Source organism: Streptomyces sp. NPDC006012, assembly GCF_042871185.1.
Taxonomy (GTDB): Bacteria; Actinomycetota; Actinomycetes; order Streptomycetales; family Streptomycetaceae; genus Streptomyces.
In genome coordinates this window covers 1-57,671 of record NZ_JBIAIE010000014.1, presented here as the reverse complement: position 1 = coordinate 57,671, position 57,671 = coordinate 1, and the positions used below count along the sequence as shown (strand labels likewise).

At 69.8% G+C, this 57,671-nt stretch carries 44 protein-coding genes and 1 pseudogene (1 of these 45 running past the window's edge); 28 read left to right on the top strand and 17 right to left on the bottom strand.

Annotation, left to right across the window (positions count from 1 at the left end; all coding sequences use genetic code 11):
* Nucleotides 1-237, top strand: the 3' end of a protein-coding gene (locus tag ACFYPJ_RS23345) for a quinone oxidoreductase family protein (protein ID WP_389020327.1). It extends 735 nt beyond the left edge of the window; the window shows 237 of its 972 coding nt (coding positions 736-972); the start codon falls outside the window, past its left edge; the stop codon is at nucleotides 235-237.
* 255 nt (nucleotides 238-492) lie between these two features.
* Here the strand turns inward: ACFYPJ_RS23345 and ACFYPJ_RS23340 are convergent, their stop codons facing one another.
* On the bottom strand, nucleotides 493-1,365 hold the full coding sequence (locus tag ACFYPJ_RS23340) for an alpha/beta fold hydrolase (RefSeq protein ID WP_389020324.1): 873 nt from the start codon (nucleotides 1,363-1,365) through the stop codon (nucleotides 493-495).
* Between the two features lie 849 nt (nucleotides 1,366-2,214).
* Between ACFYPJ_RS23340 and cseB the strand changes: the two genes are divergently transcribed.
* The 4 genes from cseB (at nucleotide 2,215) to ACFYPJ_RS23320 (ending at nucleotide 7,193) form a co-directional block, all read left to right on the top strand.
* Entirely contained in the window at nucleotides 2,215-2,943 is a 729-nt protein-coding gene (cseB, locus tag ACFYPJ_RS23335; RefSeq protein ID WP_389020321.1) for a two-component system response regulator CseB, read from the top strand.
* Nucleotides 2,944-3,070: 127 nt separating this feature from the next.
* Complete coding sequence (locus ACFYPJ_RS23330) at nucleotides 3,071-4,318, top strand: ATP-binding protein (protein ID WP_389020675.1); 1,248 nt, start codon at nucleotides 3,071-3,073, stop codon at nucleotides 4,316-4,318.
* 283 nt (nucleotides 4,319-4,601) lie between these two features.
* Nucleotides 4,602-5,654, top strand: coding sequence for a D-alanyl-D-alanine carboxypeptidase family protein (locus tag ACFYPJ_RS23325; protein ID WP_389020318.1), 1,053 nt, complete (start codon nucleotides 4,602-4,604; stop codon nucleotides 5,652-5,654).
* Between the two features lie 720 nt (nucleotides 5,655-6,374).
* On the top strand, nucleotides 6,375-7,193 hold the full coding sequence (locus ACFYPJ_RS23320; RefSeq protein ID WP_389020315.1) for a BlaI/MecI/CopY family transcriptional regulator: 819 nt from the start codon (nucleotides 6,375-6,377) through the stop codon (nucleotides 7,191-7,193).
* 497 nt (nucleotides 7,194-7,690) lie between these two features.
* Here ACFYPJ_RS23320 and ACFYPJ_RS23315 read toward each other — a convergent pair whose 3' ends face one another.
* Entirely contained in the window at nucleotides 7,691-8,992 is a 1,302-nt protein-coding gene (locus tag ACFYPJ_RS23315) for an FAD-binding oxidoreductase (protein WP_389020313.1), read from the bottom strand.
* Nucleotides 8,993-9,543: 551 nt separating this feature from the next.
* On the opposite strand from ACFYPJ_RS23315, the gene ACFYPJ_RS23310 reads away from it, so the two are divergent.
* Entirely contained in the window at nucleotides 9,544-10,263 is a 720-nt protein-coding gene (locus ACFYPJ_RS23310) for a hypothetical protein (protein WP_389020310.1), read from the top strand.
* 373 nt (nucleotides 10,264-10,636) lie between these two features.
* Nucleotides 10,637-13,384 (top strand): AAA family ATPase, encoded by a 2,748-nt coding sequence (locus ACFYPJ_RS23305; protein WP_389020672.1) that lies wholly within the window; start codon nucleotides 10,637-10,639, stop codon nucleotides 13,382-13,384.
* 150 nt (nucleotides 13,385-13,534) lie between these two features.
* On the opposite strand, the gene ACFYPJ_RS23300 is transcribed toward ACFYPJ_RS23305, so the two are convergent.
* A complete protein-coding gene (locus ACFYPJ_RS23300; protein ID WP_389020307.1) occupies nucleotides 13,535-14,530 on the bottom strand; it encodes a class I SAM-dependent methyltransferase in 996 nt (331 codons plus the stop codon).
* 458 nt (nucleotides 14,531-14,988) lie between these two features.
* Between ACFYPJ_RS23300 and ACFYPJ_RS23295 the strand changes: the two genes are divergently transcribed.
* Nucleotides 14,989-16,224, top strand: coding sequence for a cytochrome P450 (locus ACFYPJ_RS23295; RefSeq protein WP_389020670.1), 1,236 nt, complete (start codon nucleotides 14,989-14,991; stop codon nucleotides 16,222-16,224).
* Nucleotides 16,225-16,413: 189 nt separating this feature from the next.
* On the opposite strand, the gene ACFYPJ_RS23290 is transcribed toward ACFYPJ_RS23295, so the two are convergent.
* The 6 genes from ACFYPJ_RS23290 to ACFYPJ_RS23265 all read right to left on the bottom strand — a co-directional run bounded on the left by ACFYPJ_RS23290 (nucleotide 16,414) and on the right by ACFYPJ_RS23265 (nucleotide 23,462).
* Nucleotides 16,414-17,004: a DUF308 domain-containing protein gene (locus tag ACFYPJ_RS23290; RefSeq protein ID WP_389020305.1), complete on the bottom strand. Its 591-nt coding sequence runs from the start codon at nucleotides 17,002-17,004 to the stop codon at nucleotides 16,414-16,416.
* A gap of 42 nt (nucleotides 17,005-17,046) precedes the next feature.
* Nucleotides 17,047-18,678 (bottom strand): DUF6351 family protein, encoded by a 1,632-nt coding sequence (locus ACFYPJ_RS23285; protein WP_389020302.1) that lies wholly within the window; start codon nucleotides 18,676-18,678, stop codon nucleotides 17,047-17,049.
* A 559-nt stretch (nucleotides 18,679-19,237) separates the two neighbouring features.
* Nucleotides 19,238-19,501 carry a hypothetical protein gene (locus ACFYPJ_RS23280; RefSeq protein WP_389020299.1) on the bottom strand — a complete coding sequence of 88 codons (264 nt, stop codon included), beginning with the start codon at nucleotides 19,499-19,501 and terminating at the stop codon, nucleotides 19,238-19,240.
* Nucleotides 19,502-19,603: 102 nt separating this feature from the next.
* Nucleotides 19,604-21,889 (bottom strand): SpoIIE family protein phosphatase, encoded by a 2,286-nt coding sequence (locus ACFYPJ_RS23275; RefSeq protein ID WP_389020297.1) that lies wholly within the window; start codon nucleotides 21,887-21,889, stop codon nucleotides 19,604-19,606.
* Nucleotides 21,890-22,099: 210 nt separating this feature from the next.
* Nucleotides 22,100-22,792: a cytochrome b/b6 domain-containing protein gene (locus ACFYPJ_RS23270; RefSeq protein ID WP_389020294.1), complete on the bottom strand. Its 693-nt coding sequence runs from the start codon at nucleotides 22,790-22,792 to the stop codon at nucleotides 22,100-22,102.
* Entirely contained in the window at nucleotides 22,740-23,462 is a 723-nt protein-coding gene (locus ACFYPJ_RS23265) for a molybdopterin-dependent oxidoreductase (RefSeq protein ID WP_389020291.1), read from the bottom strand. The genes ACFYPJ_RS23270 and ACFYPJ_RS23265 overlap by 53 nt, the downstream gene beginning before the upstream one ends.
* Nucleotides 23,463-23,688: 226 nt before the next feature.
* Between ACFYPJ_RS23265 and ACFYPJ_RS23260 the strand changes: the two genes are divergently transcribed.
* Entirely contained in the window at nucleotides 23,689-24,252 is a 564-nt protein-coding gene (locus tag ACFYPJ_RS23260) for a CGNR zinc finger domain-containing protein (RefSeq protein ID WP_389020288.1), read from the top strand.
* An 85-nt stretch (nucleotides 24,253-24,337) separates the two neighbouring features.
* Here ACFYPJ_RS23260 and ACFYPJ_RS23255 read toward each other — a convergent pair whose 3' ends face one another.
* Complete coding sequence (locus ACFYPJ_RS23255) at nucleotides 24,338-24,856, bottom strand: sigma-70 family RNA polymerase sigma factor (RefSeq protein WP_389020285.1); 519 nt, start codon at nucleotides 24,854-24,856, stop codon at nucleotides 24,338-24,340.
* Nucleotides 24,857-25,847: 991 nt separating this feature from the next.
* On the opposite strand from ACFYPJ_RS23255, the gene ACFYPJ_RS23250 reads away from it, so the two are divergent.
* Complete coding sequence (locus ACFYPJ_RS23250; RefSeq protein WP_389020283.1) at nucleotides 25,848-26,465, top strand: hypothetical protein; 618 nt, start codon at nucleotides 25,848-25,850, stop codon at nucleotides 26,463-26,465.
* A 1,130-nt stretch (nucleotides 26,466-27,595) separates the two neighbouring features.
* A complete protein-coding gene (locus tag ACFYPJ_RS23245; RefSeq protein ID WP_389020280.1) occupies nucleotides 27,596-29,650 on the top strand; it encodes a BTAD domain-containing putative transcriptional regulator in 2,055 nt (684 codons plus the stop codon).
* Between the two features lie 9 nt (nucleotides 29,651-29,659).
* Here ACFYPJ_RS23245 and ACFYPJ_RS23240 read toward each other — a convergent pair whose 3' ends face one another.
* Nucleotides 29,660-30,127 (bottom strand): sigma-70 family RNA polymerase sigma factor, encoded by a 468-nt coding sequence (locus ACFYPJ_RS23240; RefSeq protein WP_389020277.1) that lies wholly within the window; start codon nucleotides 30,125-30,127, stop codon nucleotides 29,660-29,662.
* 537 nt (nucleotides 30,128-30,664) lie between these two features.
* Here ACFYPJ_RS23240 and ACFYPJ_RS23235 point away from each other — a divergent pair.
* Entirely contained in the window at nucleotides 30,665-31,678 is a 1,014-nt protein-coding gene (locus ACFYPJ_RS23235) for a ricin-type beta-trefoil lectin domain protein (protein WP_389020274.1), read from the top strand.
* Between the two features lie 40 nt (nucleotides 31,679-31,718).
* Here the strand turns inward: ACFYPJ_RS23235 and ACFYPJ_RS23230 are convergent, their stop codons facing one another.
* Together ACFYPJ_RS23230 and ACFYPJ_RS23225 are read right to left on the bottom strand one after the other, a co-directional pair.
* Nucleotides 31,719-32,144 carry a YbaB/EbfC family nucleoid-associated protein gene (locus tag ACFYPJ_RS23230; protein WP_389020271.1) on the bottom strand — a complete coding sequence of 142 codons (426 nt, stop codon included), beginning with the start codon at nucleotides 32,142-32,144 and terminating at the stop codon, nucleotides 31,719-31,721.
* Nucleotides 32,145-32,993: 849 nt separating this feature from the next.
* The gene (locus tag ACFYPJ_RS23225; protein WP_389020268.1) at nucleotides 32,994-33,326 is read right to left on the bottom strand and encodes an Lsr2 family protein; all 333 of its coding nucleotides are present in this window, start codon (nucleotides 33,324-33,326) and stop codon (nucleotides 32,994-32,996) included.
* A gap of 332 nt (nucleotides 33,327-33,658) precedes the next feature.
* Here ACFYPJ_RS23225 and ACFYPJ_RS23220 point away from each other — a divergent pair, with 332 nt between their 5' ends.
* From ACFYPJ_RS23220 to ACFYPJ_RS23195, 6 genes and pseudogenes are all read left to right on the top strand, one after another.
* Entirely contained in the window at nucleotides 33,659-34,057 is a 399-nt protein-coding gene (locus ACFYPJ_RS23220) for a 6-pyruvoyl tetrahydropterin synthase family protein (protein WP_389020265.1), read from the top strand.
* A 418-nt stretch (nucleotides 34,058-34,475) separates the two neighbouring features.
* Nucleotides 34,476-34,985 (top strand): cupin domain-containing protein, encoded by a 510-nt coding sequence (locus tag ACFYPJ_RS23215; RefSeq protein WP_389020262.1) that lies wholly within the window; start codon nucleotides 34,476-34,478, stop codon nucleotides 34,983-34,985.
* Between the two features lie 151 nt (nucleotides 34,986-35,136).
* Nucleotides 35,137-35,901, top strand: a complete 765-nt coding sequence (locus ACFYPJ_RS23210) for an MBL fold metallo-hydrolase (RefSeq protein ID WP_389020260.1) — start codon at nucleotides 35,137-35,139, stop codon at nucleotides 35,899-35,901.
* 276 nt (nucleotides 35,902-36,177) lie between these two features.
* The gene (locus tag ACFYPJ_RS23205; protein WP_389020257.1) at nucleotides 36,178-37,875 is read left to right on the top strand and encodes an amidohydrolase; all 1,698 of its coding nucleotides are present in this window, start codon (nucleotides 36,178-36,180) and stop codon (nucleotides 37,873-37,875) included.
* Between the two features lie 123 nt (nucleotides 37,876-37,998).
* Complete coding sequence (locus ACFYPJ_RS23200; RefSeq protein ID WP_389020668.1) at nucleotides 37,999-38,940, top strand: alpha/beta fold hydrolase; 942 nt, start codon at nucleotides 37,999-38,001, stop codon at nucleotides 38,938-38,940.
* A gap of 372 nt (nucleotides 38,941-39,312) precedes the next feature.
* Nucleotides 39,313-39,870, top strand: a pseudogene (locus ACFYPJ_RS23195) (transposase); the annotation flags it as partial.
* Between the two features lie 369 nt (nucleotides 39,871-40,239).
* Here ACFYPJ_RS23195 and ACFYPJ_RS23190 read toward each other — a convergent pair.
* From ACFYPJ_RS23190 to ACFYPJ_RS23180, 3 genes are all read right to left on the bottom strand, one after another.
* Nucleotides 40,240-40,623, bottom strand: a complete 384-nt coding sequence (locus ACFYPJ_RS23190) for a DUF6009 family protein (RefSeq protein WP_389020254.1) — start codon at nucleotides 40,621-40,623, stop codon at nucleotides 40,240-40,242.
* A 184-nt stretch (nucleotides 40,624-40,807) separates the two neighbouring features.
* Nucleotides 40,808-42,367: a phage/plasmid primase, P4 family gene (locus ACFYPJ_RS23185; RefSeq protein WP_389020251.1), complete on the bottom strand. Its 1,560-nt coding sequence runs from the start codon at nucleotides 42,365-42,367 to the stop codon at nucleotides 40,808-40,810.
* Nucleotides 42,364-43,398: a bifunctional DNA primase/polymerase gene (locus ACFYPJ_RS23180; RefSeq protein ID WP_389020666.1), complete on the bottom strand. Its 1,035-nt coding sequence runs from the start codon at nucleotides 43,396-43,398 to the stop codon at nucleotides 42,364-42,366. Before ACFYPJ_RS23180 ends, ACFYPJ_RS23185 begins: the two co-directional genes overlap by 4 nt.
* Nucleotides 43,399-44,660: 1,262 nt before the next feature.
* On the opposite strand from ACFYPJ_RS23180, the gene ACFYPJ_RS23175 reads away from it, so the two are divergent.
* The 5 genes from ACFYPJ_RS23175 (at nucleotide 44,661) to ACFYPJ_RS23155 (ending at nucleotide 52,559) form a co-directional block, all read left to right on the top strand.
* Complete coding sequence (locus tag ACFYPJ_RS23175) at nucleotides 44,661-45,503, top strand: MerR family transcriptional regulator (RefSeq protein ID WP_389020248.1); 843 nt, start codon at nucleotides 44,661-44,663, stop codon at nucleotides 45,501-45,503.
* 1,566 nt (nucleotides 45,504-47,069) lie between these two features.
* Entirely contained in the window at nucleotides 47,070-47,924 is an 855-nt protein-coding gene (locus ACFYPJ_RS23170) for a hypothetical protein (protein ID WP_389020245.1), read from the top strand.
* Nucleotides 47,925-48,596: 672 nt separating this feature from the next.
* Nucleotides 48,597-49,862 (top strand): AAA family ATPase, encoded by a 1,266-nt coding sequence (locus ACFYPJ_RS23165; RefSeq protein WP_389020242.1) that lies wholly within the window; start codon nucleotides 48,597-48,599, stop codon nucleotides 49,860-49,862.
* Entirely contained in the window at nucleotides 49,859-51,139 is a 1,281-nt protein-coding gene (locus ACFYPJ_RS23160) for a ParB/RepB/Spo0J family partition protein (RefSeq protein WP_389020240.1), read from the top strand. Before ACFYPJ_RS23165 ends, ACFYPJ_RS23160 begins: the two co-directional genes overlap by 4 nt.
* Nucleotides 51,140-51,926: 787 nt before the next feature.
* The gene (locus ACFYPJ_RS23155) at nucleotides 51,927-52,559 is read left to right on the top strand and encodes a peptide deformylase (RefSeq protein WP_389020237.1); all 633 of its coding nucleotides are present in this window, start codon (nucleotides 51,927-51,929) and stop codon (nucleotides 52,557-52,559) included.
* A gap of 49 nt (nucleotides 52,560-52,608) precedes the next feature.
* Here ACFYPJ_RS23155 and ACFYPJ_RS23150 read toward each other — a convergent pair whose 3' ends face one another.
* Entirely contained in the window at nucleotides 52,609-53,631 is a 1,023-nt protein-coding gene (locus tag ACFYPJ_RS23150) for a helix-turn-helix domain-containing protein (protein ID WP_389020235.1), read from the bottom strand.
* A 305-nt stretch (nucleotides 53,632-53,936) separates the two neighbouring features.
* Between ACFYPJ_RS23150 and ACFYPJ_RS23145 the strand changes: the two genes are divergently transcribed.
* The 5 genes from ACFYPJ_RS23145 to ACFYPJ_RS23125 form a co-directional block, all read left to right on the top strand.
* Nucleotides 53,937-54,203 carry a hypothetical protein gene (locus ACFYPJ_RS23145; protein WP_389020232.1) on the top strand — a complete coding sequence of 89 codons (267 nt, stop codon included), beginning with the start codon at nucleotides 53,937-53,939 and terminating at the stop codon, nucleotides 54,201-54,203.
* A gap of 526 nt (nucleotides 54,204-54,729) precedes the next feature.
* Entirely contained in the window at nucleotides 54,730-55,776 is a 1,047-nt protein-coding gene (locus tag ACFYPJ_RS23140) for a hypothetical protein (RefSeq protein WP_389020229.1), read from the top strand.
* A gap of 158 nt (nucleotides 55,777-55,934) precedes the next feature.
* The gene (locus tag ACFYPJ_RS23135; protein WP_389020226.1) at nucleotides 55,935-56,408 is read left to right on the top strand and encodes an SsgA family sporulation/cell division regulator; all 474 of its coding nucleotides are present in this window, start codon (nucleotides 55,935-55,937) and stop codon (nucleotides 56,406-56,408) included.
* A 123-nt stretch (nucleotides 56,409-56,531) separates the two neighbouring features.
* Nucleotides 56,532-57,089: a hypothetical protein gene (locus tag ACFYPJ_RS23130; protein ID WP_389020223.1), complete on the top strand. Its 558-nt coding sequence runs from the start codon at nucleotides 56,532-56,534 to the stop codon at nucleotides 57,087-57,089.
* A 283-nt stretch (nucleotides 57,090-57,372) separates the two neighbouring features.
* A partial coding sequence (locus ACFYPJ_RS23125; protein ID WP_389020220.1) for an SDR family NAD(P)-dependent oxidoreductase occupies nucleotides 57,373-57,671 on the top strand: 299 nt, incomplete at its 3' end.

The window sequence follows — 57,671 nt, the reverse complement described above, 5'->3', positions numbered from 1 at the left end:
GTGCGGATGTTCGACCTGCCGAGAAGCATCAAGATCACCTATGCGGTGTACGCCGACCACGTTCACAGTCGGGAACTGCTGTTGAAACACACCGGTGACCTGTTCCAGAAGATCCGCGAAGGCGGGCTGCGGATCGACATCACCGGACGCTATGCGCTGGACGCGGCCGAGCAGGCCCACATCGACATCGAATCACGGCGCACGTCCGGCAAGCTGTTGCTCGACCCGGCTCGCTGAGCCGGACCCGTACGGACCGGCCCGGCACCCACTGACCAGCCGCAAACCGGTGTCGTGGTCGGGGCCGGCCACGGCGCCCCCACCCTCACACGACCTGCTGCCGCCCCGCCCGACGCCCAGGGAGAGCTGTTCCCGTCTCCGGCCTGCCGGTTCCGGTCTCCGGCCGACCGTTTCCAGTTCCCGGCCGACCGTTTCCAGTTCCCGGCCGGCCGGGTTCAGCACCGTCCGGCCGGATTCATCGCCACCCGGCCGGGTTCAGCGCCGTCCGGCCAGAAAGCCGGCGCACAGCCGGTTGAACAGCTCGGGGCGTTCGTACTGGGCCCAGTGTCCGGTTCTGGCAAGCAGATACAGGTCGCAGGAGGGCATCCGGTCGGCGAGCATCCGGCCGCCGGCGGGCCGGTTCACCTTGTCCGCCGCGCCCCAGACGACGAGCGTGGGCACGGCCAGGCGGACGAGGCGCTGGTCACGGGTGAGGTCCATTTTCCAGAGGGTGCGCAGGGCGCCCCGGCCGGCGGGACGGCGCAGCGGCGGTGCGGCGACGATCTCGGGGTCGAGGCTGGCCCGATAGCGGTCCTCGATGGCGGAGTCGGGGATGCCGTCGCCGTCGAAGACCAGGTAGTGGCGGATGAACTCCTCCAGCTTGCGTCGCGAGGGACCGTCGCCGGTGTAGTAGTTCAGCAGGCGGTTGACGCCGGGGGTGGGCAGGGCGCGGGTGGTGCCGATGCCGCCGGGGGCCGCCAGGACCATGCGGTCGACCCGGTCGGGGGTGTCCAGGGCCAGGCGCAGGGCGCAGGCTCCGCCGTAGGAATGGCCGACCAGATGTGCTTTGTCCAGGCCCAGTTCGTCCAGCAGGGCGCGGATGCCGTCCGCGAGGTGTCCGAAGGGGTCGGTGCGGTCGACGCCCTTGGTGCTGCGGCCGTAGCCGGGCAGGTCGGGCACGATGACCCGGTGGTCCTTCGCCAACTCCGCGATGTTGCGGACGTAGCTGGAGACACCGTCGGTGCCGGGACCGCCGCCGTGCAGCAACAGCACCGCCGGACCGTCCCCCGCCTCGGTGACGAAGATCTTCTGCCGGCCCGTGTCGTACGTCGCCTCTCGCATGGCCGGCGGGGCGGTGGGTGCGGTCATCGCGGTGTTCCTCACTGGGCGGCGTTCGCGGCGGGCGACGCACATGCCTGTCGAGCACATCGGTCCTGGACCGGGCCAGGCTAGTCGATGCCGATCCGGTGGCACGGCGCCGCCCCGGGCCACGGGTTCGGCAGCGTGACGTATGCCATCCGATGACCTACAACTGCGGCCCGACCAGGCACGACGCAGAAATGACACAGGACCGCCCGACAGGCGAACGACGGACGTCCGGCCCCGGAAGCGACGGCAGGACTGTGGGACGTCCTGCTGATACGTGTGCCGGGCGAGACACTCTCATGCCGGTGTCCGTACTGCCTCACACCCCGCGGCGTACGGCGGGATCAGATACGACGGGATCAGATCTGCGGGCCGCGGGCTGCCGGCCGCCGAGCCTGACCCCGCCCACCGGGTGCCGCCTGCTCCAGCCGGCTGCCGTGCTCCGCCCACCGGGCCGCGTCGCTCAGGGGCGCTGTGCGGCTTGGTGCTGTTGAACGTGGTGGCGGCTGAACAGGCATCGGCGGTGGCGGTGATCGTGACGTCTGGCACGGCGTCGGTCAAGGCTATCGCTCTTGGTCAGCGGCGAGGCGATACGGCAAGCGGAGACTGAGGTCGCGCCGGCGATGCTGCGGCCGTGGGCAGCATGCTCGCGGCCGCAGCGGTCTCCGTCGGGCTTCTTGACTCATTGGTGCGGGATACCTGTCGCCGGACAGCGGGCATGCCGAGGTGAACGTATTTCCTCTGAACTTCTTCCCGATCTTGGTTGAGCTCAGACGCGGTGGGCGCCGCCACCCCGTCGGACCGGAGGCGGCATGATGGTGCCCCCCGCACTCGTTTCCCGGAGGGGAAGACATGTCCGTCGCACCGGCACCGGAAAACCTCCCGGCCTCGGCCGCGATCCTGCTCGTCGAGGACGACGAGGTGATCCGCAGATCCGTCACGCTCGCGCTGGAACGGTACGGCTACCGGGTGGCCTCGGCGGGCGACGGACTGACCGGGCTGGAACGTTTCCGGGAAGGCGGGCACGACGTACTGCTCTTGGACGTGATGCTGCCCGGCCTGGACGGCATCGGGCTGTGCCGGCGGATCCGGGAGACCAGCACGGTCCCCGTCCTCATGATGTCCGCGCGCGGCGACGCGCTGGACGTGGTCTCGGGCCTGGAGGCCGGGGCCGACGACTACGTGGTCAAGCCCGTGGACACCGCCGTGCTGGTGGCCAGGATCCGCTCGCTGCTGCGGCGCGTCACCTTCGGCGGGGCCGGTGCCCCGGCGGACCCGGGCACCCGCGACACCACCAGACTGGTCTTCGGCGATCTGGCCGTCGACACCGCCGGCCTTGAGGTGTTCCGGGGCGGTGAGCCGGTCGCGCTGGCCCCCACCGAACTGCGGCTGCTGCTGGAGTTCGCCGCGAACCCGGGGGTCGTCCTCGACCGGCAGACACTGCTGCGCACCGTGTGGGACTACGGCTGGGACGGCGACACCAGAGTGGTCGATCTGTGTGTGCAGCGGCTGCGGAAGAAGATCGGCGCCGACCGGATCGAGACGGTCCGCGGCTTCGGCTACAAGCTGCGACGGCTCTGACATGCCGACCGCCCCCACGCCGCCCGCCAGACGAGCACGGCACGCCACTCGCGTACTGCACGCCCTCCGCGCACCGCTCGCTCCTCGTGCGCTGCCCGCCGCCCGTACCTTCCTCTCCGCCCGTGCGCTGCCCGCCGCCCGCGCCCTGCTCAACTGGCGTTCACTGCGCTGGAAGATCGCCCTGCTGGTGGCCGCGGCCTCGGGTGCGGTGGCGCTCACCGTCGGTCTGCTGGTCCACCGCAGCACCCTGGACCGCTCCATGAACGACGGCGCGGCGAAGGCGCTGACCGTCCTGTCCCACTCCGTGGAGGCGTACGGGCGGGACGGGACGACGTCCGCCGGCGACGTGCCGGATCCGGGCTCGATGCCGGACGCACTGCGGCACCGGCTTAAGGACCGGCCGAAGTCGACCGGCGGCGCCGCCACCTGGTACGACGGCGATCCGGTGCACCCCAGCATGTGGGCGGCGCAGACCTACCGGGGCAAGCCGTTCGCGGTGAGCGTGGACATGACCTCCGATCTGCTCACCCGGCGCGCGCTCGACCGGCACATGTGGAAGTACTCGCTGGCCGTGCTGGCCGTCGTCGTACCGGTGTCGGCACTCGCCGCCGAGTTGCCCAACCGCAGGCTGCGGCGGGTGGCGCGGACCGCGCGCCGGATCTCGGCCGGGGACCTCGCCGCACGGACCGCGGCCGGCGGCGCGGGAGACGAGATCGGCGCCATCGCGGTCACCGTGGACTCGATGGCGGACAGCCTGCACGAACGGCTGCGGGCCGAGCAGCGGTTCACCGCCGATGTCGCCCACGAGCTGCGCACCCCGCTGATGGGGCTGGTCACCGCGAGCGGGCTGCTGCCCCCGGGCGAGGCGACCGATCTGGTCCAGGACCGGGTGTCGGTACTGCGGAACCTGGTCGAAGAACTGCTGGAGATAGCCCGGCTCGACGCGGGTGCCGAGACCGCCGACGCGCGCCCGGTGCCGCTGGCCGCGGTGGTCCGGGACTCGCTGGCCCGCACCGGCCTTGAGGCACGGTTCACCGCGCACGGGGAGCCGCGGGCCGAGACCGATCCGCGCCGCCTGGACCGGATCGTCGCCAACCTGGTCGCCAACGCCCACCAGCACGGCCGTACGCCCGTCGAGGTCGAGGTGGCGGGCACGACGGTGACCGTACGCGACCACGGTCCCGGTTTCCCCGCACACCTGCTGGCCCACGGCCCGCAGCGCTTTCGCACCGGGACGGCCGAACGCGGCCGGGGACACGGCCTGGGCCTGACCATCGCACTGGGCCAGGCCCAGGTCATCGGTGCCCGGCTGGACTTCGCCAACGCGCCCGACGGAGGGGCCGTGGCCGTACTGCGGCTCCCCGCGGCTTCCTGAGCATTCCCGCCGGCCTCCGGCATCCGCCAACCTCCGGCCGCCCTCCGCCAACCTCCGGCCTCCGTCCGCCACCCCGTCACCCCGCCACCCCGCCACCTGGCCACCTGGCCACCTGGCCACCTGGCCACCTGGCATCCGCGACCCGCCATCCCGCCGTTGATACAGGGCGGATACACAGCCGAGCGATGCGGGAGATCCGGTCACGGCCGTCCCGACATCCCCGCCGCGCAAGGTGGCCGGGGTGCGTGAAGGTCACGCACGTACCCGCAGGAGGTGCGTTCTCATGTGCCCGGTCACCGGTCCCGGCGAGCCCGAACCGCGTCCGGACCAGGCGTCGCCGTCCGGTCCCCCGTTCCGTGAGTCCCGAATGGGGCGGCTGCGCCCGTCGCGCCTGACCACCATGGGGGCCGTCGGCGTCGCGGCGCTGGCCACCCTGGTGGTGCTGGCCACCACGGAGGCGGGCGGCGGCCCTGCCGCCGGTCCGGCCCGGGCCGGGTCGCCTGCCTGGCCGGCGCAGGGGCAGGCCGCCGTCTTCGTCGAGGGCCTGGGGGCCCGCGGCGACCTCGGCTCCCACGGCGCGCAGGAGCCGGTACCCATCGCCAGCGTGACCAAGGTGATGACGGCGTACGTCATCCTGCGCGACCACCCGATACCCGAGGGCGGGCGCGGAGCCGGCATCACCGTCGATGCGCAGGCCGCGCAGGAGTCCAGCCTGGGTGCGGAGTCGACCGTGCAGATCGAGGCTGGACGACGGCTGAGCGAGCGTCAGGTGCTGGAGTTGATGCTGATTCCCTCCGGGGGCAACATCGCCCGGATGCTGGCCCGTTGGGACGCCGGTTCGGAGGATGTGTTCGTACGGAAGATGAACCGCGCCGCCCGCGATCTGGGCATGACGCAGACCACGTACACCGACCCCAGCGGCATCGCCCCCACGACGGTCAGCACCTCGAAGGACCAGTTGAAGCTGGCCCGGCAGGTCATGCGTGACGCGGTGTTCCGGTCCGTCGTCGCCGAGCGGGAGGCCACCGTGCCCGGGGTGCCCGGCACCCTCCGCAACACCAACACCCTGCTCGGCGAGGACGGTGTGATAGGTGTCAAGACCGGGTCCAGCACCCCGGCGGGCGGCAACCTGATGTGGGCGGCCAGCGCGCCGGACCGCACCGGACACGACTGGCTCGTCCTGGGCGTCGTTCTCCATCAGCGGGCCGGGGCCGGCTCCGAGCAGGGACTCGACGCCGCACTCTCGGCCAGCCGTTCGCTGATCGCGAGCGTACGCCAGTGGGTGGCGGCCACCGGACCGGCAGCCTCCCCACACCGGTCTTCGCCCGGTCTCTAGCATGGCCGGGCAGGCAGCCGAACCCTGGCGGGTGATGCCCGGCACCACCGGTTACGCATCACCCGCCGGGCTCGGCTGCCGACACGCAGACACTCGGCACGCGGACGCGTCGGCGCGTCGCACGTCGGCATTCAGTCGCACGTCGCACGTCGCACATCGGCATTCAGTCGCACGTCGGCATTCAATGGGTGCTGAGAATCTGCCGAGGGGCTGTCCGGCCGCGGGCAAGGTGCGGATCCAGGTGGTCCACACCTACAACTGACGTATCCACGTCCGCAGTCGTGGTTCGGCTGGGGCGAACCGGCCCATGGCCACCTCGTGGCACGCCTCCCGCCATCGGCGGGATCGTTGCATGGCCTGCGGCCACCATCTCGTCGCCGGTCCGCAACTCACGTTGGTCAACGGTGGCCGTGCCTGATCCATTTCCACGGCCTTTGGGCCGCCGCGCCGTGACACCATGGCGAAATCGCTCCCACGTTCCCGCTCTTGCGCTGATGTGCGACCTGAGTCATGCTCAAGGGCCCCCGGCATGAAGAATGACATGACTCGGGTGGAACAACGGGTCTGCCTCATCCGTACTATCTCTACGTCGGGCTGTCCGCTTCGAGTACTGCCATGGCCACTCGGATGCCGGCCCGGAGACACATGCGCCTGGCTGTTTTTCATGCCTGCGCCACAAGGGCTGGATGCCCAGTCCTGAAACGGAAGAAAGGTAACCCCATGTCGGAGAGCACGACGGCCGGCACCGGTCTGACGTCGCAGTACGCCGCCCAGGTGACCAGCGACCTCGCACACAACATCAAGGAACAGGACCGCATCAGCGCGGAGATCACCGCGTTGCAGGAGCGGTTGGAAGCCTTGCGGCGCGACCACTCCGTGCTGGTCAACGTGCAGGAGGTGCTGGGCGTTTCACCGGCGCCGGTGCAGCCCGAGTCCAAGCCTGAGACCAAGCCCGAGGCCGTCTCGGAGAGTGCCGCTGTGCCGGCTCCCCGCAAGAAGTCCTCCGGCAGGCCCGCCGCCGCGGGCAAGCCGGCGCGGGGAAAGAAGACCGGCAGCACCGGGGGCGGCAAGAAGACCGCCGAAACCCCTGTGAAGAAGGCCACGGAGACGAAGCCCGCGGAGACTCCGGCGACGAAGGCCGCGGAAACCTCCGCAAAGAAGACCGCGGAAACGCCCGCCAAGAAGACCGCGGAAACCTCCGCAAAGAAGCCCGCGGAAACGCCCGCCAAGAAGGCTGCGGATACCTCCGCCAAGAAGACCGCCGTCAAGGCCGCGGCTGCGAAGGGGGCTCAGCCCACGCTGGTGGAGCTGGTCCGCCGTCACCTCACCGCGCAGAATGAACCGCGTTCCGCGGCCGAGGTCACCTCCGCGCTCGCCACGGCTCACCCGGAGCGTGGCATCAAGCCCACCGTCGTGCGCACCACCCTCGAAGGACTCGTCGCCAAGAACGCGGCTCAGCGCAACAAGCAGGGCAGCTCCGTCTACTACACCGCCGCCGAACCGGTCGAGCGGACGGCCGCACCGGCCTCGGACGCCTAGCCGTCCGACCAGGCCGACCAAGCCGAGCAGGTCAAGTAGGCCGACCAGGACCTTGGTCCCCGTGAGGCGGCAGCGTGAGGTGGCCCGCTCGACGACCGAGCGGGGTCTCCCTCACCGGGCACGGCCGCGCCGAGGTGACGCGGCCGGACATCGTCGGTGGGTGACACCGACAACGGCGGTGAGCGGGCCGGGCACGTATTGATGGCGAGGCCGCGCGGTGGTGTGGTGCTGCTGCCCTCGCGTTCGCCTCTTTCGGGTGCACGGTCCGCAACAGGGCCTCTGCGTCGTGACGGCACCGGGCGAAAGCCCGGTGTCCCCGCCCACGTCACCGGCGTACACGAGTCCCGCGGACCGGACCCGCCGCGCCCCGCAGAGGATCGCGCACAGCCCGCAGAGGATCGCACGCGGCCCGCATCGGACCGCCGCCGGCGGCGGGAACGCCGGCTCCCCCGTGGCGGTCCGCAACCCGGTGTGCGTGCACAGCGCACGCGGACCGGTCAGGCGGGCACGATGTTGTGGTTGTAGCGGAAGAGGTTCGCCGGGTCGTAGTCCTTCTTCACCTGGGCGAGCCTGGCGTACCGCTCCGGTCCGTAGACGGCCCGCACGCCCTCGGCGTCGGTCGCCTCGTCCGGCGACAGGAAGTTCACCATGTTCCGCTCCGCGGCCCAGGGCGCCAGCCCGTCCACCACCTTGGCCAACTCCCCGCGCAGCACCTCCGCCTGATCGAGGCCGCCCGCCCCGAACCCAAACACGACGAACGGCACTCCTCGGGTCGGTACCGAGTTGGCGGCGGCGGGCTCGCGGTCGAACGCGCCGCCCAGCGCGCGGATCTCCACGTTCGCCAGCACGGACCCGGACTCCGCTCCCGTCAGCTCCACCAGCTTCCGCGCGGTCTCCTCGGTGAACTCAGTGAGGCAGACGCTGCGGTCGAAGTACGGCATCGGGTCGACCGGGTCGAGGTGGATCTCGCCGATGGAGGTGTAGGGCTTCTCCGCCACCAGGTCGAGCAGGGCCGGCGCCGCCGCCCGCAGCGGGGCGATCAGCTTCTCGCCCTCGGCGGCCGAGCCCAGGTAGCCGATCCGCAGGTGCACCACGAACGCACCGCGCAGCGGCTCCGGCAGCACGGGCAGGTCGGGCAACCGCTGGATGCCGATGGAGGAGGTCATCTCCTCGCCCACGGTCGGCAGCCAGTCGGACCACGCGCTGAGCACCTCGGCCAGGTGCTCACCCGGGAAGTAGACGGCGCCGCCGTAGAAGCGCGTCACCGGGAACACGTCGAACTCGATCTCGGTGACGACACCGAAGTTGCCCTTGCCTCCCAGCAGCGCCCAGTACAGGTCCGGTTCGCTGTCGGGGGTGACGTGACGCAGTTCACCGTCCGCGGTCACCACGTTCAGGCGGCGCACGTGGTCGGCCGCGTAGCCCAGCGTCCGGCCCAGCAGCGGGCTCTGTCCGCCGCCAAGCGTGTACCCGACGACGCCGACGTTCGGTGCGGACCCGACGATCGCCGCCAGACCGTACTCGGCCGTGCGGGGCAGCACCTCGCTCCAGCGCACTCCGGCCTCCGCCCGGACCGTCCGCGCCTGAGCGTCGACGACGATGCCCTTCATCCGTTCCGTGGTGATCAGCAGCCCGTCGTGGGCCGGAGAGACGACCTGGTGGGCGGCGGCCTTCACGGCGATCGGCAGGCCGTACCGGTCGGCGAACCGGACAGCCGCGCGCACATCGCTGTCGTCGGCCGCGCCGACCACGACCGCCGGCCGGAAGCCGGTGTTCAGGTTGTACGTGGCACATTCCACGTCGTATCCATCGGATTCCGGCGTCAGCACCGGCCCGTTCACGGCTTCACGGAGAGCAGCTATGTCCTCCGGCTGAAGGCTCGTCCCGGCATGACTTGAAAGATGTGCACTCATTTAGATCTCACAACCTGGCTCACGGCGCGCGGAGCACCCCGTACATGAACATTCCGGCGTCGCACAGCACAGAGCAGATAAGCAGACGAGCAGATACGGGCGACGGAATCCGATCGATGGTGAAACGTATGTGACAGGTGCTGAGGTTCACTGTTCCGCGCACCGAACCGCAGCCGTCCTGAGCCGGGGGCCGCGGCCGGGCGTCGGCTCCGTCCCGCGGCCGGGCGTCCATCCGCGGACCGAGCACCGGACACCGGCGGTGTCACGCCCGTACGCGGACGCCGCCGTCCCACCTGGCGGGAGAACCGGAGAATGGTGTGGAGCGGCCGCTGTCCCACAACCAACCGGAGCACGGAGCACGGGAGCACGAAGCACCGGAGAGAACGGGCTCCGGGCCCGTACGGCGGCGTCGAGAAGACCCAGAGAGAGCGGCCCACATGCGTGTGCATTTCATCGTTCACGAGTCCTTCGAGGCACCCGGAGCCATCGAGCAGTGGGCCGTCGACCGGCGCCACACCGTCACCAGCACCCGGCTGTACGCGGGCGAACGGCTCCCTGCGGGGCCCGACGGCATCGACCTCCTCGTCGTGATGGGCGGCCCTCAGTCCCCCGCCACTACCACGGCGGAGTGCCCGTATTTCGACGCGGCGGCGGAGCTGGCGCTGATCGTCTCCTGCGCGGCCGCGGGCAAGGCCGTCCTCGGGGTCTGTCTCGGCGCGCAGTTGCTCGGCGAGGCACTGGGCGCCCCGTGCGAGCGCAGCCCGGAGCCGGAGGTCGGCGCGTTCCCCGTCACGCTCACCGAGGCCGGCCGGAGCCATCCGCTGTTCGACGGTTTCGAGGAGACGTTCGAGGTCGAGCACTGGCACGGTGACATGCCGGGGCTGACCGCCGATGCGACCGTCCTGGCCACGAGCGAGGGCTGCCCCCGGCAGATCGTCGCCTACGGCAGGCTGCTGTACGGGTTCCAGTGCCATCTGGAGTTGGACCGGGGTTTGATCGACGCGCTCATCGAGTCCGCGGGGCCGGAACTCGCCGCCCTCCGGCACCACCCGTTCGTCCAGGAGCCCGAGTCACTGCGGCGCACTGACCATCGTGCGATGAACCAGCGGCTGGCCGTTCTCCTCGACCGGATCGCCGCGGAGTACACGGCAGCGTGATGCCGGCAGGTGTCTCGCGTGCACCAGGTGTCCCAGCCACTCCAGGCGCCCCGGTCACCCCAGGCGCCCCAGGCGTCTTCCGCATATGTGTCCACCGCCGGTCCCGTCGGCCCCGCCGGTCCCGCCTCGTCCCAGCCCTTCCGAGCCCGTCCCAGCCCTGCCGACACATGAAACATGTCACTCCGACACTGTGATATCCGTCCAGTGTGTGATTCCTTCCACTTTCCGGATGACGTGAGCCATGTCGGGCGTCTACTCTGCTTGGCGGTGGTCGGGCGGAGCCGTGAGAAGCGCGCTGAGCAGTGCCGACGTGGTCGGACCGAGCTGGTTCGGCGGTGAAGGGAGCGGGACGGTGGAGTCACTCGGCGGAGCCATGATCGGCCGTGAGAGTGAGCGGGAAACGCTGTCCGCGTTCGTCAACAGCTCCAGCGGACAGGCCCTGACCCTGCGGGGCGAGACGGGTGTGGGCAAGACCGCCCTGCTCGATCACGTCGCCCGGCTCGCGGCGCGGGAGGGCCACCGGGTGATCCGGGCCGCCGGGGTCGAGGCGGAGTCGGATCTGCCGTTCGCCGGTCTGCACCAGTTCCTGTACCCGCTGCTCTCGCACATCGACCGGCTGGACGAGGCGACCCGCGCGACGTTCGACGTCGTCTTCAGAGGCAGTGAGGACAAACCCCCGTCGGTGATGGCCCTCGCCATCGCGGTCCTCGATCTGCTGTCGCTCGCCGCCTCGCAGCAGCCGCTCCTGCTGCTGGTCGACGACGGCCAGTGGCTCGACACCTCCAGCGCCGAGGTGTGCGGATTCGCGGGACGCAGGCTCGCCGGCAGTTCGGTGAAGTTCGTCATCGGACTGCGCTCCGACATCCCGTCCCGGTTCGACACGGCCGCCCTGCCGGAGCTGCAGGTGCCGCCGCTGTCCGAACCCGATGCACAACAGCTGCTGGACACGTATCACCCCGGGCTGGAACCGCAGCTCCGCCGCGTCGTCCTGGACGAGGCCCAGGGCAACCCACTGGCCCTGCTGGAGCTGCCTCCCTTTCTGAGCGGGGGCCGGGCCGGACGCGGTACCGAGGAGTCGTCCGGGTACCGGGGTGTCCCGCTGCCCCGCCGGCTCCAGCACGTCTACGGAACGCGTATCAAGGACCTGAGCGCCACCGTGCGCGCGGAACTGCTGCGCGGCGCCCTGGACGGTGTCGAGGCGGGCAAGGGAAGCGGCCGGATCGGCGGCGGCACCCGGTACCGCATGACCGACGCGGACGAGGCGGCCTTCGTCGGCCTCCTGGACATCGACCCGCTCAGCGGCGACTTCGTCTTCCGCCACCCCCTGGTGCGGTCGACCGTCGTCCAACTGGCGACCCCCAACGAGCGGCGCGCGGCGCACGCGGCCCTCGCGCAGGTGCACCAGGACGACATCGAGCGGCACGCCACCCACCTGGCGGCCTCGACGGTGGACCCCGACGAGCGGGTCGCGGCCACGCTGGAGGCGGCTGCGGACTCCGCGATCCGGCGGGGTGGCGCACTGGCGGCCATGGCCTGGCTGACCCGTGCCGCGGAGCTGAGCGAGCACCGCGAGGACCGGTCGCGGCGCCTGGGTGACGCGGCCTTCATCGCCGGGCACGCGGCTCTCCTGGAGCAGGCTCAGCGCCTGGTCCACTCCGACGTCGCACCCGGCAGAAACGAATCTCCTTCCTCGGTGGTGACCGCCGCCTACCTGGCGCTGTACCAGGACGGCGACGTACGGTCCTCGCGCCGCCAGGTCATGGCGGCGATCGAGACCATGCGGGCGAACGGGGTCGAGGGGCCGGACGAGATCCTGACCCGCCTGGTGAACCTGCTGCTCGCCATCTGCCAGTACGCGAGCGATCAGACGTCCTGGCAGGAGGCCCGCGAACTCCTCCGATCGCTGGGCGACCTGGTTCCGCCGAGATCACTGGTCTACCGCGACGCCTGGAGCGACGTGGTGCGTCACGGCACCGGCGTGCACGAGCAGGTCGAACGCGCCCTGGCGGGCCTCCCGAACCTCGAACCGTGGGACGTCACACGCCTGGGTGTCGCGGCGTACCACGTCGACGTGCTGAACCATTACCGTCCCTATCTCCAGCGCACCGTGGACCGCGAGGTCGAGACCGGGGCGATGTCGAGCGGCATGACCATGCTGCACCTGATCATGCTCGATCAGATGACCGTCGGTGAATGGGACGCGGCCGAACGCACGGGCCGACGCGGGCTGGAACTGGCGACCACACACCAGCACGCGCTGTTCGCCCACCACAGCCGTGCCTATCTGGCCCTGCTCGCCGCCATGCGCGGCGAGACGGACCGCGCGCGCGAACTGCAGGCCGCCGTCGACGCCTGGGCACGCCCCCGCGGCGTCGGCTTCCTCACCCAGATCGCCGACGCGGTCGGTACGACCGCGGCGCTGAGCGAGGGCGACTACGAAACCGCCTACCTGTACGCCATCGGCATCACGCCCCCCGGCTCGTTCGAGCCCTACGCCCACCAGGCCTCACGCACCCTGCTCGACCTGGTGGAGGCGGCGGTGCACACGGGCCGCGCGGAGCACGCCCGCCGGCACGCGCTGGCCGCGCAGGAAGCCGGACTGCCCGGCATCTCGCCCCGGCTGGCCCTGATCACCTACGGGGCGCTGGCGATGACGGCGGCGGAGGACAAGGAGGCCGCCGAGATGTACGAGCGGGTCGAAGCCCTCTCGGCCGAGGCCGGGTTCCCGTTCGAACTGGCGCGGATCCGGCTCGCCCACGGCATCCGGATCCGGCACTCGCAGGGTCCCAAGGCCGCCCGTCAGGTACTGACCCGCGCGGCCGAGTCCTTCGAACGGCTCGGCGCCGCGGCCTGGGGCCGGCGGGCCCGTGCCGAGCTGGGGGCCTCCGGCATGTCCGCCCCCGCCTCCTCCGCCCACCTGGCCTCGCTGACCTGGCAGGAGCACCGGATCGCCGATCTCGCCGCAAGTGGCCTGACCAACAAGGAGATCGGCGAGCGAATGCACCTGTCCCCGCGCACGGTCAGCTCCCATCTGTACCGGGTGTTTCCCAAACTGGGCATCGCCTCGCGCGCGGCGCTGCGCGACGCGTTGGGCACGACGTCCGCAGACCGGGAAGCGTGAAACCCCACGACCGGGAAGCGAGGAAACCGCCACGGCCGGGAGGCCGGAACCCCGGCGACCGGCAAGCGTGAAACCCCCGCGGCCGGGAAGCAAGAAACCTCCGCGACCGCGAGCGCGGCCCAGGGTCGGGCCGGACGTCGTTCGGCGGGTTCAGCTCGTCGGGCGCCGGGCCGCCACGAGGACGGGGCCGCCCGGAACCGTGGGAAAGGTCCGCGCTTCGCGCAGGCCGAGCGATTCGAGGACCTCGGTCATCCGCGCCGTGTCGTAGGAGTTGCCGCCGTTGCGCACCGCGAGCCACTGGCCCACCGACCGGCGCAGCGCGTCACCGGCGGCCGGGTTGGTGCCCACCACGAGCCATCCACCCGGCACCAGGGCCGATGCGAGGCGGGGCAGGGCGGACCGCAACGCCTCCTCGGACAGGAAGGGGGCCGGCAGCCAGACGAGCGCGTAGGTGTCGCGTTCCGGCACGTCCGCCGCGTCCTGCCGCCGGAAGGTCACCCGGGCGGCCACCGCCGGATCCGCCCCGGCCAGTTCCTGCCGGGCCAGGCGCAGCGCCCGTTCCAGTACGTCGATGCCCGTCACCCGGGCGTGCGGCAAGGAGGTGGCCAGGGCCTGGGCGAGCAGCCCCACACCGGTGCCCACGTCGAGGACGCGGCTGTCCTCGGCGGCCAGCAGGTCCGCGGCGCCGGCGAGCTGAGGTACGACCTTGCCGGCCAGCGCGCGGCCGGTCCCGGCCGATGCACGGCCCTGGCCGAGCAGCACCTCGTCGGTCTGTGCCGCCCAGCCATCGTGCTGCTCACCGGCCGGCGAGGCGGCCGCGGCGGCGACCGCCTGACGCAGCGAGCTGAGCTTGGCCTCCACCGCGCTGCGGGCGTCGGCGCCCTCCCGCGGGCGCAGCGCGGGGTGCACGTCGAATCCGTCGCCGTTCCTGCTCAGCAGCCCGACGCTCGCCAGGACCGCGGCGCGCTGCGGATCGCCGGCGAGGACGACTTCGAGGGGTTCCGCGAGGGCCTGCCGCTGGGTACTCACCACCGCGGCCATGGCCCACACAGCGGCTTCCAGGACGGCGACGGGGTCTTCGCCAAGGCCCGGCAGGGGCAGGGCGTGATCCGGGGACGCGCCCCCGGATCCGGACACATTTGGCATGGGCACCCCTTGAACATGTATCTCGCAGTAGAAACATTGTGTGTGTCATGACTGTAGCCCGGCCGGCGGCTCGGGAGGGCCGGCAGGCCGTGCGTCCGAGCGTGACGATTCCCCTCCGGACAGGGGCAACGGCCGCGGCGTTTCCCCTCCGATCAGCGGCCACAGCCGCAACGGTGGGGCACCGCCCCGGGACGCACCGGCCGGGCTGCGCGGTGCCGTGAACCCCGGCCGAGTCCTCTTTCGTTGTGCCAGATGGAGACCCCCGCCGCCATGATGGTGATTGGCTGGTCATGGGCGGCGGGGCAGAAGTGGTCGTCCTCGCGTGCTTGCACGTGGGAGCGACCGCTGCGCACCGGCTGCCGCGAGCCGGCCACCAGGTGCGCAACGCCGTACCGGGGCACGCCGCCCACCGTACCGACCCGCCCGGGAACCTGGGCCCGCAGACCGGGGAGAACCGTATGAACCCGCAGGAAGACCAGTGCCCCCTCAAGGACGGGAGGGTGCTCCTGAGCCCCGCCTTCAAGGCGGACGCCCCCGCGCAGTACGCCAGGCTGCGGGCGCTCGGACCCATCCATCCGGCCGAGTTCCATCTCGGGTTGAAGGGCTGGGTGGTCGTCGGGCACGACCTGGCCCGGGAGGCGCTGACCCACCCGGCGCTGCTCAAGGACGACCGGCCCGCCGCCGACGCCCTGGCCGCCGCCGGATACGTACTGCACCAGCCCGGGGTGGGACTCGGCGCGCAGATGCTGGAGGCGGATCCGCCGGAGCACACGCGGCTGCGCCGGCTGGCCGCGGGGGCCATGACGCCGCGGCGTACGGCCGAACTCGCGCCGCGCATCCAGCAGATCGCGGACGACCTGATCGACGCCATGCCGCTCGCCGGTGAGATCGATCTCGTGGAGGCGTTCAACGCGCCGTTGCCGGTGGCCGTCATCGCCGAGTTGCTCGGCATCCCGGCCCAGCACCGGGAGGACTTCCGGCACTGGTCCAGCCACGCCCTTCAGGTCGCCTCGCCGGAGCACCGGCCGGCACTGGCCGGCCTGCACGGTCTGCTGCGCGGGCTGATCGCGGACAAGCGGCACTCCCCCGCGGACGACCTGCTCTCCGCCCTGGTGGCCGTCCGGGACGAGGACGACGGCCGGCTGTCGGAGGAGGAACTGGTCGGTACGGCCCTGATGCTGACCGTCGCGGGCCACGAGACCACCGTCAATCTCCTGGGCAATGCCACCCTCGCGCTGCTGCGCCACCCCGACCAGTTGCGGCTGCTGCGGGACAGTCCCGAGCTGTTGCCCGGCGCGGTGGAGGAGTTCCTGCGGTTCGACACGTCGGTCGAGCGGTCCACGAACCGCTTCGCGGCCGAGGACATCGAGCTGGGCGGGGTGCGGATCCCCCGGGGCGGCATCGTCGCCGTGGCGCTGGGCTCGGCCGGGCACGAGGCCCTGGAGGCGGGCGGAGAGGATCCCGCCGTGCTGGACGTCACGCGTCCGCACGCCCGTCATCTGGCCTTCGGCCACGGCATCCACTACTGCCTGGGTGCCCCGCTGGCCCGGCTGGAGGCGACCATCGCGTTGCGTACCCTGCTGGCCCGCGTGACCGAGCTGGAGCTGGCCGTCCCGGTGGACTCCCTCCGGTGGATCCCGTCCGGGATCATGCGGGGCGTGGTGTCGCTGCCGGTGCGCTACCGCATCGGCTGAGCGCGCTCCGGCGCGGGCGTGGGGCCGGCCGGCCGCACGCCCGGTGCGCCGGTGGCGGGCGCCAAGGACACCGAAGGGGTGGCGGTCCCGGACGGGACCGCCACCCCTTCCGGGTGAAACCGGCCGGTGGCACGGCAGCGTCCCGGTCCGCCCCCGTGCGGGTGCGGACCGGGACGCGACGCGTGGTCCTCAGACGGTCCGGGTCCGCAGCTGGCGGGCCTTCCAGCCCAGCAGCAGGGCCTGGACGATGAAGAACACGCCGCCGCCCGTGGCGTAGACGGCCAGCACGTCCAGCGACGGATCGTCGCCCCCGGCCTGGATGTTGTAGGCGATGCCGACGAGGACGGACAGGCCGCCCGCGATCAGCACCGGCCACTGCTTGCCCAGCTCCGGGCCGCGGCGCCGCAGCCCCACCACCACCTGGGCCGCGCCGGAGAGGATCGCCCAGGCACCGAACACGTGGAGCACCGGCGCCACTCCCCCGCCCCCGGCGATTCCGACGGCGATGGCGGCGAGGGTGCTGAGCACCCCGTTGAACGTGGTCACCTGGCGCTCCGAACCCGTCGGCAGGGCACGGCGGTCGATGAACGAGGAGACCGCGTCGATCAGCGGGTAGACGACCAGCAGGGTGATCGCCAGGGCGTCCACGCTCGCGTGGGCTTTGGCGAACACTGCGGCCCACGCGACGGCCAGGATGCCTCGGGACAGGTAGAGCCTCAGCAAGGAGGAGCGCTCACCGGCCGCAGAGGGCGGCGCGGGTGTCGCAGTGTTCGTGCTCATGGTGGTGGGGCCTTTCTGGGGTGACGGGCGTCGTGGGAAGGGTCAGTGCCGGGCGTCGTGCCGGGTGTCGCGGACGCACCGGAAGCTGTCGGCGGCGGCCGGGTCACCGTGGCCCTGGTAGCGGGACACCATCGGGTAGGCGCACAGGTCACGGGTGACCTGCTTGCCGGAGGAGTTCGTGAGCGTGGCGGTCAGCGTCTTCGGGGCCTTGCCGTGCTCGACCCAGGTCCGCAGGGCGCCGAGGTCGTCGGTCTGGCCGGTGAGGCCGCAGTGGGCCGTGCCCGGGGCGAGGAAGAGGCGGTAGAAGTCGTCGACCCGCTGGGCGCCGCCCATCGTCCGCTCGACCTGCTTGCGGTACTGCACCGTGCCCTGGGTGGGGATGAGCTGGTCGGCCTGGCCGTGCCAGGTGAGCAGCTTGCCACCGGACTTGCGGAAGGCCGACAGGTCCGGGTCGTCGGAGCCGATGACCTTGTCGTACTCGGCCTGGGACTGCTTGAACAGCTGGGTGAACTGGCTGTAGGTGATGGTCGAGACGTCGAAGGACGGCTGCTTCTTCAGCCAGGTCGACACCCAGGAGGCGGGGACGGGGAACGGGGCGCCCTTGGGGTTGCCGTCGGGGCCGGGCTGGGTGCCCGCCAGGTTCGGGAAGCCGAGCGCGGCGCCGATCGGCACGCCGGACCACAGCTTGGTGCCCGACGCGGTGCGCGGGCCGTCCCAGATCTTGCGGACCACGGCGGCGTCGGCCGCGGTGATGGTCACCTGCTTGCCGTTGCAGTCCAGCGTGGTGCCGATCAGCCTGCGCGGATCGAAGTCGCACCGGTTCGGGTTCTCGACCAGGCCGTCCTTGACGCCGTCGAGCGGGTCGCAGGCCTTGACCGCGGCGGCGTTGAACGCGTTGAACTCGCAGTCGGTCGGGTAGGTCTTCTCCTGGTTCATCACCACCTGCGGCCACAGGGTGGCGACCTCGAACTCGTCCCAGTTGATGCCGGGCGCGTTGGCGAGGATGCCGTCGTAGTCGTCGGGGTGGCGCTGGGCCTCCATGTAGCCCTGGCGGCCACCGGTCGAGCAGCCGTTGAAGTACGCGTAGGAGGCGGACCGGCCGTAGAAGCCGTCGATGACCTCCTTGGCGATCACCGCCGTCTCGTGCTCGGAGCGGGAGGCGAAGTTCTTCAGCAGCGCCATGTTGACCTGGCCCTTGCTGTTCAGCCCCCAGCTGGTGTCGAGGTAGGTGCCCACGCCGGCGTCGGTGGTCGCGGCGGCGTAGCCGTTCTTGACCGCGGCGGCGAGACCCGCGCCGTAGTCGCCGGCGGCGTAGGCGCTGCCGCCGACCGTCTGCAGGCGGCCGTTCCAGTCGTGCTGCGGCAGCCAGACCTTCATCTTGGCGTGGTCGCCCTGGCCCGGGTGGGTCAGCGTCACGGTCACGTCGCAGTAGGCGGGTACGTCGGGGATCTGCGCGCCGTCCAGCGGCGGGATGGCGGGCACATCCACCGTGCCGGCCGGGCGGCTGACCGCGGTCACGTTCTCCACCTTGGTGCCGGCCGGCGCCGCCACGTGCAGGGACGAGCAGGTGCGCGGAGCGGAGGCGGAGCTCCCGGTGTCCGCCGAGGCGGTCGGCAGGAACACCGCCCCGGCCAGCGGCACACCGGCCGCGAGGACGGTCAGAAGTCGTCTCATGACTTTCCTATCCAGAAGTAGGTGTCTGCCCGACCGCGGTTACACATGTGTGCACATGTCCTTGCCTCGGGCATCGGGAAGAGGATGACACGAACATGCATCACCGGTCAAGCAGGTTACGAAGGCGACTGGTGTGATCGGGCGAGTGCGCCGCGAACTCCACCGACGTCGACGTCACCTACTCTGGCCTGGGTCTCTCCCCGGCACATCAGTCAATTGACGGTCATCCGAAAACGCCGTACCAGGGCGGCCGCGCACAGGAGCGGCACTGCACCGACCCTGGCCGGGAGAGAGATCGGACCGGGCTCGCCCGCTGGAAGGAGCGGCTGGCCAGCGACGTAGGCAATGATCCAGAGACACATGCGTCTGCGGATCCGGCAGGCGCATGTCTGTCGGGTCTGCAGTCAGATGTCTGTCGGGCGGACCTGCTGATGACTGCAGAATGAGTTGAGCGGTGGTCCTGCGCTCGGCAATCTTGATCGGCAGGGTGTCCGGGGTGCCTGCTGATCTTGTTCGTGACGACCGGGGCAGCTGTCCGGTGACGTCGAGGACTCAGATCTCAGGGGTCCGCGGGCAGCGGGAGTGCGCTCCATGCCGTCACGGCTGTCGGCATGACGACCACCACGCCCGTCTCGGCGGCTTGCGCGCGCATCCGGTCGAGCAGCGTGCCCACGTCGCCGATGGTCGCCGCGCGGGCGCCGGCATTTCCGGGCAGGGCGGTCCGGGACAACGCGCGGTAGGTCCGAGCGACGAGCGGGAGGACCGTGTCGTGCTCGGCGCCGCCCATCGGTGTGGTCGCCGAAAGAGGGATGTCGCGACCCACACCGAACCGTCCGTCACCGACCTCTGTGGAAAGCCGGACGGCCCCCACTCGTTCAGGACCGTCAAGCCGTGCCGTCCGTCACCGACCCTGTGGACAGAACACCTAGGCCCCTCGACGGTCTGCCGCCCCGGGGACGTCCACTTCGAGCCAGACGGTCTTGCCCCGTCCGTTCGGTGAGGTGTTCCACGCGCAGGCCAGGGCTTCGACCAGGAAGAGGCCGCGCCCGTGCTCCGCCCGGCTGCTCCCCTCCTCCGAGAGGGAATACAGGGCGGGCACGGGCGGGTCGGTGTCCTCGTCCCGCACCTCAAGACGGACGCGGTCCCCGAGGAACCTGATCCGGATGTCGACATCGCTTCCGGCGTGGACGAGGGCGTTGGTCACGACTTCCGACGTCAAGAGCTGGAGGTCGTCCGACAGCTCCGAAAGCCCCCAGTCGCGCAGCCGCTGATGCACGAAGCCACGGGCCTGTCGGACCGCGCACAGGTCGCGCCGGTGGATGTGCAGCCGCCCGGACCGGGTCATCGCCGCGTCGTCCGCTCCTTCGTACCGGGCCAGGAGCAGCGCCGTGTCGTCGCGCCGCCCGCACGAGCCGGTCATGCCCTGCATCAGGCGATCGGCCAGGTCTTCGAGGTTGTCGCCCGCCTCCCGGCCGACGGCCGCCAGCAGGTCGCCGGCGCCCCTCCCGCCGGGATCGACGGGATCGAGCAGCCCGTCCGAGTAGAGCATGAGCAACGCGCCCGCCGACAGGGTGTGCTTCCAGGCGTGGTAGGGCCTGCCGTCGGTCAGTCCGAGCGGGACGTTCGAGGGTGCCCACAGCGGACGTACGGTGCCGTCGGGCAGCCTGAGGAGCGGCATCGGGTGCCCCGCCAGCGCCACCTCGGCCGTCCCGTCGTCGGTGTCCAGGGCCACCACACAGCAGGTGGCGAGGAGGTCGGTGCCGAGCCGGGCCAGCAGGGCGCCGGTCCGTTGCAGCAGGGTCGCCGGCCCGTGGCCCTCGGTGGCGTAGGCGGCCACGGCACTGCGCAGCTGCCCCATGACGGCGGCGCTCTCGATGGTGTGCCCCTCGACGTCACCGATGACCAGCGCGACGCGCTCGTCCGGCATCCGGATCACGTCGTACCAGTCGCCGCCCGTCTCCCCGATGACCGTGGCCGGCTGGTACCGGGCCGCGGTGGTGAGCTGGGGCACTTCCGTGAGCCCGGAGGGCAGCAGCCGCGCCTGGATGTTCTCGGCGAACGCCTTGCACCGGGCACCCAGGACGACCCGCTCGACCGCCGAACCGAGCAGCCCGGCCATCATGCTCAGCACGGCCATCTCCTCGGGCGCGAAGGTCCGTGGTCCGGCGAAGGTCAGACAGCAGACCCCGACGGTGTGGTCGTCCCGGGCGATCGGCAGATCGATGACGTGCCTGCTGCCGATGAGCGGGAGGCAGGCCAGGGAGTGGCCCCGGTCCTCGCCCGCGCCCCCGGCGAACCCGCCGTCCGGCGGTGCGGGGAAGTACAGGGCCCGTCCGGCGTGGCTCTGTGCGGCCCGGGCCGCGGGTGTGCGGGCGTGCAGGGGTGTGCCGTGCACCTCGCGGACGAGACACGACGACCGCCCGCTGTGTCCCACCACCCACAGGCGGCCGTCGGCCGCCGACGCCAGGGCCATCGCATGGGCGCGGAACGGTGCCCGGAGGCAGAACTCCGCGGCCGCGGTGATGTCCTCCATGCTCGTGGCCCGGTTCAGCATGGCGGCCAGCCGGTGCAGGGGGTACATCAGGCTCATCCCGGCGGACCCGGCGACGCCCGGCACTCCCCAGGTGATCTCGGCGATGTCCTGCGGCAGCGAGGACGCCAGGGTGCCGAACACCGGAACGAGCAGGGGGAGGTTCCCGGGTGTGAGCACGGCGCCCTCGTCCAGGAGGCCGGCCAGGGCGCGTGCGTGCCGGTCGCCGATGCGGCGCAGTCGCCGGCAGTCCAGGTCGGTGTAATCGCCGCCGGACGCGGGCCGCAGAACCGTCAGGGAGCCGAAGCGGTGCTCCCCCTGGATGAGGGGGACCGCGGCGACGTTGTACGGGTAGGCCACCGTGCCGGGCTCCGGTTCCGGCTGTGCGTCCGGGTCGGCCAGGAACGCCGGCTCGCGGGTGACCAGCGCGTGAGCGGAGGCGTACAGGGTGTCCAGGGCCATGCGCCCGGGCAGGGTCAGGACGGCGGGCGAGCCGCCGCCGATCACGGCAGGCCGCAGCTCACTGCCGTCGGCGGTCAGCAGGTACACGGCCGCGGCGGAGGCACCGAGGCGGTGCACCGCTTCGTGCACGGCGCAGTGCAGTGCGGCTGCCAGGTCCTCGCCGAGGGCCGCTACTGATGTGTCGTCGTGCTTTTCTTCTGCGTGTGGTCTGTCACCCACAGATTTGGTCCCTGTCCTCATTGCCACGTCTGCCCGGTGCGCCCTGAACGGAGGGAGGGCGCGGCACGGGCTTCCCCGCCTCGTCAGCGGGGCCCGACGCCGGCGGGCAAGCAGGTCGGCGTCGGATCGTCGGCCGTCTCAGACGGCGGTCTCCGGCGGCGGGTCACACACGTTCGCCGGCGTCACGGTGAGACCGCTTCGAGCGGAATGTCATTTATCATCTACTTTCTTCGCCACCCTACCGAGACGGTCGTCCCGAAGCCATCGGGAATGGTGCCGCTCCGCCCAGGACCGGCTGACGTATCCGGTCCGCAGGCCCAGCCTCGCCTCCGGGTCCCGGTACGCCATGCGCATGTGCCCGAGCAGGACAGCGGTGATGGCCCAGGCGAGACAGTCATGGACGAAGATCGCGCTGGTGCGGGAGATGAAGGGCAGCAGGCCCATGAACCACATGAGCAGACCGGTGAACATCATCATCAGCACGGCGCCGGCGAGCCCGCTCGCGTAGAGCTTCTGGCCCGCGTTGAACTTGCCGGCCGGGCGGGCCTGCGGCGACGTCAGACGCCTGCGGACGGCCCGCAGCCACTGCCGGTCGTACACCGCGAAGCGGTTCAGTCTGCGCAGGTCCGCGCGGAAGTCCGCGGACATCAGCCCCAGCAGGAAGGGCGCCGGGAGCAGGATGCCCGACCACTCGTGGACGGTGACCATCAGGTGCCGTCGGCCGACGAGCTGGGCGATCGGGCCCAGGTACAGACAGGCAGCGGAGGCCACGCACAGCAGCATCAGAAAGCCGGTGGCCCGGTGGACCCAGCGTTCGGCGGTGCTGAACCGGCGGACCTGGTCGGACGCCTCAGGCGGCGTCATCGCGCCGGTCGGCGCCGTCGAGCCAGCCGTCGACCGCATAACCTCGCTCCTCCCAGAAGCCGGGAACCACCTTGTCGGTGATCTCGATGCCGGACAGCCACTTGGCCGACTTGTAGAAGTACATGGGCGCCACGTACAGCCGGACCGGGCCGCCGTGCTCGTGGGTGATCGGCTTGTCCTGCATGTTCAGCGCCACCAGGACGTCGGAGCGGCGGGCCTGCTCCAGGGTGAGGCTTTCGCTGTAGGCGCCGTCGAAGCAGGTGAAGCGGACCGCCGCGCCCTCCGACCGCACTCCGGCGGCATCGAGGAGATCGCCCAGTTTCACACCGGTGAAGGGGGTGTCGTCCACGCGCCATCCGTCGGTGCACAGGACGTCGTGGACGACCCGTGTCTGCGGAAGCGCGCGCAGTTCGGCGAGCGAGTAGGTCTTCGGCCGGTCGACCAGGCCGCCGATCTTCAGCTGGTAGTTCGTCTCGTCCTTGTGCGGCACCGAACCGACGACGCTGTAGTAGCGGAAGCCTCCCGGGTTGGGCAGCAGGCCGGTGAGCCCGGTCGAGTCGACCTGGGAGACCGCGGCGAGGAACTTCTCCCAGCCGCCCTGCAGGTACGGCGCGGCGGCGAGCCCCGCGGCCCCGGCGCCGAGCACACCCAGCAGGGTGCGCCGCCCCACGGGTGCGCCGTCGGCACGCCGTATCGGCTGATCTGCCATGTTCGCTGCTCCTTCGACGTACGCGGCGTGCGACGCGACGGTCTTCGCGGCGCGCGGGTGTCGCCATCAGAGGTGTGCCGGCACACCTCTGATGGCGATGCCAACCCTAGTAACCAGTTTAACTGGTTACGATATTTGCACGCCGCGCAACGGCCGTCAACATGGCAACCCAACAAAACGGTTACGGAACCTTGCACGCCCGTGCGTCACCCGTCAAAATGGTTACATGAAATCTGACCATGTATTCGTGTGCGGTGATCCCGCGCTCGACTTCGCGGCGACGCTGCGCGCCAGACGATCGCTGCGCCTTGAAATGCTCACAACACCGGACCGGCTCGACGCCTGGTACCGGGAGTCCGGACTCGTCGACTCGGTCACCCCGGCCGGGGAAGCCGACCTCCAGCGGGCGAAGACCGTCCGGGATGCGGTCTACGAACTGGTGGCGGCCCGCCTGCTCGGCGAACCGTACGACGAGAACGCACTCGCCGTGGTGAACGCCGCGGCACGCAGGCCCTCCGCGGCACCACAGTTCACCCCGCCCCGGCGCCTGACGGCGGCGACGCCCGACCAGGCCCTGGCCACCGTGGCCCGGCACGCCGTCGAACTGCTCGGCGGACCGGAGGCACACCTGCTCAAGAAATGCAGCAGCCCGGAGTGCACCGACGTCTACGTCGACCGCTCCCGGGGCGCACGGCGCCAGTGGTGCGGCATGGAATCCTGCGGGAACAGGGTCAAGGCGGCGGCCTACCGCGCCCGCAGGAAGAACGCTCCTGTCCTGGCCGCCCGCTGACCTGCCGCTCGTCTCCGTGCCGCCGACACGGACCCTCGCCGTACACGGACCCTCGCCGGACACCGGCGGAGCACCGGAGGTCCGCTCAGGCGGCCTCGGAGCTGAGCACGGTGTGCAGCTTGCGCAGTGCGTAGTGCTGACGGGACTTGACCGTGCCCGGGGGCACTCCGAGTATGCCGGCGGTCTCCTGGACCGTGCGGTCGCACAGGTAGATGTGGATCAGCACCGCACGGTGCTCCGGAGACAGCCGGCCGAGCAGCGGCCTGGCCACCATGGCGCTGTGCACCGCCTCGTAGGCGTCGGCCTGCGACTGCGGATCGGTGTAGGCGGCTCCGGCCATCTCTCTGCGCGCATAGGGCTTGCGCACCCAGTCGATGACCAGATGCCGGGTCACGGTCAGGAGCCAGCCCCGGACCGAGCCTTCCATCCCGTGCAGCCGGTCGATGTTCCGCCAGGCCCGAATGAGCGTCTCCTGGACGATGTCCTCCGCGATTCCGTGGTCGCCCAGCATCCTCTCGGCATACGAGACGAGCTGGTCCCAGTGTTCTTTCATGATCGTGCCCAGCAGATCCGACCGGGTGACGGACGTGGGGAGCGTAGCCATACTCTGAGCCATCCTGTTTCTCTGTCACACAGACCGGACTCAGTCTCTGCACGCACACTCTATGCAGTGCACATATCAGAGACTTCCGAGCATGTAACTCACGTGTGACCTGCCATCGCGGCGCAACGGGTGAACCATCGGCGTCCCACCGGAAAGTCCGCTCTGACCAGGAGTGATTGCCGATCCGCAGCCGCCGCGGATGTGCCGCGCTCCAGAAACCTACCATCCGGTATGAGTTGAATATCACTCGCGTTCCGACCTCGGCGACGGACACACCTTCACTCACACGTGTTTACTCTGGGGCACCGTCGGGACCATTCCCTCACGGATACCGCTGGATCCGGCCATAGATTCAGCGTGCACAAGGCCGGAGAAACCCTCACCCATCCGTCCGGCGAACAGCATGTCCATGTCGGACCCCGCCTCGGCCGGACCGACTGCCGTCCCGCCGCCCACACCCCCGGGTGCGACATCCGGTGGACCGCCCGCCGAGAACACCGCCGCCGCCACGACGCACGGACGAGGGCCGCGGGACACAAGGAGCGCGCGCCGCAGAAGCAGGCGGCGGGCGCGGTCCGCGTACGGGTCACACGGTGGTCGGCGGATTCGGACCCGGCCGGCGGACGACCCGGCCGGGTTGTCTCCCGTCCGCCTGGCGGGTCCGCCGCGCGGCCGCAGCCCGGTCGAGCAGGACTTGATGACCGAAAGGGCACATGTGCAGCCCCGGCTCGGAACATATCTGTACTATCGTGTTTTCTTCATCGCATATAACGCTGGAAATCTGATACACATCACCGACACCGGCGCCGCCAGGAACGGTTCGCTTGCACACTTCAAGGGCATATTCGTGCCGAGACCTGACGCACCGGCGACCGCCGCCACCTGCAACATGGCTCCTGGGAGCACTTTCACGTCGTCAGCGCTCCCCTGCACGGACGCTTCGGCATAGGTACCATGCGCAGCGTCAACCATTACGAGGGAGTGAACGGTTGTGACCAGCCATTCAGCCGCCACGCTCCGATCGCGGTACGTAGCACAGGCCGCGTCGGATCTGGAGGAGAACCGTCGCCGACAGCAAGAACTGGCGGAGAAGATCAAGATGTTGGAGCAGGAGGAAGCACTCCTGGTCGACATCCTAGTGCTAGCCGAGCGCTACGAGGGTTCCGAGGAACTGTCCCCGTTGCCCGAGCAGGCGCAGGACGAACCCGTCATCACGCGGACGAAGTCCCACCCGAAGGCCAAGCAGGAGTCCGGCTCCACCGACACACCCGCGCGCCGCCCGGCATCGTCCACGGGCAAGCGCACCAGCACATCGCCGACGAAGGCTGCCGCGAAGGGGAAGTCGCGGCAGCCCCTGCTCGGGGATCTCCTGGCGGACCTGCTCGGTGCCTACCACGAACCGCGCCTGGCGAAGGAACTGCGCGACGAACTCATGGAGAAGCACCCGGACCGCTCGCCCACCCCGCAGGTCGTGCGGAACACTCTCGAATCGCTTGTCGCGAAGGGACGGATCCGGCGCCACAAGCAGCAGCGCTCGGTGATGTACACCCTCGCCGAGCCCGCGGCACGTGTCACCGCGGCGGAGGACCTGCCGGACGACGAGGACTGATACACACCACTCGCAGTCCGGCCCGCCGCACGATCCCGGGTAGCACGCACGACATGCCCCGCCGTAGGGCGGCTCGGCGGGGCACTGCCGGTGTCAACCCGGACTTCGGCCGCTCGGCGCCCGATGTACGAACACGCGTGCCCGGCAGGCGGGTCGAGGGGCGCTGCGGCCACTGCAGCCCGTGTGTCCCGGACCGGCCATGGTCCATGTCCATCGGACCGCCTCCGCTCGCATCCAACGGACGGGCTCCGCTCACTCCCACCGGACCGCCTCCGCGCATATCCGCTGGAGCGCCTCCGCTCATGTCCACCGGACGGTTTCCGCTGACGTCCACCGGACGGCTTCGGCTCAGGTCCGCCGGCCCGAGCGGCACAGCGCTCATCAGACCTGTCTCACTCGCGGCGCCCGGCGTGGCTGCCGGCGCGAGCGTGCCCGTCTCTCCTGGACAGGAGACACGTCCGAGTGAGCCGGGCGAGCGGAAGCCCGAGCCGGCTTCCTGAGAGCGGGGGCGCCTGACCGACTCGGGGACAACGGCGGGCCGGACACCGCGAATCCGGTTGGGCAGCCCGATGCCGGTCTTCAATCGCCGTTCTCCTCAACGCTGTCATGCCAGGCGGTCACCAGGGGCCCCACGCCGCCCCCTCCAGTTGTTGCACGAACGCGGACGGCGAAATGGTTCACCTGAGGCGCACGCACCACGGAAGCCGCTCGGTGCTGGCGGCCGGCAGCTGCGCGGGCGTGTGCCGCCCGGCGGGCCAGGTGCCCGTTTCCACTGCTCTCCGTCCGATCGTGTCCGGCAGCGTGCGACCATGCGCGACAGGAAGATACGTAACAAACGTGCCGAAATCCCCCACACCGGAGAACGGATACGGCGTTCCTTCGAACCAACTCTCGTGTGCCACCGGTTCATCAAAAGGGAGGCAAGTGGCCACTGGCCCGCATGTGTCCGCTTGACTGCTCGCGCTCACGGATGAGACGGTGACATAACCGGTTAGGCCGGTTACTCAGATCTGGGGCTCAAGACGGCGTGATTCGGAAGGAACAGCGAGGTCAGCCGCGAGATGGATGCAAGAGTGCGCTACTCGATCCTCGGTGCCGTGTGTGTCCGGCGCGGCGACACAGAACTGGACATGGGTCCACCGAAGAGACGGGCCCTGCTCGCGCTCCTGCTGCTCCGGGCCCCGGGCCCGCTCGCCCTCAGCGAGGCCGTGGACATCCTGTGGGACGAGGATCCGCCGCCCAGCGCCGTCAACGTCGTACACCGTCACATCGGTGCCCTGCGCCGGACGCTGGAGCCCGGGCTGCACAACCGGACCAAGGCCGAACACCTTGTGCGGGCCGCGGACGGATACCGGCTCCTCGTGGACTCGACCAACTCCGACCTGCTCCGCTTCCGGGACCTGCGCGCACAGGCTCAACTCGCGGTCAAGGCCGGTGCCCCCAAGCAGGGCGCGCAGGACTTCGTCGAGGCGCTCGGCCTGTGGTGCGGCCCGACCGTCGCGGCCGGCACCTACGTGGCGCAGCACCCCCTGTTCACGTCGGTGGGACACGAGTACGTCGCGACGGTGAAGGAGGCCGTGGACGTGGTCCTGACGGCCGCGCCCACGCTGACGGAGGAGATCCTGACGGCGCTGCGCCGCGCGGTCGACTCACACCCTTTCGACGAGGCCGTCCACTCCCGGATCATCGCGGCCCTCGCCGCCACCGGCCGACAGGCCGAAGCACTGCGGCACTTCGAGGGCATCCGGCGCATCCTGGCCGAAGAACTCGGTGTGGAACCCGGTCCCGGCCTGCGCTCGGCCCAGCAGCACCTGCTGGCGCGCAGGGTGTCGCGGGAGGAGGGCAAGCCGCTGCCGCAGGCCGCCCCGTTCCCGAGGCCCACTCAGCTCCCCGCGGCCCACCTGCCGTTCGCGGGACGGCAGAAGGTGCTCGGCCAGTGCCTGGAGTCACTGCCCCTGGAGGGCGAGAGCCACCCGCCGTCGACGACCGTGGCCCTCTGCGGCATGGCCGGGGTCGGCAAGACCACGCTGGCCCTGCACTGGGCCCACCTCGTCGCCGACCGGTTCCCGGACGGGCAGATCTACATCGACCTGCGCGGACACCACGTCTCGCAGCCGCCCCTGGACCCCGTCCCGGCCATGACCGAGATCCTGGGCGCGCTCGGTGCGAGTCCGGACCCGGCGGGCGGAAACACGGCACTGTGTTCGGTCTACCGCAGCACACTGGCCGGGCGCCGGCTGCTGATCGTCCTGGACGACGCCCGCGACTGCGAACAGGTGCGTCCGCTCCTGCCCCGTACCCCGGGCTGCCTGACGATCGTCACCAGCCGGCGGCGGCTGGAGGGCCTGGCCGTCACCGACAACGCCCGTCTCGTCCCGCTGGCCCCGATGACCCGGCAGGAGGGCGTGGAACTGCTGGAGGGCCGGCTCGGTGCGGACCGGGTCCGCGGCGCGCTGACGACGGCGCAGGAGATCGTCGACCTGTGCGGCGGCCTGCCGCTGGCCCTGGCCATCCTCGGCGCGCGGGCCCTCATGCACCCGAATTTCCCGCTCAGTTCGCTGGCCGGGGACCTCCGCGACAACCGGGACAGCCTCATCACCTTCTCCAGCCACGACGATGCCCGTACGGACGTCCGCAGTGTCTTCTCGCGCTCCTACGAGACGCTGAGCGGCGGCGCCGCGACCCTGTTCCGGCTGCTGAGCCTGCACCCCTCCCACGACATCGCGCTGCCTGCCGCGACCAGTCTGCTGGGTGCCGACCCGTGGACGACACGCGCGCACATGGCCGAACTCGTCGACCGTCACATGGTCGTCGAGCAGACGCCCGGCCGGTACACCTGCCACGGTCTGCTGCACACCTACGCGGCCGAACTCAGCTGCACGGTGGACGGACCGGACACGCTCGCCGAGGCACGGGCCCGGATGTTCGAGCACTACCTGCACACCGCCGACGCCGCGACCACCCTGCTCGCTCCGCACGTCGCCGAGGTGGCCCTGCCCGCCCCGCGGTCGGGTGTGCGTCCGCAGCAGTTCAAGGAACGGGCGGCCGCGGCGCAGTGGATCGTCACCGAACAGTACGTTCTGCCGGCTCTGATCCAGGACCTGAGCCACGATCCCCGGGTGGACGCCTTCCGGCGGCAGCTCACCGCCGCGCTGGAGATGTGCCTGGAGTCCGGGATGCCGTGACGGCCGGGGTCACACCAGTTCCAGGGTGGCCGCGGCGCGCAGCTTGCGCAGCGCGTAGTGCTGACGGGACTTGACCGTTCCGGTCGGCACACCGAGGATGCCGGCGGTCTCCTGAATGGTGCGGTCGCACAGATAGATGTGGACCAGGACCGCGCGGTGCTCCGGTGACAGCAGGCGCAGTAAGGGCCTGGTCACCAGGGAGTCGTGCACCGTGTCCATGCCGCTCGCGTGGGACGAGGGATCCTCGTACGAGGCTCCCACCACCTCCTTGCGGGTGTGGGGCCTGCGCACCCAGTCGACGACCAGGTGCCGGGTCACCGTGAACAGCCAGCCACGTACCGAGCCCTCCATGCCGACCAGGCGGTCGATGTTCCGCCAGGCCCGGATGGCGGTCTCCTGGACGATGTCCTCGGCCAGCCCGTGGTCGCCGAGCATGCGCTCGGCGTAGGACACGAGTCCGTCCCGGTATTCGTTCATGATCGCGCCTAGGGTGTCTGACCGGCTTTCAGCCATGGGAGGCGTAAACATGGTCCTCTGCGTCTTGATTCTGTGTCATACGGCGAACGGCGGCCGGATGCAGCCCCCGCGGTCCGCACCCTAGGCGGGTGTGAGTGCCAGAAGACTGCCGAATTCGTGCCGCCGCCGTGCCGCCGCGGCAGCCCCGGGCATCACACCCGGCAGCGGCCTTCCCGCACAGACAGGTATGTTCAGGTGCCAGGCCACAGCCCGGCCCGCATCCGCCTCATGTGCGACGGCTGGATCCGTCACTTCCGTTTCTTGATGAGTCGCACGTCACACAGCTGAACCCGGCTGTTGCCGGATCCGGTCCACGGGTGCGGGGCTCCGGGCGCGGGTCGGTGTCCGCCAGGTGCCACCCGCAGGACCGGTCCGGCGCCCCACACGTCACACGTCGGCCCGGGTCCGCACCAAGTTCGAAAGGAACCCATGAAACCTCCACACACACCGCAGTCAAAACCGGACCTCCCCGTGCGTGTTCCGGGCAGCGCCAGGCCCGTGGGGTCCGCCGCCGCGCCCACCGGGAGCGGGTCCGCAGCCGGTGGTGAGGAGAGCAGCCTGCCGGAGAACGCACAGCGGGCGCGGAGCACGGCACAGGACGGTGTCGCCCTGCCCCGTCTCGCCCAGTACGCCTCCCTCGGGTCCCGTCGGCCGCCGGCCGGCCGGCGGGACCCGCAATCGCAGGCCGCAGCCACGAACTCCACGAGCGACCAGGCACCGGACGCCGGCGACGGCCCGGACCCGCTCCTCGGCGGCACAGCCCGGCGCAGGCGGCTGCGTGTCGGCCTGGCCCTCGTCGGGGTGCTCGCCGCGGCCGGCCTCGTCGTGGCGTTCAGCATGGGCGGCACGCGGAACGGCGAGAAGGACGACGGAGCGTCGTCGTTCGTGAAGCCCGGGGACTACGGCGCCGGCGCCGACCTGTCGGACGACCTTCCGCACCCGTCGGCCGATCCGTCCGGCAAACCCGGCGAGCACTCCCCCAAGTCGTCGGCCTCCCCGTCCCGGGGCTCCGCGCCGGGCCACGGCTCGGCGTCGCCGAAAGACCTGCCCGCGCCTCCCGCACCCCGGACCACCGGGCCCACCGCCACCCGGCCCGTGCAGCCTCCGCCGGCCCCGTCGGCCGGCGTGCCGGGTACGGCCGTGTACAGCCATGCGTCGGGCCGCTGCATCGACGTCGTGGGGGGCCGGGCCGTGCAGGGAGCCGCCCTGCAGATCTGGGACTGCTCGAAGGCGGCCTCCCAGCGGTGGACGTTCGCTGCGGACGGCACCATGCGCGCGCTCGGCATGTGCGTGCAGCTCGCGGGCGGTTCGACCGCCGACGGGACGAACCTGGAACTGGCCCGTTGCGACGGCGGCCCGGCCCAGAGCTTCGGGCTGAACTCGGACCACGACCTGGTCAGCGGTCTCGCGGACAAGTGCGCGGACGTACGGGACCTCAGCACGGCGAACGGCAGCCGGCTGCAGTTGTGGTCCTGCGCCGGCTCCGACAACCAGAAATGGTCCGCGGCCTGACGCACGGCCGGACCTCCGGCCGCCCGGCGGACCCGGCGTCTCACCAGCCGACGCCCCTGGCCCGCCGTCGCGGCGGCCGCAACGCGTCCGGGGGCGTGACCGGTTCGGTTCTCAGGGCCAGGCCCCGCCGGTCCGGCGCGAGGTGGCCGGGCCCGCCGGTCAGGTGGCGACCAGCGGCTTCCATGATGCCCACGCGCCGGGCGGCGACCTCGGCCCGCGCCGTCGTCAAGGCCTCCATGACGCTGTCGGCCAACGCCTGACCGCTCATGCCCTGGAACATGTTGTTCGGAAAACGTACGCCGGACGTCTCGCCGTCGACGCCCACAGTGGCCTCCACGGCGCCGTCCCTGGACTGGGCCGTCACCGACAGCTCCGTCAGCTTCAGCTCGGCCTTGAGCAGAGCCTCGTGCTTCCTGACGAACGCCGCCAGAGCCTGCTGCAGACGACTGCCGTGCTGCGCGTCCATGGTTGCCTCCCTTGCCGGTGGAAACGCCCCGACCACGGTGGGACGGGCGACGGATCGGTAATCCCGGGGACCACTCCGACCTGACCAGCGGGGACACCGGCCCGTGCGCGCATACGAAGCTCCTTCCAGCCCCGGTGGGCGACGACGGCGTGCCGCCGGGCTCCCGCTACACCCACACAAACGAGAGGACGCCGCGCAGAGTTCATACGACCTCTTGATGTCAACGCGGCGCACCGTAATGGAGACGGTCCGTAGGTCTTGTGTCCAACGGGCGGAAGCACCTGAAAGCACACAAAAGCCTTGAGGACCGGGAGACCGGCGATCTGGAGAACGGGAGACCCGGAGACCTAGAGGCCGCAACCCGGCGGGCCATGCGGCCCGGCGGCCCGGCGGCGGATCCTTCACCATGTCGCCCGCGGACGATCACGCTGCCGATGTGGACTCGTACGTGCCCTATCCGGGGCGGGCTTCGTACGAGCAGCCGTGGAAACTCCCGCGTGCCATGGAAACCCCCGCATGCCGTAGGCACTCCCGCATGCCGTGGAAATGCACCCGGAGTACTCGGCGGTACCAGCGGCCGCGGGTGATGCGGCCGGCAGGCCGACTGCAGCGGCCACAGGAACGGCGGCCATCACATGGCGCGACATGTTCATGATTCTCCCCCGTGCCGTGCCGAATGTCCGCGATCCGGCACGCAGAATGCCCGGGGGGCGACAGCAGTTGACCTTGTCAACCTTTGCAGGGTTTTTGACAGTTCGGGCAAAGCGAAGGGCGAAGGTGAATACACCATCGCCCTTTTTTATGCCTTCACGACATCCCCGGCAGGATGCCGGGGCCATCGCTCGTTGGTCAGTGGGAGGCCTCGAAAGCGTCCCGGACTTCCTTGGGGACGCGACCGCGGTCGTTCACCTCATAGCCGTTCTCGCGAGCCCACGCACGGACCTCTTCCGCGCTGGGACCGTCCGCGGCGACCTTGCGCACCCGACCCGCGCCCTTCACCCGGCCCAGCTTCCGGCCGCTCTCGATGAATGGCCGGAGCGCCGCGTCCAGTTTGTCGTAGTTCTCCGGAGTGAGATCGATTTCGTAGTCCACGCCGTTCAAAGAGAACCTGTGCGTGCCGACCTCGTCCGACTCCGTACCGGTGAGGTCGTCGTAGTAAACGGTCACAATCTTCTGAGTCATGGCCGGATATTACCCAAAGACTTGCTCGGCTTGATTACTCAGGCAGAGCCACGCGGGTCCGCGGACAAGCGCAATTCGGAAGCAGCCGCCTGATAGCCGACCGACACGGCCCGAACACTGTACAGGCGAACAGACGTTGTCGATGTCGTTGTCCATGCCAATGCCGATGCCGGCGGCCTGAGTGTCGCGGACGAGGTGGATAACGGGGACGACGTGAAGGCCGCACGTGTCGGGATACGTTGTGTGCCCGTCGTCAGGGCGCCGATGCCAACCAGCCCACCAGTGCGTACGGCTCGGCCCCCGCTCACCCACAGGGCACTTGGAGTCGTACTTTGTTCAGTATCACCGTTCGTGATCACCTGATGGTCGCCCACAGTTTCCGTGGCGAGGTCTTCGGCCCGGCGCAGCGTCTGCACGGGGCGACCTTCCTCGTCGACGCCACCTTCCGGCGCCCGGAGCTGGACGACGACAACATCGTCGTCGACATCGGTCTGGCCACCCAGGAGCTCGGCCTCATCGTCGGGGCGCTCAACTACCGCAACCTCGACGACGTACCGGACTTCGCGGGCACCAACACCTCGACCGAGTACCTGGCCAAGGTGATCGCCGACCGCCTCGCCGACCGCATCCACCAGGGCGCGCTGGGCGAGGGGGCGCGTGGCATCACCGGGATCGCCGTGACCCTTCATGAGTCGCACATCGCCTGGGCGGGCTACGAACGCGCCCTGTGACGCGACCGACCAGTCCGGGACACGCCTGCTACGGCCGTACCGGGCGTGCCCCGCGAGGCCCCGTCAGCCAACGGGGCGTGCCCCGACCAGGTCCTGTCCGTCAACCGCGCGTGCCCGCCGACAGGTTGCACCCGCCCGCCGGGCGCCCCAGGGGGATCGCGCATCGGGTGTCGAGCCCCGCGTGCCGGGCCCGCTGAGCCGCGTGTCCCGGGTGTACGCATGCAAGTGTGTAGGTGTGCGACGAGTGTGAGCCCGGCGCCGTCATCGCGGGCGGCGGCCACTCCGTCACGCCCACACCGCACATGTGTATAGACTCCCTCTATCGAATGAAGACCCACTCGGTGTCCTCACGCATTCCTGTTTGCACGTCGTCCAGGCACCGGGTCTCGGTGTCCTTGTGAGCCAGGAGCCACTCACCATGAGCAACTTCGACTTCCCTTCGCCGCCGCCCGTCCCGCAGGACCGCCAATTCGTCCTGGGGCAGCACCTCCACCTCTCCATCCTCGCCTCCGCGGAGGAGACGGAGGGCCGCCACGACATCTCCGACGTCAGGCTTCCCGCCAACGCCGGCACACCTCTGCACGTGCACACCGGCTATGAGGAGCGCATCTGGGTGGTCGAGGGCACCCTGACGGTGTGGGCCGGTCCCGACACCTACACCCTGCGCTCGGGTGACTTCTACCGGGTGCCGATGAACACGCCGCACACGATCAAGGCCGGCGCGGACGGCGCCCGCACCCTGGCCATCACCTCCCCCGCCCGGTTCGCCGAGCTGATCCGCCGCACCGGGACGCCCGCGCACCTGGCCACGCCCGACACCGAGTGGGACATGGGGCTGTTCCAGGCCGTCACCGAGGAGTTCGGGGACATCATCCTCGGCCCGCCCGGCGCCACGCCGGCCAGCCTGGAGGCGCCCAAGGAGGCGTGACGCCCGCGGCGTCCAAGGCTCCGGCAACCGGCCGGTGAATGATCACGTGTGCTGTGCACCTGGCCAGGTGCACAGCACACGTGTTGTTAGCCTGTTCTTGCTCGCCACCCGGAAACACCCCGGTGGTACGACCGGAGCCAGAGGAACGGATATGCACACGGTTCTGCGCGACGACGCCATCGTCAGGGTCGACGACAACGTCCACCTGGTCTCCGGCAGCAACACCAACTGGGTGATCGTCACGGACGGCGCAGCCTGCACCCTGATCGACACCGGATACCCCGGGGACCGCGAGGCCGTCCTCGCCTCCCTGGCCGCCGTGGGGCTCGCGCCGGAAGCGGTGAGCGCGGTCCTCGTCACGCACGCCCACAACGACCACATCGGGGCCGCGGAGTACCTGCGGACCACGTACGGCACCCCGGTGCTCATGCACGAGGAGGAAGTGCCGCACGCCCGCCGGGACTTCCTGGACCAGGTGACCGTCGGCCAGGTCCTGCTGCGGGCCTGGCGGCCGGGCGTGGTCCCCTGGGCCGTGCACGCCCTCAGAGCGGGCGGCACCGCGCACGTGCCGGTCGCCGAACCCCGGCCGTTCCCGGCACCGGGGCGGCTCGACCTGCCCGGTGGCCCCGTGCCCGTGTACACGCCGGGCCACACCAGGGGGCACAGCGCCTATCACCTGCCCGACAGCGGCATCCTGGTCAGCGGCGACGCCCTGGTGACCGCCCATCCCACGTCCCGCGTCAGCGGCCCGCAACTGCTGCCCGGCATGTTCCACACCGACCGGGCGCGGGCCCTCGACTCCCTGTCCGTGCTCGACGAGGTGGCGGCGGACGTCGTACTGCCCGGCCACGGCCCGGTGTACCGCGGAACGGCGCGGCGGGCCGCCGAACTCGCCCGCGAGCGCGCCGCGAAGTGACCGCCCGGCGGGTCCAGGCCGGTGGACACGAGGAGGGCGTCCACCTGTTCCGCCCGCCGTCACGGGCAACCGGGATCCGACACACGTATCTCTAGCGCCTGAAGATACGTGTCTACGTCGGCAACGTGGCTACACTGCCCCGAAGTTGCGCAGTGTGCTGTCACCCCGTCAGATGCCACGCCGGACCACCGGGCGGGACGCACCGGGCAACGACCCCGATCCCGGGCCGCCGGCGGGCCATCAGACATCCCTCACCCTCCGAGGAACGAAACCCACATGAACAACCTCGACATGGGTCGCCGACGCCTGCTCAAGATGTTCGGCCTGAGCGCCACCGCGACCACCGCGGCGATCCTCCAGGCAGATCCGGTACTCGCGGCGACCCTCGGCCACGACGAGAAGACCGGGGTCTCCCCCGCGACCTACCGGGCGCCCACGGGTCTGGCCAGGGACACCGCGGCCAAGCAGACCGCGCTCCAGTGGATCACTGCCAACCAGGGCGCCGTCACCAAGCTCAGCGACGACGTCTGGGCGAACGCCGAGCTGTCCCTGCGCGAGTGGAAGTCCTCCCTGGCCACCGCCGGCCTCCTCAAGGCGAACGGCTTCACCGTGAAGTGGGGCACCGCGGGCTTCCCGACGGCCTTCGTCGCCACCTACGGCACCGAGGGACCCGTCATCGGCTTCAACGCCGAGTACGACGCCCTGCCGGGTCTCTCCCAGAAGAAGGGCGCCACCGCCCACGACCCGCTGGTCTACAACTACGACGCCTACGGCCCCACCTACGGCGCCGGGCACGGCGACGCCCACAACGCGCTGGGCGCGGGCGGCACGGCCGCCGCCATCGCCGTCGCCCAGGCGATCCGTGCGGGCGGGCTGAAGGCGACGGTGAAGCTGTTCGGCAGCGCCGGCGAGGAACAGCTCGTCGGCAAGGCGTACGCCGTCAAGGAGGGTGTGTACGACGGGCTGGACGCCTTCCTGGACTGGCATCCCTTCAACATCACGGTGCCGTTCTGGAACACCACCAGCGCCCTGATATCGGCGACCTTCACCTTCCTCGGCGCCTCCGGGCACGGCGGCACCCCCCTCGGCAACAAGAGCGGCCTGGACGGCGCGCTGCTGATGGCAACGATGTCGGAGTACCTGCGGGAGAAGAACGTCGCTCCTTCGGGCAGGTTCCACTACGCGGTCATCAACGGCGGCGGTGCCCCGAACGTGACCCCCGACATGTGCTCCATCTGGTTCTTCGTCCGTGAGGGCAGCCCGGCGCGCGCCCAGGTCCTCTACGACAAGATCGTGGCGTGCGCGCAGGCCGCCGCCCAGGCCAGCCAGACCCGTCTGGTGCACAAGTTCCACTCCGCCACCTGGAACCTGCTGGCCAGCAAGGCCGGTGCGGAGCTGCTCAACGACAACATGCGGCAGATCGGCGCCCCTCAGTTCACCGACGCCGACCACGCCCTGGCGAAGGCCGTGCAGAAGTCGCTCGGCAAGCCGGAGGTGGGCATGCCGACGGACCTGACGCCGCTGGCCCCGCCGGCCGCGGCCTACACAGGTGGTCTGGCCACCGACACGGCCGACATCAGCTGGCAGGCGCCGACCGCGGTGCTGCTCTCCGCCGCGTACCCGCCCGGACTGCCCAACCACAACTGGGGCGTCACCGCCACGGCGGCCACCAACATCGGACATCAGGCCCTGCTGTCCGCGGCCCGTTACCTGGCGGCCGGCGCCATCGACCTGATCGAACAGCCGGACCGGCTGGACGCGATGAAGCAGGAGTTCAAGGACCGCACCGAGGGGATCACCTGGACCTCGATGATCCCCGACGGCACCCAGCCCCCGCTGTACGAACCGCCCGCCGAGTTCCTGCGGGCGACCGGTCAGAGCTGGCCGCCGCCGGGCGTGACCTGGCCGGTGCCGCCCGTGGTCGCCGCCGAGCAGCTCGGCACCACCGGGCCCGCCCTGCCGCCCGTGACCTGATCCCCGCAGCTCACCCGCGGGACCACCGCGGTGTGAGCTGAATCACTCCAGATGAACCGAACTTCGGTGCTCTCCCGGGTCCGTGTCGGTGTCAGTGACATTCTCGACCACACGGAGATCGCCATGAGCCCCCGTACGAACCCCGCTGCCGCCACACCGGCCCAGGACGGCCCGCTCGCCCACGGCACCCACTCCTTCGAGATCGGAGGCATCACCCAGCGTTACCACGTGTACGGCCAGGGTCCGGTCTGTGTGGTCCACTCCGGCGGACCCGGCATCTTCTGGGACTACCTGCGCATGCCACTCCTGGAAGCGCACCTGACCATGGTCTACGTGGAGCCCGTCGGCACCGGCGACTCCGGCCGGCTCCCCACTCATCCGCACGGTTACACCCGGGACCGCTACAGCCGTTTCCTGGACGTGCTGATCAACCGGCTCGGGGTGCCCGAGGTACATCTTCTGGGCCATTCCCACGGTGCGTTCGTCGCGGCCTATCACGCCCTGTACCGCTCGGAGCGGCTGGCGGGCGTCATCCTGTACGAGGGGGCGCCGGTCACCGGTCCCGAGCACGGCGAGGAAGCCGCCCGCAGGGTGCAGGAGTTCGCGGCCAAGCACGCCGGCCATCCGCAACTCGCCGGTGTGCTCGCCGCGTTCGGCGCCATGTCCGCCATGCACGACGATGCGTCGACCGAGGCCGTCGCCCGCGGCGTGCTGCCGTCGTACTTCGCCGACTACTGGGGCAACGAGGACCGGTTCGCCCCGATCCGGGACGCGGTCCGGGCCAGCTACATCTCCGGCCTGGACGAGGACCTGTCGCCGGATCCCATCGACGACCGTGCCGCGCTCAGGGGCCTTGAGGTACCGACCCTGGTGATCGTCGGCCGGCACGACGTGATCTGCGGTCCACGCTGGTCCGCGGAGCTCCACGACCTGATCCCCGGCTCCCAGTTGGTCGTCCTGGAGAACAGCGGCCACATGGGTCACATCGAGGAACCCGAGCAATTCACCGCCGTGGTCCGCGACTTCGTGCTGCAGCCCGCCGCCTCGGAGCGCGACGCCGGGTAACACCCGTACGGCGACGGCCGGTAGGCGCGCGTACGGGCGTCACGCCGAGCCGGTCACGCAAGGGCCGCACCCCTGGCCAGGGGACGCTGTTGGTTAATTCGGCCCTTTGCGTGACGTCGGCCTTCAAGACCCGGTTGTGGTCTTGAAGGCCGACGTTGTCGTATGGGGTGGGTGCGGATGTCGATGCAGCCGAGCGGGTCGAGTGAGATCCCGGCGGAGACGGTGCGGGTGGCGCGGGCCGCTTTTCCGAAGGGGAGTCTGGCGATCCGGGTGCGGGACGAACTTGGACCGGTGTTCCGTGACGAGGACTTCGCGGATCTGTTCGCCTCACGAGGCCGGCCCGCCTGGTCTCCCGCCGGGGTCAAACGCGACAACACCTCGTCCCAGGCCAAGGGTGCCTTTGGGCTGGACGCGTTCACCATCGACTGGTGCCACCAGCAGGTGGCCTGCCCCGGCGGTGTCACCGCCACGAGCTGGTATCCCCGCACCGACTCCAAAGGACTGCCCGTCATCCAGGTGCGGTTCCCCGTCAGCCTCTGCGGTCCTTGCCCTTACCTGCGCTCCTGCGTCAGCTCGCCCACCGGTCGCCGACGCGAACTCATGCTGCGCCGACAGCAAGCTGAACACGACGCCATCCGTGCCATCCGGCGCGAGCAGCAGACCGACGCCTGGAAAGAGCGCTACAAGATCCATGCCGGTGTCGAGGGCACCATCTCTCAGGCTGTCGGCCGCTGCGGCCTGCGGAGATCCCGCTACCGAGGGCTGACGAAGACCAGCATCCAGCACCAGCTCGCCGGGGCAGCGATCAACCTCGCCCGCATCGACGCCCACCTCACCGGCACACCCCGAGCCCGCACCCGCACCAGCCACTTCGCAGCACTGTGCCCCGTCGAACTGACGCTCGACGGGGCACAGCAAGGGCCGAATTAACCAACAGCGTCCCTACGGGGTGGGGCCCTTGCCCGCTCTGCCCGCGCGAAGCGGATGCTTGGACGCGGTTACTTGGGGGCCGTTGCTGGACGCGGATGCTTCGAACCGGAAACGGGGAACGGGGCGCTCCAGGTCCGCCGTCAGCGGCAGGTCACTGGCCCAAGTCGAGGAGGCCGTCGTCGACAGCGGGCTGCGCCGCCGCCCCCGTAAACGCCGTCACAGCCCTTCAGCGGCGCTGTACGGAAGCCCGTGGACAAAGATGCCCAGGCCCGCCCTGCGCGCCTGCTGGGCGGGCTTCTGCATGGCACGGAAGGACCCTCGGGAGTCGGGCCGACCGAACCGGTCCGCACTCCTCCGTCGTGCCTGCCGTCACGGCGCGGACGTCGCTATGGCCACGGAACCGCTCTGCGACCGCGGAGTCTTGGCTCCGGGCTTCTTCGGGGCGATGGTGCGCGGGTCGACCGCCTCACCCGGAGCCCCCTCCCGGTACAGGCCGTCGGGCAGACTGTCCCGGTCGTGGGGCAGCAGGAAGAAGACCCGCCGCTTGTACAGGCCGCTGTCCGGGTCAGGGGTGGCGGCGTCGTCCAGGAGCGCGTACCCCACCATGCGCCCGTCCCGGGCGTACGGCGGTTTGGTGTTGCGCCGCCGGGTCTTGTCCAGCGCCTGACGGACGTAGTCCAGCCGCTCGGGGTTCTCCAGCCACACGACCTCTTCCTCGTGAATGAGGTCGCTCTCGGTCAACAGCGAGCTCATGGCCGCAGCCCCTCCTTCGTCGGCGTGCTCCCCGGCCAGGGAGACGTGGCCGGGCCTGTGTCCGTATCGCTCCGACCCGTGTACCGCCCGGTGGCGGCCGTATGTGGGGCCTGGCGTCCATGGTAGAGCGCGCGACGACAGGCGTGTAGGCCGCGTGCCCTCGACGGCTCATTCACGACAGCCGTCATGAGTGCTCCAGCAGGGCGATGCCGGGGTAGTACTTCCGGCCGTTGGACTTGATCATGTCGGCGGGCGAGGCCACGCCGACCTCCTGGCGGACCCGGTTGGCGAAGGCCCGCGGCGTCGCGGGCCTGATCCCCTCCCCCGCATTGCACCAGGAGCTGTACTCCGTGTACAGAAGGCCCTGTTCCACCCGCAGGTCCCGGCCGGCGTCGCCGTCCCGCGTGCAGCATTCGGCCAGGAACCGGCCGATGTGGTCCTCCGTGGTGGCGTAGGCGGTCGTGGCGATGCGGACCCGGTCGGGGCCCTCCAGCGGGTCCCGGGTGGCCAGATAGCGCTGTGCTCCCTCGATGAGCCACCGCAGGATTCCCGGGCCCTCGTCCCGGACGAGTTCGAAGGCGAGGTTGTCGATCCTGCGCGCGGCCGGCACGGTCCGCGTGAAGGGCAGCAGCCGGATGCGGCGCCAGAAGGCGAAGCCGCCCGTGGAGACCTCGGGACGGTGGTTGCCGAGCAGCCACAGGTGATGGGTGGGGGTGAACGAGAAGTAGTCCTGCCTCATCCGCCTGGCCTTGATCTTGTCACCGCCGGTCAGCAGCCGGACCCGGGCCTCGTCGAACTTGTCGTTCGGTTTCAGCTCGCTGCACACCACCAGGCGGCGGCCGTGCAGCTCCGTCAGTTCCGTGGAGTGCTCCGAGAAGGCGCCCCGGTCCATCAGGAAGCCCGGCGGAGCGGCGTCCGCGTAGTCACCGAGGATCTGGATCATGATGTCGAGCAGCACCGACTTGCCGTTCTTTCCCTCACCGTGGAGGAACGGCAGCACCTGGGCGCCCACGTCACCGGTGATGGAGTACCCGAGCAACAGGTGCAGGAAATCGATCATCTCCCGGCCCTCGTCGTCGTCCCCGAAGGTGTCGGCGAGGAAGCGGTGCCAGCGCGGGGTCTCCATGCCCTCGGGAGCGACGCTGGTGGCCCGGGAATGGAAATCACGCGTGGGATCGGCCTTGCGCAGACTGCCGGTGTGCAGGTCGACCACGCCCGCGGGGGTGCACAGGGCGTACGGATCCCCGTCGAGGCTGTCGGGGTCCACGGACAGATCAGGAGATGCCTTCGCCTGGGTCAGGAGCGCCTTCATCCCGGTCGTGGACAGCGTGCGCCGCTTGTGCTGGGTGATCTCACGGTCGCTGAACACTCCACGCGGATCGCTCTCGGGCATCTCTTCGGCCATCTCCCCCGCAGCCCAGAGAGCTGCTTTCTCTCCCCCACTGCGCTTCCAGCGGTGCCCGTCCCACGCGAACCAGCCCAGTCCCTCGACATGGCGGAACTGATCGCGGTGGAGCTGGGCGAACAGCCTCGCGTTGCCCCGGTCCGACAACGACGGCGGCAGCGGCGGCAGTCCGGCACCGACCGGCCGGGGGGCTGCCGCGGGAAACTCGGTGAGTGTGTCGGAGATCGTCTGAGCAGGCAGACGGGTGGGCGCGGCCTCCTCCGCCAGCTGAAGGTCGAGCATCTGCTGAGCGACAGCCTGCGGGTCGAAACGCTGAGAGCCTTCGGCGCTGCTGCTCATGGACTTCCTTTGAGGTGGAGAGGGCGAGCTGCCCCCGCGGCAAGCGCATCATCGACAATCATTTCATTTCTGGTCCGCTGCCAGGGACGGGCGTGGCAGGCGACACGGACCAGCCGGTCACGAATGGCCGTGTGGTCGAGGTGTCCGGCTCCGACGAGACCGCCGGCCGTGTACGCGGCCCGGTTGAGCTTCTCCGTGAAACCGGTCCCTTCAGGCGCCATGACGCATCCGGCCACGTGCGCGATCAGCGGATCGATTATCTGGTGGGCCGTACCGGCTTTTCTCCGGCCTCCGGGACGGGACGGGACGCCGCCCGCTCCGGGGGCGTCCGGCAGGGCCTTCCGGGGCTCGACGACGTGTCCTGTGCGCACGAGTTCGCCCAGGAGCCAGTCCGGCAGCGGGGCGGGGCTGCGGGCGGCTCCTTCAGCCCGGTAGACGCCCTGGGTGGTTCGTGTGCCGGGCGCGACGATGTAGCCGCCGTCGGCACGCACATCGACCTGCCAGGCGAGCGCCGCGTTGCGACCCGACCCGGTCGAACACCGGAAGCGGGGCGCAGGATCGGGATTGCGGTACCAGACGTGCAGGCCGCCCGACGGGGTGCGCACCCGCAGCGTCGCCGTGTCCTGCGCAGGGTCCGGGGCGCCCCGATACGCCGCCAGCAACGCCAACGTGTCGAAACCCGACGCCAGTCCGGCCAGGCTCACCTGCTCGGGGATCGGGATGCCGGGCAGCAGACGGGACCGGTCGGCCACCGGAGCCGCGTGGGCATCGATGTCGATGACGACGAGTCCTGCGGGAGCACAGGCCACACCGACTCCCGCCGCGGGGCTGCCGCTCCACCAACGGTCGATCAGCTCCGGGTCGGTGGTCGCCGCGTGGAAGCCGTGACAGGGCAGTCCTGCGGGCAGGCAAGGGCACTTGGCGGGTTCGTGCCGGTCGGTCCTGCACCGGGGGCAGTTCCCGGCCGGGGTCTTGCGTCCCGGAGCCAGCGGGTGCACGGGCCAGCCCTGGGCGGCGCACCACTGGGCAATCGCGTGGGGTGGTGCGTGCCCGCCTCGGGCAGCACTCTCGCGGTTGTCACCTTCGCGCGGCACGGGATCGTCCTCGTCACTTCTCATTGCTGGTTCCCTGCACGGCCACCTGGCTGAAAAAGCAGTCAGGGACCGAAGGGACTCTAATTCCCGAACGAGTGTAGGACCCATCGTCCCGGATCTAGGGGGAACTGGACCGAGTCCTGTTTTTATCAGTTTCCTCGGTCCCTTGGGTCCCTGGGTACTGGGGGGCACTTCCACCCTAGGGGCTGAAGGGACTCAAGACTCGGAAGCGACAAGGCATGAGACGCCATGTCTCCGGAGCCGGGCAGAGACCAAAGTGCCTCAGGGACCAAAAGGCAGGGCCTGAGAGAGTCTGGAGTCCCTCTTCGGTCACTGGACATCCTCGCAGGTCAGAGAGTTTTCCCTAGCCTATAAGGGACTGTAGGGACTCAACTCGCCCATTATGAGCTGTACTTGATATGTGTTGTATGCGCGCGTGCATATGAACACACATAATCCATGTCTACGTCATAATTGCGCTGTTCAGTCCCTACAGTCCCTTGATGGACTGGTAGAACGCCTCTGACCTGCAAAAACATCAGGGACTGAACACCAGGGACCGAAGGACTCACAGACCCTTCAGTCCCCGTCTCTTGGTCCCTTGGTCTCTTCCCGCCCTGCGGGCGTCCCTACCGGTGGAGAACTCCGGCTTACGTCCTTCGGCCCCGGCCGAGCGCCAGTCCCTCACCCGCACTGAACTTTTCAGTCCCTGCCCTCGTGTTCAGAGCAAGGGACTGTGCCCCCGCGCCGCCGGTCAGGCGGGGGCCAGGCCTGGTCCCTGGTCAACAGCCGTCACTGGTGAACCATCCTTTCGGATCTTCGGATAACGCCGCTGGACGCGGATCTTCATTTACGTGGACGGCCGTCGAGGTCTGTCGTGCTGGGGAGTTGGGCCCCTGGTCGACTGGGTCTCTCGCCGACGTAGAGCCTGCGTTGCGCTGCGGCGCCCCGGCCTGCTGGTGCCTGCCCGCCGTCCAGACAGTGATGGGGCTCCTTGAAAAATCCCCAACCCCTGCTCGGGGTGCCATCAGACCTGCTCGACGGATTTCCCCACCCATTCCGGGCCTGTGCTGGGACGGGACACCCACGGCGAGGGACCACCCGATAGCCCGTCAGGGTCCGGGCGGTGTGTAGTTGCACATGCCGTAGCGGCATGTGGTGTCGTCGAGGGCACCACAGGACGAAAGGCCCTGTCTGCGATGTACCCCTCCGCCACGCCTCCCCGCGAGGTCAAGATCGGCGATGCCGCCGCCTTCGCCGGAACCACCCCGCGCGCCATTCGTCACTACCACCAGATCGGTCTGCTGCCGGAGCCCGAGCGGGGCGGAGACGGACGCCGCCGCTACGGCTACGACGACATGATCCGCCTCCTGTGGATCCGCAAGATGTCAGAGGCCGGCATCAGCCTGGACGACATGCGGGCCGCCTTCGACGAAGCCCGGGACGTTGAGGCCGTCCTGGGCCGACTGGAGGAGACCCTGGCTGCTCAGGAGGCCGACATCAAGAGTCAGCGCGCGGCAGTCCAGTGCCTGCGGGCCGTGGGCAGTTCACTGGGCTTGCTCTCCCCGTTGGTCACGGACCGGCTCAGCCACTTGCCTTCTGGCGCACTGCGCCCCTCCGACCTGGACGCCCTGCTGGTCACGGAACGGATCTTCGGGCCGCTGGGAGCGGCAATTCAGGCCAGCGTGTTCATCACCCTGGCGACCCATCCCGGCCTACGGGCCGAGGCAGACCGCCTCGACGCGGCCGACGCCGCCCTCGATGACACCGTCGATCCCCACGACCCGCGGGTCGAGGAACTCGCCGCGCAGCACTGCGCCCACCACAAGGCCCTGCTCCAGGCCATTGAAGCGGCCGGACTGGACGTGGCCGAGGAGAAGCTCTTCGAGATCTACGACGCCGAGACGAGCGGCGAGGAGGACGCCCAGATGAGTGCCTTCGAAGCGGTAACCAAGATGCCCTATGGCTTCTCCGCGGCTCGGACGCGGTGCATGGAACTCACGGCACGGCTCCTTGACGGGGGCCTTTCCGCAGGCAGCTGATCGCTGGTGTGGCCGTGCGTGAGGATCACGGATTGGCCACCGACACGAAGCCAGCGTCTCGACGCCTCAACGCGGCCCGCGCGCCCCACGAGCCGGAAACCCAAGCCGACGACCAGGGCCACGCTCCTCGAAACTCCCCACTTCGTTGAACACCAGAGCGAGTGATGCGAGGAGTATCCCTGGCCGTTTTCAAGAATCCCGGGCCGAGTCCGGTTTCCCCTGCGCACTACGCGACCAGCTCGTCGCAGCGATCCTCAACGGTTCCAAAACCTCCAGGACAGGGCTCGTCGTCGACTAGGAGCATGCGGGGGAGCTTCTTCCGGAAGTCGGGAGCCGTTCGGTGGTCATCGACTCGGACGGCCATCCCGTCGCGGTTATTGAGGGGCCGAAGTGCACGTCGTCTCGCTGGCACAGGTGGATCTCGCCCACGTGGTGGATGAGTGGGAAGGGCGCACTAGACGGCGCAGTGGCGGGCGTGGTGGGGCCCCGGCAGCAGAAAACGGGCTTGGGCCCCGATGATCTCTGACACAACCTGCTCGGCCAGCACCGCGATCCGAAGTCGCCGCAGTGAGTGGTTCCGGCGGCGTGTCTCCCCCGGCTCAAGCAGATCGCGCTGGAGTCCTACGACCGGATCGCCGGTCTGTGAGGCGCCACGAGGTCCGAGAGGCGCCACCTTCCACGCGCGCTGCTTGTTCTGAGGTCACGGCCGTGCTCGCGTGGACCGTGGTCATGAGACGTCGCAGCTCTGCGCTCCCCCAGTCCAATCCCTGCGCCGCAATCTGGATGCTCTGTGCGCACCTATCCGCGCGAAACCTATTACGCCGTAATAGCTCAGGTAGGCGTGCTCGTCGTGCGCGGGTGGCTGCGTCAAAAAGCAGGGGCACTCCCCCTCCCCGTGCAGGCCGCTCCCCGGCAGCGAGCGAGTGATGTCGGATCGCGCAGATCCGGTCGTTGCGCATGAAGGGCCGTACAGGGGGATCGGATCGGTTTCCGGATTGCCGCCTCGCTGGGCCATGGGTGCTGTCCAGCCTTGGACAGCCGGTCAGCTTGCGTGCGTTGGAGAGGGCCGTCGACGAGAGAGTGATGCTGGCTCGGAGGAACCGCTGCCCTCCGTTCCGGACGGGACAAGTGTTCGGCGACAGACCGTTCACCTATTACGGCGTAATAGGTGCGGTGTCAGTGAGCATCTCGGGTCCTTCCTGGACCGTCCCGTAGAGCCTGCTCGCCAGCGACCCCACCTGGGACGGTGGAGCAGGTTGAAGGCGAGACAGCGCAGTGATGAGAACGCTGCTCTGGGACCGGTGTAGGTGTCGGACCGGTGCAGCTATTACGGCGTAATAGATCGAGGATCGGTCCTCACTGGTGCGAGGGCGTTGTCTGAACGTTCCGCGTGCTGTCTGCCTGGTCATCCATCCGACTCTCTGCCGTCACCTGCCCACCTACCCGCAACTCCCCCGTGACCAGCAATTTTTCGACGCCCTGTCCAGGCGCTCCGTGACGTGACCCTGTCTGGAAGCTGCCGATTCACATTCTGTGAATCGCCCTTCGAGGGGGCACAATCTGAGCATGGCGAAGCGCGCACGAGTGACGAACCGGCCGACGAAACCGCTGGTCAAGACCCCCATGCGCATTGGGGTACTCGATGCGAGGGCTGTCGTCGGAGAACTCCGTCAGATGCACGAAGAGGCAGAGGATCCGGCTGTGGAACGCATGCCGGCCGACGACGAATTGTTCGGTGCGCTGTTGTATACCGAGAAGCATGCGCACGTCCTCCGAAGACTGTCCCGTGCGGCCCAAGGCGCTGCGGCTCTCAAGCGAGTACAGCTGTGGGAGTACCTGCGCGAGCAGGCCGAGGGTCACCAGGCCCGTGCCGTGAGCGATGCGCGGGAGGCCGGAGTCCAGTGGGGCCAACTGGCTCCCGCACTTGCCGTCGCAGCGCCCAACGCCGCCTACAACAAGGCGAAGCGTTTGAAGGCGATCGACCTGACCGATGAGACCCCCCAGGCCCGTCCCGTCCGTCGGACACCTGAGGCCGTACTGCAAGCAGAGCGCCGGCTGATTCTGGAACAGGCCGCTGAACGCCGAAACCAGGAAGCGGCCCAGAAGCGGCATGAGCTCCTGGTCCCGATCGCCGTTGCCCTCATGGACCAGCGTGACGACCTGCGACCGGATGACGATGCGGACTACTGGCTTGAGGAGATCGCAGCCGTACTCCCCCATTGCCGGACGCCGCTGCAGATGGTCAGCCTTCATCGCTATGTGGAAGCAGCGGTGCGGGCCTTCGGCAAGCTTGAGAGGCAGCCGACGACGAACCTGGCGCTCACCCCCGGCGCCCGGCTGGCCCTGGCTGCCGCTACGGAGTTCGTGAACGGAGCGAAGGCAGACAACGGGTCGGCTGCGGCAGCGACGACGCAAGAGTGATCAGGAGCCGGGTTCGGGACGCGATTCCGGGCGGGGTGCCGGGCTCCGCCGCACTGTCGTGTCTTCGTGTGTTCGCGCGCCGACCTATTACGCCGTAATAGCAAAGGGCGAGGGAGAGGCGGTGTGGCTGGTCCCTCGTGGGAGGCGGCCCGGCCCTGGGCTCACGGCTCCTGGTTCACGGCGCATGGCTTATAGCTCATGGCTTATAGCTCAAAGTTCACGGCTTACAGCCCTTGGTTCACGGACGGCTTCGTGGCGATCGGCTGTGTGCCGGGCACGCGGGGACAGCTCGGTGAAGTCAGGTACGAGGGTGGATCTGCGGCCGGGCTTGAGCGCTCCTCGCGAGACGGGCCTCAGCAGACCGCCGCTGGGTTCCTACCGGCTCCGAGTACCGGTCCCGCAGCCTGATCCAAGGGCGCGACCTATTACGGCGTAATAGGTCGCGGGTCTCGATGACTCCGACCCGCGGGGACGGAAGCGTCGTCCGGCGAGCTTCGCGTGAGATAGTCAGGCAGTCGGCTGCGCGCTCGCGCTGGGTCCGGGGCGACCGAGCTGTGAACCTGGGGCCTCTATTACGCCGTAATAGGGCTGGGGAGCGCTGACGCATCACCAAGTCGTACTAACTAACGTGTCGATGCAACGGATGATCTAGGACGTTAGTAAGGTAGCGCCATGAGTATGCCAGCCACCTCGAACGACCGGGCAAAGGTCGTCTCCAAACTGCCGGGATGGCTCCGGCAGAACCTCAAGATCAGAACCGCCCAACTCGGCATCGAGATCCAGACCGCGGTGGAGCAGGGGATCTCCATGTGGTGCGGTCTCGCCTCCGGCACTGCCACGGTCGACACGGCCGGAGCCGAGTCCTTCTCCACCTTCCTTCCTCCGGGGCAGTGGGAGGAGTTCCGAAGCATCGCGGAGGACCGCAGGGTCTCCCTCATCCAAGGGCTGGCCCAGTCCGTTCAGCTCTGGTTGGACAGCAATCCGGCACCGGACGTGGAACGGCCCGCGGTCACCCGCCGGATCGTCGTGTGCAACCAGAAGGGCGGCGTCGGCAAGACCGCCATCACCGCGGGCATGGGGGAGGCACTGTCGGAGAACCCCAACCAGCTGTATCCCGTGCGGGTGGCCAAGGCCCTGGCCACCGCCCTCCGCGCAAGCGAGAGCGAGGACGACGCAGCAGGATCCGACAACGACCCCCTCGCCGTCGAAAAACTTCCGGGGCTCGGCATGCGCGTCCTGCTCGTCGACTTCGATCCGCAATGCCACCTCACCAATCAACTGGGCGCCGCACCTCTGCCCATGGAGGGCGACAGCCTCACCAACCACATGGCGGGTGACCCCCGGGGTGACCTCAAGGACCTGATCGTCTCCATCGACGACGATCACTTCGGCGGACGACTGCACCTGTTGCCCGCCTGCCACGACGCTTTCCTTCTCGACGTACGCCTCTCCGCCGTGCGTGCTCGCGAGGCGGCTCTGGAGCGGGCGCTGCTGCCGCTGGAAGGTGATTACGACGTCATCATGGTCGACTGCCCGCCCAGCCTCGGCCTCAGCATGGACGCCGCCGCCTACTACGGTCGCCGACGCGAGGGTGAACAGCCCGGCCAGTCCGGAGCGCTCATCGTGGTCCAGGCCGAGGACAGTTCGGCGGACGCCTACGACCTGCTGACCAACCAGATCGAAGATCTGCGGAATGACCTCGGACTCGATGTCGGCTATCTGGGCATCGTCGTCAACCTCTACGACGGCCGACGCGGATACATCGCCACATCCTCCTTGCAGGGATGGATCGACATAAAGGATCCGCGTGTGGTCGGGCTCATCAGCGACCTGAAGGAACAGAAAGAAGCTGTGCGGATGAAGCAGCCCCTGCTGAGTTACGCTCCCGCCTCGCAGCAGGCTGTCGGCATGCGCGCGCTGGCCCGGGAGATCTCGTGAGCAAGGCCGATCAGCTCGGAGCCGGGCGCTTCGGAGGCAGCGCCCGGCCTGTCAGCGCCCGACGTGCGGCCATCGGCGCCGCTACGGGTGTGCCCACGGACGGTGTTGCCCCGCCGAGTCGACTTCCCGTCTCCCGCATCAGCCCCAATCCCGACAACCCCCGCAGGGAACTGGGCGACCTCAGCGAACTCGCGGGCAGTCTCCAGGAACACGGCCAGAAGCAGGCCATCACCGTCATGAACCGTGATGCCTACATCAAGGCCAATCCCGAGCGGGAAGGTGACCTGGAACCCAATACGACCCATGTCGTCGTCGACGGCAGCAGCCGCCTGGCTGCCGCCCGCGAAGCCGGTCTCACGCATCTCAGTGTCATGGTCGACGACGAGCAGGGCAGCGACGGCCATGCCATCCTCGAATCCGCGCTCGTCGCCAACATCCACCGCAATGACCTGGATCCGCTGGATGAAGCGCGTGCCTTGGAACGGTTGCTCACCCTGCACGGCTCGCAGGTCAAGCTCGCCAAGCGGCTGAGGAAGTCGCAAGGCTGGGTGTCACAGCGCCTGGCCCTGTTGAACCTGACGCCGGAACTCCAGGCGGTCGTCGGCGAGGAGCCTGTTGAGTTCCTGCGGGCCGTGGCGAAGGCCCCGCAGGACCAGCAGGAGTCGGCGCTTGAGCAACTCAAGGCCGAGCGTGCCCGGAAGGACGCGGAAAAGCAGGCAGCTGCTGCCGCGGTGCCGGTGGCAGTGGTGGAACCGGAACCTGCCGCCGAGCCGCGAGTGGGGGAGGAGCTGGCACCTGCTCCTGAGCCGCTAGAGGTGGAGGAGCCGGAAGCCGCTGCCGAGCCGCGGGCGGCGCAGGAGCCGAAAGCCGTCGAGCGAGCGCAAGAGCCTGCGCAACCCGTGGTGTCCGAGACGTCAGAGGCTGCTCCGGCAACCGTTCCCTCCGCTCGTACGGATGAGCCGGAGAGCCAGCCCACCCCGGCTTCCTCAGTTCCTGCCGCTCCCGTGACGAAGGCCGAGGACCCGCAACCGGCGAGTGCCGTCGGCCGGAAGGGGAGTGCGGAGCCGGCCGAGACGGTTCCGGTGCCCCGGTCCGACAGCGCTGTCTCCGTCCCGGAATCTGAGCTGGCCGATGCGGGCGTCTCGCCCAGTCGGCGGCTTCCCTATGAGGACGGCGCCTTCATCGCGATGCACCTCATTCACAAGATGAGCGACGTCGAGTTCGACCGGATGCTGGACATCCTCAACAAGCACCGCCAGGACCGCGCCGGGTCGTAGCCGAGCTCGTCGGCCCTGAGTCTGAGCCCGGTACTCGGTACTCCGGGGTGAACAGCAACCCCTGTGGTGACCACGGTCAAGTCCCGTGGTGGCCACAGGGGTTGCTGCTTGCTCGGCCTTCGTCGTTCATTATTACGGCGTAATAGGGGCGGGGGAGTCTGAGCATCCGCGTGCTGATGCTGCGCCTCGTCGGCCACTGCCGTGAGGGAGACGCTGTGGAAGCGGGAAGCGGGAAGCGGGAAGCGGGAAGCGGGAAGCGGGAAGCGGGAAGCGGGAAGCGGAAAGCGGGAAGCGGAAATATTGCGCGTAACCGGATTTCTGGGTACGTAAGTTCGCTTTATTCGAACAGTTCGATTCTTCGCTCAGAACGATTCTCCCGGAAGCGTGTTCGTTCCGGTCGGAGCGCTTTCCCGTCCTGTCGGGCGCTGTGGCGACGTCCTGGGCGTCGATGTCATGGCTCGGATGGTTCCGGCTGCGTCGCAACGGCAGTACGCGGGGCCACCGTCGGCCGCCCGCTGGCGGTACGTCAACCAGTCGCGGTGGCCCGACATTCAGAAAACGTATGTATACGTGTGCGATCACACGCTACCCGAGAGGCCCATGTAACCTACTTGCGGTCAGGGGTGCGTCAGTCGGCGTACGGTCGACGCAGCGGCTGCCACGTCCTCGACCTGTGTTCATTCTCACTTGCTCGGCGAGGCAGTGAACTCTCCGTGCGCTGACTCCACTTGAGTGCTTGAGTGAACAGCGCGTACGGAACACACCACAGCATCCTGAAGGGTCAGGCATGGAACGCACCGAGCTCACCGAGAAGGTGGCCCAACTCCTCGCCGAGACAGGCCCCGTGAGCATCGTCAACGCCGGTGATCCGGTGCTCCGGCAGAAGACCGAGCCCTTTGACGGGCAGCTCGACGACGCCACCCTGCAACGCCTGATCGTCCGCATGCGCAAGACGATGGAGGACACCCCCTCGGCGGTCGGACTGGCCGCGCCCCAGATCGGAATCCCCTTGCGCCTAGCGGTCCTTGGCACCCCCGAGCAGTTGACCGCGCGACTGATCGAGCGCGGACAGCAACCGGTGCCCTTCACCGTGCTGATCAACCCTTCGTACCGCGCGGCCGGACAGCAGCGGGTGGCGAGCTTCGAGGGGTGTCTCAGCGTGCCGGGCTGGCAAGCGGTGGTCGCTCGTCCGGACCGTATCGAGCTGCGTCGGGAGGACGAGCGGGGCACGCCCCTGGTCGAGGAGTACGCCGGGCTCGGCGCACGGATCGTGCAGCACGAGAGTGACCACCTCGACGGGGCGCTCTACCTCGACCGTGCCGAACTGCGCTCCCTGTCCACGGTCGAGGCGGTGCAGGAGCGGTGGGGCCCCGCCGGACTGGCGGCTACCGCCGAGCAGTTGGGCTTCCCGCTGCCGTAACGGTTGGAGTTTCCGCTGCCGTAAGGCGGCCCGATCGGCAGGGTTCGGTTCACAGCCAGCCGCGCCGGGCCGCCTGCCAGGCGAGCTGCACGCGGGAGCCGGCTCCGGCCTGTTCCATCAGGCTCTGCACACGTCGTTGGACGGTCCTTCGGCTGAGGCCCATCTGCGAAGCGATGGCCTTGTCGGGCACTCCCGCGATCAGCAGCGAGAGGAGTCGGCTGTCGGCCGGTGAGAGCGAGGGGTGGGTCTCGGTCTCGTTCCTGGTCAGGCCGTCCTCGTCCGAGACGCTGAGGGGGACCGCGTTCTCCCAGTAGCTCTCGAACAGCGCGATCAGGGCGCTGAGCAGGTTGCCGTCCCGGACCAGGGCGGTGGTCGGCTGCTCGGGACTGCCGTTGGGGCCGCCGGGGACCAGGGGGAAGACGGCGACCGTTCGGTCGGCTATCGCCAGGCGCAGCGGGAGTTCGGGTACGGCACGGGCGCTCTCCCCGGCGCGCACACCCGCAACAACGTTGTCAACGGCCCCCTCGTCGTCGAAGAACGCCTTCTCGTACAGCACGCGGTAGCGCACGCCGCGGGCGAGGGCCTCGAACTCGTCGGTGTTGCTGCCCGAAGGCATCGCCACGTACTGCGCCTTGCAGAACCAGAGCATCTCCTCGCGGGCCGTCGCCTGGATGCTCTTCAGGCGCTGGCGCAGGGCCTCGCCTCCCGTGATGATCTCAAGCAGATGCCCCGCGTCGTGGCGGCGCATGGTCTTGCGGTGCGCCTCAAGCAGGCGATCCGCCTCCGCCCGGGCGGCGTCCAGGGCCTGGGCGCTGTTCTTGATGCGGGGGAGGAGTGCTACGTCCGGGGGTACCGCCCGGAAGACCCTGGGGGTGCCGTCCGTGTGACTGGCCAGCCCCTGGCGCACCAGGGCTTGGAGCACGAGTTGGCCGTCGAGGACGTCCATGCCGCTACGCAGGGCGACGTCCTCGGCGGTTGCTCCGCCCGCCGTCACGAGCATGTGGTATACGGCTGCCTGTTCCTGTGAAACTCCCACGGCTTCCAGCACTTCGCAGAACCTCCCCGTCCGCATGTCGTGGACAGTTCGAGACTGTACACAGCGCCGGAGACGGCTGCGGCGAGCGGGCCGCGAGCACACTCGCCAGCCCTCATTCATCACTGCATTGACAGGTGATGCATTTCGATGCCATGATCTCATCACCGCCTCAACCGGTGACGGAGTGGGTGTCTCCGGTCGGAGGAGGGCCGGAGAGACACCTCCGACCCATGACCGCGGGTCCCGTGCTACTTCCCCCAGCACGGGACCCGCTCCTCACCACCACGGCAGCACCGGCACCGCCCAGGCGGGCGAGGCCGGCCGGACAGACGGGCAGGGACATGGCCTCCACGATGCACACCGCCGCGCAGGGCATCACTGCGAAACACCCCGTCGCGAAGCACATCACCGCGAAACCCGCCACCACGCCCGCCGCCAGGCTCGCTTCGTTCGTCTCTCGCCGCGGTGACGCCCGCTCGGGCCCGGTGCCGCCCCGCAGTGTCGGCACGGCCGACGCCGACGGGTGGCCCGACGCCACGCAGGTGTGGGCCTGGACGGCCGAGGTGGCGATGTCGGGTTACGGACCGGGCAGCACGTACTTCTGCTGAACGCGGGCCGGACGGCTCACCTGCGGTGCCGTCGCCCGGCACACCTGCTGACGTGGGATCGAGGCCGGCTGGTGAGGAAACATGTGATCTTCCGTGAACTCGCCGTCCGTCGATCGCGTGTATCAAGTGTGTGACTCCCGCCCTTCGTGATGAGGCCGCGGGACGGGCGGGCTTTTCGTCACCCCCCGAAGGAAAGCCCGCCCGATTTGGCCCCGCTCGCTCGACCGTGGGGGCGAGCGAGCGGAACGGGGGCTCGGCAACCGTGGTGTCGAGCCCCCTCTGGTGGAGCCGCAAACCAGACGTGCCATGGCCTCTGCGGTGTCGGAGCCCTCGACGCCGGTGGCGGCGGAAGACTCAGGGGACACAGAGGCGTCAGTGGACATAGCACGACCCAGGGGACCAAGAAGCCCCTCAGGGGACACAGCGCCTCCGGGGATCCAGCAGCCTCAGGGGACTCAGCGCCTCCGGGGATTCAGCAGCCTCAGGGGCGCAGAGCCTCAGGGAACTCAGAAGACAGGGAAAGACGATGGCCGGGCTGAGTTACCGGGAAAGAACCGACGCGGCCTTGTGGAGCGACGTGCCGGAAAACGTGCTCCACGTGGCGGTGGACGCGTTCCGCGCCAGCTCCGGTGACCTGCTGATGGTGTGGGGCGAGCTGGTGCAGTACCTCGGGCGGCAGCCGGCCGAGGTCCGTGCCCGTCTGCTGGAGGCGGTGCCAGCCGTGTACGAGAAGGCGCCCACCGGTTCGGCGCTCCAGCTGGGGCTGCTCCACCTCGGCGTCGTCCTGGGGGAGGGCCTGCCCGCCGACATCATGGTGGCCGAGCGCATCGAGGCCGTCGCCACGATGGAGGACCGCTGGTGCGTCCAGCACCATGCCCTGCTGTATCTGGCCCGCGCGGAGCTCACCGCCGGCCGAAGACTGTCCCCGGCGGTGGTCGCCACGGTGCGCCGTACCGCTCAGCTGATCGGGGATCCCGGATGGGCCGCGCTGGCCGCCCGATTGACGGACCCCGTGCTCAACGCGGGGGAGCGGTGGGCTGAGGCCGCCCTGGCCGACATTCTTGTGTCTGGCCCTGCCTGGTGCGCGATCCTGTCCCATGCGGCGACCGCGCGAGCCGCGAAGCCGACGGCGAAGTGGCGGCGGACGGCCGGCGCACTGATCGCCGACGTCGGCGAGGCGGCGGTCCGGGAACGGGTTCTGTCCTGGCTCTCGTCGGCCGGGCAGGGCAGAAGCCGTCCGCTCATCGAAAAGACGACCGATGTGTGGGTGGCGGTCAACGAGCAGTTCGACCCCTTCAACGCCGACGCCCTGCGTGGGCTGGTCTGGCTGCTCTCCTTCCTGCCGCCCGACGAGGACACGGTGCTCGCCCTGGGCTCGCTCGTCGACACCTGCCTGGTCGTGGTGCCTGGCCACGGACCGCGCAACGTGAAGGTGGCCAACGCCGCCGTGCACGCACTCGCGCGCATCGGTGACCGGGACGCCCTGGACGAACTGCGCCGGCTCGCCGAGCGGACCCGGTACCGCGGCACACTCCGGCTGATCGACGCCGCGCTCGCCTCCCACGGCGGATGACCCCGTGCCCGGGCGCGGCGCGGGGGCGCCGGAGAGCCGGACACGGGCGCCCGCTGGCTGAAACTTCACGCGCACCGTCAGGTGACTGATGCCGGGGCACCCCGTCCTGGAGCAGAGTCAGCGACAACGGCCCCGCACCACGGAAGGGAATCCCCGTCATGAACGGCGAACAGTCCGGCCTTCGGATATGCCAGACGGCGCATGAGGAGCTGCCCGCGCTCACTTTGGCCATCCACCGGGTGCTGGACGGTGTCCCGCGGCAACCCGCGCGGGCGGATTTCCGGTTCGATCCGGCCACTCCCATGATCGTTTCCGTCACCTTCACGCCCTGGCTCGGGTCCAGCGTGACCTGGCGCATCAGCCGTGAGCTGTTGCACAACGGTCTCGTGCAGGAGAGCGGCGAAGGCGATGTGCAGGTGTGGCCCGCGCCGTGCGACGCGGGGAGGGCGGTCTGGCTGCTGCTGGAGTCGAAGGGTGCGAGTGCCGTCTTCGAGCTGCCCGCCCCGGCGCTGGAGGAGTGGCTCGACGCCACGTACGGCATCGTGGCGGCCGAGGCGGAGACGACCGCCCTCGACTGGGACGCCTTCCTCACCGAAGTACTGGACGACCGCGAACTGCCGGCCGACGACTGAGCACCGGGCCTCTCACGGGCCGCAGTCAGATGACCGATGTGCGGGGCGGAACCCGGCGGCAGGGCGCACGACAGGCCGCACGCCGCCGGTCCGTGTCGTGCTCCACCACACGAAGGTGATCCCATGACGACGTTCGGCAGGCGGCCGGGGCCCTCGCGCGGTCCTCGGATGATTCCGGCCGGTGTTCCGCGGCACCCGTTCACGGGTGACCGGGCGGGCCGGCCCGCCCTGACCCTGGTACGGGGCCGTGACCCCTATGGCAGCCCGGTCGACCTGCGGACACTGACCAGGTCACCCATGCCGGGCGACGTCAGGGGAGCGCTGGTGACGTCGGTGGACCGCGTTCCTGGCGGCAGGTTCCAGGCCGTGTGGCTGCCGGTGAGCGCGCCCGTGCGGATTCCGCTGGGCGAGATCGTCCTGTCGTGGACCGGCGCCCGCGAGGACCTGGTGTACGTCACGGCCCGGCTCGGGCTCGCCGCCGGCCCGGTCCCGCTGGCGGTGTGGCCGGGGCTGGGCGGCGACTGGTGCGACACGGTACGGCCCACCGTGGTCGAGGTACGGGAGCTGCACGCCGCCCTGCGGCTGGCGACAGCCGCGCTGGATTGCCGGGCCGACCAGCCCGGGGCAGGGACCACAGGGACCGAAGGGGCCGGGAATCCGGATCTGTTTCCAGGGGCGTGAGGGCGCCGTCCCGGCCCGTTCGTCCCACTTCTTGGGCAGGGCCGGCCGCGTACCGAGGACGGGTGTCCCCGCTGCCGAGCGTGACAGGCCCGAATATCAGGAACCGGTCGTCGACTTCGCCCTGCATGCCCTTCCGTGCCCCGTGCCCCGGGCCGGCTTCCGTTTCTCCCCTCCTTGCCGCCATGGGGGAAGTCTGCAGTCGTAGTCTACGGATGTAGACTTCAGTACTGACAGACATTCCCGGCCGTCGTGGCACGGGAATCCCAGGAGAGGGACATAGGACATGAACCTGAATCTGACCGGAAAGCGTGCCCTGGTCACGGGGTCGAGTCTCGGGCTCGGTGAGGCCACCGCGAAGCTGCTGGCGGCCGAGGGTGCCGCGATCGTGGTCCACGGCCGGGACCAGGAGCGCACGGAGAAGGTCGCGCGGGAGATCCGTGCGGCCGGCGGGAGCGCCACCGCGGTGCTGGGTGATCTGGCCGATGATGCGACGGCCGCCGAGGTCGCCCGGGCGGCCACCGCGGACGGTCCCGTCGACATCCTCGTCAACAACGCCGGCTTCTACCGGCACCTGTCGTGGGC

Coding starts and splice junctions, on each gene's coding strand:
- ACFYPJ_RS23340 (WP_389020324.1), bottom strand. CDS start 1,365: ATGACCGCACCCACCGCCCCGCCGGCCATGCGAGAGGCGACGTACGAC.
- cseB (WP_389020321.1), top strand. CDS start 2,215: ATGTCCGTCGCACCGGCACCGGAAAACCTCCCGGCCTCGGCCGCGATC.
- ACFYPJ_RS23325 (WP_389020318.1), top strand. CDS start 4,602: ATGTGCCCGGTCACCGGTCCCGGCGAGCCCGAACCGCGTCCGGACCAG.
- ACFYPJ_RS23320 (WP_389020315.1), top strand. CDS start 6,375: ATGTCGGAGAGCACGACGGCCGGCACCGGTCTGACGTCGCAGTACGCC.
- ACFYPJ_RS23310 (WP_389020310.1), top strand. CDS start 9,544: ATGCGTGTGCATTTCATCGTTCACGAGTCCTTCGAGGCACCCGGAGCC.
- ACFYPJ_RS23305 (WP_389020672.1), top strand. CDS start 10,637: ATGATCGGCCGTGAGAGTGAGCGGGAAACGCTGTCCGCGTTCGTCAAC.
- ACFYPJ_RS23300 (WP_389020307.1), bottom strand. CDS start 14,530: ATGCCAAATGTGTCCGGATCCGGGGGCGCGTCCCCGGATCACGCCCTG.
- ACFYPJ_RS23295 (WP_389020670.1), top strand. CDS start 14,989: ATGAACCCGCAGGAAGACCAGTGCCCCCTCAAGGACGGGAGGGTGCTC.
- ACFYPJ_RS23290 (WP_389020305.1), bottom strand. CDS start 17,004: ATGAGCACGAACACTGCGACACCCGCGCCGCCCTCTGCGGCCGGTGAG.
- ACFYPJ_RS23285 (WP_389020302.1), bottom strand. CDS start 18,678: ATGAGACGACTTCTGACCGTCCTCGCGGCCGGTGTGCCGCTGGCCGGG.
- ACFYPJ_RS23270 (WP_389020294.1), bottom strand. CDS start 22,792: ATGCGGTCGACGGCTGGCTCGACGGCGCCGACCGGCGCGATGACGCCG.
- ACFYPJ_RS23265 (WP_389020291.1), bottom strand. CDS start 23,462: ATGGCAGATCAGCCGATACGGCGTGCCGACGGCGCACCCGTGGGGCGG.
- ACFYPJ_RS23260 (WP_389020288.1), top strand. CDS start 23,689: ATGAAATCTGACCATGTATTCGTGTGCGGTGATCCCGCGCTCGACTTC.
- ACFYPJ_RS23255 (WP_389020285.1), bottom strand. CDS start 24,856: ATGGCTACGCTCCCCACGTCCGTCACCCGGTCGGATCTGCTGGGCACG.
- ACFYPJ_RS23245 (WP_389020280.1), top strand. CDS start 27,596: ATGGGTCCACCGAAGAGACGGGCCCTGCTCGCGCTCCTGCTGCTCCGG.
- ACFYPJ_RS23240 (WP_389020277.1), bottom strand. CDS start 30,127: ATGAACGAATACCGGGACGGACTCGTGTCCTACGCCGAGCGCATGCTC.
- ACFYPJ_RS23230 (WP_389020271.1), bottom strand. CDS start 32,144: ATGGACGCGCAGCACGGCAGTCGTCTGCAGCAGGCTCTGGCGGCGTTC.
- ACFYPJ_RS23225 (WP_389020268.1), bottom strand. CDS start 33,326: ATGACTCAGAAGATTGTGACCGTTTACTACGACGACCTCACCGGTACG.
- ACFYPJ_RS23215 (WP_389020262.1), top strand. CDS start 34,476: ATGAGCAACTTCGACTTCCCTTCGCCGCCGCCCGTCCCGCAGGACCGC.
- ACFYPJ_RS23210 (WP_389020260.1), top strand. CDS start 35,137: ATGCACACGGTTCTGCGCGACGACGCCATCGTCAGGGTCGACGACAAC.
- ACFYPJ_RS23205 (WP_389020257.1), top strand. CDS start 36,178: ATGAACAACCTCGACATGGGTCGCCGACGCCTGCTCAAGATGTTCGGC.
- ACFYPJ_RS23200 (WP_389020668.1), top strand. CDS start 37,999: ATGAGCCCCCGTACGAACCCCGCTGCCGCCACACCGGCCCAGGACGGC.
- ACFYPJ_RS23190 (WP_389020254.1), bottom strand. CDS start 40,623: ATGAGCTCGCTGTTGACCGAGAGCGACCTCATTCACGAGGAAGAGGTC.
- ACFYPJ_RS23185 (WP_389020251.1), bottom strand. CDS start 42,367: ATGAGCAGCAGCGCCGAAGGCTCTCAGCGTTTCGACCCGCAGGCTGTC.
- ACFYPJ_RS23175 (WP_389020248.1), top strand. CDS start 44,661: ATGTACCCCTCCGCCACGCCTCCCCGCGAGGTCAAGATCGGCGATGCC.
- ACFYPJ_RS23170 (WP_389020245.1), top strand. CDS start 47,070: ATGGCGAAGCGCGCACGAGTGACGAACCGGCCGACGAAACCGCTGGTC.
- ACFYPJ_RS23165 (WP_389020242.1), top strand. CDS start 48,597: ATGAGTATGCCAGCCACCTCGAACGACCGGGCAAAGGTCGTCTCCAAA.
- ACFYPJ_RS23155 (WP_389020237.1), top strand. CDS start 51,927: ATGGAACGCACCGAGCTCACCGAGAAGGTGGCCCAACTCCTCGCCGAG.
- ACFYPJ_RS23150 (WP_389020235.1), bottom strand. CDS start 53,631: ATGCGGACGGGGAGGTTCTGCGAAGTGCTGGAAGCCGTGGGAGTTTCA.
- ACFYPJ_RS23145 (WP_389020232.1), top strand. CDS start 53,937: ATGGCCTCCACGATGCACACCGCCGCGCAGGGCATCACTGCGAAACAC.
- ACFYPJ_RS23140 (WP_389020229.1), top strand. CDS start 54,730: ATGGCCGGGCTGAGTTACCGGGAAAGAACCGACGCGGCCTTGTGGAGC.
- ACFYPJ_RS23135 (WP_389020226.1), top strand. CDS start 55,935: ATGAACGGCGAACAGTCCGGCCTTCGGATATGCCAGACGGCGCATGAG.
- ACFYPJ_RS23130 (WP_389020223.1), top strand. CDS start 56,532: ATGACGACGTTCGGCAGGCGGCCGGGGCCCTCGCGCGGTCCTCGGATG.